At 39.0% G+C, this 57,671-nt stretch carries 52 protein-coding genes (1 of these 52 running past the window's edge); 27 read left to right on the top strand and 25 right to left on the bottom strand.

Annotated elements, in window-relative coordinates; genetic code table 11:
• From adeJ to sdsA, 5 genes are all read right to left on the bottom strand, one after another.
• Window positions 1-3,136: the 5' portion of a multidrug efflux RND transporter permease subunit AdeJ gene (gene adeJ, locus ACT4_RS16430; RefSeq protein WP_004877001.1), read on the bottom strand. The gene continues 38 nt to the left of window position 1, outside the view; 3,136 of the gene's 3,174 nt are visible here — the first part of the coding sequence; it begins with the start codon at window positions 3,134-3,136; the stop codon falls past the left edge of the window.
• Between the two features lie 12 nt (window positions 3,137-3,148).
• Window positions 3,149-4,408, bottom strand: a complete 1,260-nt coding sequence (locus ACT4_RS16425; RefSeq protein ID WP_004877000.1) for an efflux RND transporter periplasmic adaptor subunit — start codon at window positions 4,406-4,408, stop codon at window positions 3,149-3,151.
• Entirely contained in the window at window positions 4,395-5,045 is a 651-nt protein-coding gene (locus tag ACT4_RS16420) for a phosphatase PAP2 family protein (protein ID WP_004876998.1), read from the bottom strand. Before ACT4_RS16420 ends, ACT4_RS16425 begins: the two co-directional genes overlap by 14 nt.
• Window positions 5,046-5,198: 153 nt before the next feature.
• Window positions 5,199-7,253 carry a site-specific recombinase gene (locus ACT4_RS16415; protein WP_007484187.1) on the bottom strand — a complete coding sequence of 685 codons (2,055 nt, stop codon included), beginning with the start codon at window positions 7,251-7,253 and terminating at the stop codon, window positions 5,199-5,201.
• 16 nt (window positions 7,254-7,269) lie between these two features.
• Window positions 7,270-8,247, bottom strand: a complete 978-nt coding sequence (sdsA, locus tag ACT4_RS16410; RefSeq protein WP_007484186.1) for an All-trans-nonaprenyl-diphosphate synthase — start codon at window positions 8,245-8,247, stop codon at window positions 7,270-7,272.
• A 448-nt stretch (window positions 8,248-8,695) separates the two neighbouring features.
• Here sdsA and rplU point away from each other — a divergent pair, with 448 nt between their 5' ends.
• Together rplU and rpmA are read left to right on the top strand one after the other, a co-directional pair.
• Window positions 8,696-9,007, top strand: coding sequence for a 50S ribosomal protein L21 (rplU, locus tag ACT4_RS16405; protein WP_004652230.1), 312 nt, complete (start codon window positions 8,696-8,698; stop codon window positions 9,005-9,007).
• Window positions 9,008-9,025: 18 nt separating this feature from the next.
• Window positions 9,026-9,280 carry a 50S ribosomal protein L27 gene (gene rpmA, locus ACT4_RS16400; protein WP_004640422.1) on the top strand — a complete coding sequence of 85 codons (255 nt, stop codon included), beginning with the start codon at window positions 9,026-9,028 and terminating at the stop codon, window positions 9,278-9,280.
• A 68-nt stretch (window positions 9,281-9,348) separates the two neighbouring features.
• Here rpmA and ACT4_RS16395 read toward each other — a convergent pair whose 3' ends face one another.
• The gene (locus ACT4_RS16395; RefSeq protein ID WP_007484177.1) at window positions 9,349-10,218 is read right to left on the bottom strand and encodes a pirin family protein; all 870 of its coding nucleotides are present in this window, start codon (window positions 10,216-10,218) and stop codon (window positions 9,349-9,351) included.
• 301 nt (window positions 10,219-10,519) lie between these two features.
• Here ACT4_RS16395 and lolA point away from each other — a divergent pair, with 301 nt between their 5' ends.
• From lolA to ACT4_RS16370, 5 genes are all read left to right on the top strand, one after another.
• Entirely contained in the window at window positions 10,520-11,215 is a 696-nt protein-coding gene (gene lolA / locus ACT4_RS16390) for an outer membrane lipoprotein chaperone LolA (RefSeq protein WP_004876988.1), read from the top strand.
• Window positions 11,216-11,341: 126 nt separating this feature from the next.
• A complete protein-coding gene (locus ACT4_RS16385; RefSeq protein ID WP_007484176.1) occupies window positions 11,342-12,091 on the top strand; it encodes an RsiV family protein in 750 nt (249 codons plus the stop codon).
• A gap of 117 nt (window positions 12,092-12,208) precedes the next feature.
• Window positions 12,209-13,480, top strand: coding sequence for a serine--tRNA ligase (serS, locus tag ACT4_RS16380; RefSeq protein ID WP_007484175.1), 1,272 nt, complete (start codon window positions 12,209-12,211; stop codon window positions 13,478-13,480).
• A 67-nt stretch (window positions 13,481-13,547) separates the two neighbouring features.
• Window positions 13,548-14,921 (top strand): siroheme synthase CysG, encoded by a 1,374-nt coding sequence (gene cysG, locus ACT4_RS16375; protein WP_007484174.1) that lies wholly within the window; start codon window positions 13,548-13,550, stop codon window positions 14,919-14,921.
• A gap of 66 nt (window positions 14,922-14,987) precedes the next feature.
• The gene (locus ACT4_RS16370) at window positions 14,988-15,458 is read left to right on the top strand and encodes a tRNA (cytidine(34)-2'-O)-methyltransferase (RefSeq protein WP_007484172.1); all 471 of its coding nucleotides are present in this window, start codon (window positions 14,988-14,990) and stop codon (window positions 15,456-15,458) included.
• Window positions 15,459-15,469: 11 nt separating this feature from the next.
• On the opposite strand, the gene ACT4_RS16365 is transcribed toward ACT4_RS16370, so the two are convergent.
• Together ACT4_RS16365 and ACT4_RS16360 are read right to left on the bottom strand one after the other, a co-directional pair.
• Complete coding sequence (locus ACT4_RS16365; protein ID WP_007484170.1) at window positions 15,470-15,850, bottom strand: VOC family protein; 381 nt, start codon at window positions 15,848-15,850, stop codon at window positions 15,470-15,472.
• Window positions 15,851-15,861: 11 nt separating this feature from the next.
• Entirely contained in the window at window positions 15,862-16,245 is a 384-nt protein-coding gene (locus ACT4_RS16360) for a helix-turn-helix domain-containing protein (RefSeq protein WP_007484169.1), read from the bottom strand.
• A 117-nt stretch (window positions 16,246-16,362) separates the two neighbouring features.
• Here ACT4_RS16360 and ACT4_RS16355 point away from each other — a divergent pair, with 117 nt between their 5' ends.
• The gene (locus tag ACT4_RS16355; RefSeq protein WP_004876975.1) at window positions 16,363-16,917 is read left to right on the top strand and encodes a flavodoxin family protein; all 555 of its coding nucleotides are present in this window, start codon (window positions 16,363-16,365) and stop codon (window positions 16,915-16,917) included.
• A gap of 50 nt (window positions 16,918-16,967) precedes the next feature.
• Here ACT4_RS16355 and ACT4_RS16350 read toward each other — a convergent pair whose 3' ends face one another.
• The 7 genes from ACT4_RS16350 to rpoD form a co-directional block, all read right to left on the bottom strand.
• Window positions 16,968-18,380, bottom strand: coding sequence for an APC family permease (locus ACT4_RS16350; RefSeq protein WP_004876974.1), 1,413 nt, complete (start codon window positions 18,378-18,380; stop codon window positions 16,968-16,970).
• 240 nt (window positions 18,381-18,620) lie between these two features.
• Window positions 18,621-19,805, bottom strand: a complete 1,185-nt coding sequence (locus tag ACT4_RS16345; protein ID WP_004876973.1) for an iron-containing alcohol dehydrogenase — start codon at window positions 19,803-19,805, stop codon at window positions 18,621-18,623.
• Window position 19,806: 1 nt separating this feature from the next.
• On the bottom strand, window positions 19,807-20,340 hold the full coding sequence (locus ACT4_RS16340) for a hypothetical protein (protein WP_004876971.1): 534 nt from the start codon (window positions 20,338-20,340) through the stop codon (window positions 19,807-19,809).
• Window positions 20,341-20,421: 81 nt separating this feature from the next.
• Window positions 20,422-21,078, bottom strand: a complete 657-nt coding sequence (gene lipB, locus ACT4_RS16335; RefSeq protein WP_007484164.1) for a lipoyl(octanoyl) transferase LipB — start codon at window positions 21,076-21,078, stop codon at window positions 20,422-20,424.
• Window positions 21,065-21,811: a hypothetical protein gene (locus tag ACT4_RS16330; protein WP_034605457.1), complete on the bottom strand. Its 747-nt coding sequence runs from the start codon at window positions 21,809-21,811 to the stop codon at window positions 21,065-21,067. The genes lipB and ACT4_RS16330 overlap by 14 nt, the downstream gene beginning before the upstream one ends.
• A 146-nt stretch (window positions 21,812-21,957) precedes the next feature.
• A complete protein-coding gene (locus ACT4_RS16325; protein ID WP_004652212.1) occupies window positions 21,958-22,245 on the bottom strand; it encodes a YbeD family protein in 288 nt (95 codons plus the stop codon).
• Between the two features lie 138 nt (window positions 22,246-22,383).
• A complete protein-coding gene (rpoD, locus tag ACT4_RS16320; RefSeq protein WP_004876965.1) occupies window positions 22,384-24,270 on the bottom strand; it encodes an RNA polymerase sigma factor RpoD in 1,887 nt (628 codons plus the stop codon).
• Between the two features lie 352 nt (window positions 24,271-24,622).
• On the opposite strand from rpoD, the gene ACT4_RS16315 reads away from it, so the two are divergent.
• Both ACT4_RS16315 and ACT4_RS16310 read left to right on the top strand, forming a co-directional pair.
• On the top strand, window positions 24,623-24,829 hold the full coding sequence (locus tag ACT4_RS16315) for a PA3496 family putative envelope integrity protein (protein ID WP_004876963.1): 207 nt from the start codon (window positions 24,623-24,625) through the stop codon (window positions 24,827-24,829).
• Between the two features lie 72 nt (window positions 24,830-24,901).
• On the top strand, window positions 24,902-25,426 hold the full coding sequence (locus tag ACT4_RS16310) for a YecA family protein (protein WP_007484160.1): 525 nt from the start codon (window positions 24,902-24,904) through the stop codon (window positions 25,424-25,426).
• A gap of 139 nt (window positions 25,427-25,565) precedes the next feature.
• Here the strand turns inward: ACT4_RS16310 and ACT4_RS16305 are convergent, their stop codons facing one another.
• Entirely contained in the window at window positions 25,566-26,171 is a 606-nt protein-coding gene (locus tag ACT4_RS16305; protein WP_004876959.1) for a LysE family translocator, read from the bottom strand.
• A 101-nt stretch (window positions 26,172-26,272) separates the two neighbouring features.
• On the opposite strand from ACT4_RS16305, the gene ACT4_RS16300 reads away from it, so the two are divergent.
• Window positions 26,273-27,154, top strand: coding sequence for a LysR family transcriptional regulator (locus ACT4_RS16300; RefSeq protein ID WP_007484157.1), 882 nt, complete (start codon window positions 26,273-26,275; stop codon window positions 27,152-27,154).
• A gap of 5 nt (window positions 27,155-27,159) precedes the next feature.
• On the opposite strand, the gene tmpT is transcribed toward ACT4_RS16300, so the two are convergent.
• Together tmpT and ACT4_RS16290 are read right to left on the bottom strand one after the other, a co-directional pair.
• Entirely contained in the window at window positions 27,160-27,792 is a 633-nt protein-coding gene (gene tmpT / locus ACT4_RS16295) for a thiopurine S-methyltransferase (protein WP_004876957.1), read from the bottom strand.
• 55 nt (window positions 27,793-27,847) lie between these two features.
• Window positions 27,848-28,468 (bottom strand): DedA family protein, encoded by a 621-nt coding sequence (locus ACT4_RS16290; RefSeq protein ID WP_007484155.1) that lies wholly within the window; start codon window positions 28,466-28,468, stop codon window positions 27,848-27,850.
• Between the two features lie 239 nt (window positions 28,469-28,707).
• Here ACT4_RS16290 and ACT4_RS17415 point away from each other — a divergent pair, with 239 nt between their 5' ends.
• A complete protein-coding gene (locus ACT4_RS17415) occupies window positions 28,708-29,859 on the top strand; it encodes a hypothetical protein (protein WP_007484154.1) in 1,152 nt (383 codons plus the stop codon).
• Between the two features lie 98 nt (window positions 29,860-29,957).
• On the opposite strand, the gene ACT4_RS16280 is transcribed toward ACT4_RS17415, so the two are convergent.
• Window positions 29,958-30,890, bottom strand: coding sequence for a rhodanese-related sulfurtransferase (locus ACT4_RS16280; protein ID WP_007484151.1), 933 nt, complete (start codon window positions 30,888-30,890; stop codon window positions 29,958-29,960).
• Window positions 30,891-31,000: 110 nt separating this feature from the next.
• Here ACT4_RS16280 and ACT4_RS16275 point away from each other — a divergent pair, with 110 nt between their 5' ends.
• The gene (locus ACT4_RS16275; RefSeq protein WP_007484148.1) at window positions 31,001-31,492 is read left to right on the top strand and encodes a DUF1289 domain-containing protein; all 492 of its coding nucleotides are present in this window, start codon (window positions 31,001-31,003) and stop codon (window positions 31,490-31,492) included.
• Here the strand turns inward: ACT4_RS16275 and ACT4_RS16270 are convergent.
• Window positions 31,489-32,145: a DUF2306 domain-containing protein gene (locus tag ACT4_RS16270; RefSeq protein WP_034605454.1), complete on the bottom strand. Its 657-nt coding sequence runs from the start codon at window positions 32,143-32,145 to the stop codon at window positions 31,489-31,491. The two genes, ACT4_RS16275 and ACT4_RS16270, sit on opposite strands and share 4 nt — an antisense overlap.
• A gap of 69 nt (window positions 32,146-32,214) precedes the next feature.
• On the opposite strand from ACT4_RS16270, the gene ACT4_RS16265 reads away from it, so the two are divergent.
• Window positions 32,215-32,880 (top strand): YARHG domain-containing protein, encoded by a 666-nt coding sequence (locus ACT4_RS16265; RefSeq protein ID WP_007484145.1) that lies wholly within the window; start codon window positions 32,215-32,217, stop codon window positions 32,878-32,880.
• A 72-nt stretch (window positions 32,881-32,952) separates the two neighbouring features.
• Here the strand turns inward: ACT4_RS16265 and gltA are convergent, their stop codons facing one another.
• A complete protein-coding gene (gene gltA / locus ACT4_RS16260) occupies window positions 32,953-34,227 on the bottom strand; it encodes a citrate synthase (protein ID WP_004876951.1) in 1,275 nt (424 codons plus the stop codon).
• A gap of 902 nt (window positions 34,228-35,129) precedes the next feature.
• Here gltA and sdhC point away from each other — a divergent pair.
• The 9 genes from sdhC (at window position 35,130) to sucD (ending at window position 46,957) form a co-directional block, all read left to right on the top strand.
• Window positions 35,130-35,531 (top strand): succinate dehydrogenase, cytochrome b556 subunit, encoded by a 402-nt coding sequence (gene sdhC, locus ACT4_RS16255; RefSeq protein ID WP_023014208.1) that lies wholly within the window; start codon window positions 35,130-35,132, stop codon window positions 35,529-35,531.
• Window positions 35,531-35,896 carry a succinate dehydrogenase, hydrophobic membrane anchor protein gene (gene sdhD, locus ACT4_RS16250; RefSeq protein WP_004876948.1) on the top strand — a complete coding sequence of 122 codons (366 nt, stop codon included), beginning with the start codon at window positions 35,531-35,533 and terminating at the stop codon, window positions 35,894-35,896. Before sdhC ends, sdhD begins: the two co-directional genes overlap by 1 nt.
• A gap of 12 nt (window positions 35,897-35,908) precedes the next feature.
• Complete coding sequence (gene sdhA / locus ACT4_RS16245) at window positions 35,909-37,804, top strand: succinate dehydrogenase flavoprotein subunit (RefSeq protein WP_004876946.1); 1,896 nt, start codon at window positions 35,909-35,911, stop codon at window positions 37,802-37,804.
• A gap of 14 nt (window positions 37,805-37,818) precedes the next feature.
• The gene (locus ACT4_RS16240; RefSeq protein WP_004664446.1) at window positions 37,819-38,529 is read left to right on the top strand and encodes a succinate dehydrogenase iron-sulfur subunit; all 711 of its coding nucleotides are present in this window, start codon (window positions 37,819-37,821) and stop codon (window positions 38,527-38,529) included.
• Window positions 38,530-39,225: 696 nt separating this feature from the next.
• Window positions 39,226-42,066: a 2-oxoglutarate dehydrogenase E1 component gene (locus tag ACT4_RS16235; RefSeq protein ID WP_007484136.1), complete on the top strand. Its 2,841-nt coding sequence runs from the start codon at window positions 39,226-39,228 to the stop codon at window positions 42,064-42,066.
• Window positions 42,066-43,256, top strand: a complete 1,191-nt coding sequence (gene odhB / locus ACT4_RS16230; protein ID WP_007484134.1) for a 2-oxoglutarate dehydrogenase complex dihydrolipoyllysine-residue succinyltransferase — start codon at window positions 42,066-42,068, stop codon at window positions 43,254-43,256. Before ACT4_RS16235 ends, odhB begins: the two co-directional genes overlap by 1 nt.
• Window positions 43,257-43,316: 60 nt before the next feature.
• Entirely contained in the window at window positions 43,317-44,750 is a 1,434-nt protein-coding gene (lpdA, locus tag ACT4_RS16225) for a dihydrolipoyl dehydrogenase (protein WP_004652192.1), read from the top strand.
• 137 nt (window positions 44,751-44,887) lie between these two features.
• A complete protein-coding gene (gene sucC / locus ACT4_RS16220; RefSeq protein ID WP_004640348.1) occupies window positions 44,888-46,054 on the top strand; it encodes an ADP-forming succinate--CoA ligase subunit beta in 1,167 nt (388 codons plus the stop codon).
• Between the two features lie 12 nt (window positions 46,055-46,066).
• Window positions 46,067-46,957: a succinate--CoA ligase subunit alpha gene (gene sucD, locus ACT4_RS16215; RefSeq protein WP_003655479.1), complete on the top strand. Its 891-nt coding sequence runs from the start codon at window positions 46,067-46,069 to the stop codon at window positions 46,955-46,957.
• Window positions 46,958-47,021: 64 nt separating this feature from the next.
• On the opposite strand, the gene ACT4_RS16210 is transcribed toward sucD, so the two are convergent.
• From ACT4_RS16210 to trpS, 4 genes are all read right to left on the bottom strand, one after another.
• On the bottom strand, window positions 47,022-47,954 hold the full coding sequence (locus tag ACT4_RS16210) for a hypothetical protein (RefSeq protein WP_007484120.1): 933 nt from the start codon (window positions 47,952-47,954) through the stop codon (window positions 47,022-47,024).
• 67 nt (window positions 47,955-48,021) lie between these two features.
• On the bottom strand, window positions 48,022-49,731 hold the full coding sequence (locus ACT4_RS16205) for a flotillin family protein (protein ID WP_007484118.1): 1,710 nt from the start codon (window positions 49,729-49,731) through the stop codon (window positions 48,022-48,024).
• Window positions 49,732-49,760: 29 nt separating this feature from the next.
• Window positions 49,761-50,405 (bottom strand): YqiJ family protein, encoded by a 645-nt coding sequence (locus ACT4_RS16200; RefSeq protein WP_034605449.1) that lies wholly within the window; start codon window positions 50,403-50,405, stop codon window positions 49,761-49,763.
• 403 nt (window positions 50,406-50,808) lie between these two features.
• Complete coding sequence (gene trpS, locus ACT4_RS16195; protein ID WP_004876928.1) at window positions 50,809-51,822, bottom strand: tryptophan--tRNA ligase; 1,014 nt, start codon at window positions 51,820-51,822, stop codon at window positions 50,809-50,811.
• A gap of 164 nt (window positions 51,823-51,986) precedes the next feature.
• On the opposite strand from trpS, the gene ACT4_RS16190 reads away from it, so the two are divergent.
• From ACT4_RS16190 to ACT4_RS16175, 4 genes are all read left to right on the top strand, one after another.
• On the top strand, window positions 51,987-52,910 hold the full coding sequence (locus tag ACT4_RS16190; protein WP_007484114.1) for a DUF808 domain-containing protein: 924 nt from the start codon (window positions 51,987-51,989) through the stop codon (window positions 52,908-52,910).
• Window positions 52,911-52,945: 35 nt separating this feature from the next.
• A complete protein-coding gene (locus ACT4_RS16185) occupies window positions 52,946-53,839 on the top strand; it encodes a neutral zinc metallopeptidase (protein ID WP_007484112.1) in 894 nt (297 codons plus the stop codon).
• 279 nt (window positions 53,840-54,118) lie between these two features.
• The gene (locus ACT4_RS16180; protein ID WP_004876920.1) at window positions 54,119-55,618 is read left to right on the top strand and encodes a sodium:proton antiporter; all 1,500 of its coding nucleotides are present in this window, start codon (window positions 54,119-54,121) and stop codon (window positions 55,616-55,618) included.
• Window positions 55,619-56,412: 794 nt separating this feature from the next.
• A partial coding sequence (locus tag ACT4_RS16175) for a BapA prefix-like domain-containing protein (protein WP_007484110.1) occupies window positions 56,413-57,671 on the top strand: 1,259 nt, incomplete at its 3' end.

The following is a 57,671-nucleotide window of genomic DNA, read 5'->3' as shown; positions in this document are numbered from 1 at the left end:
TAAAGATACTACGAATCCACACGAAGAACACAGGGATGAAGAAGATACCTAAAAGTGTTGAAGAAATTACACCACCAAGTACACCATAACCAACTGAGTGTTGGCTACCAGCACCAGCACCGCTTGCAAGAGCTAATGGTAATACACCGAAACCAAATGCAAGTGTTGTCATGATAATTGGACGTAAACGCATTTTTGCAGCATGTAACGTTGCTTCAAACAGGTCTTCACCTTTTTCTTGCAACTCTTTTGCAAATTCTACGATCAAAATCGCATTTTTCGCAGACAAACCAATTACCGCAACAATCGCGACTTGGAAGTAGATGTTAAAGGATAAGTTTGGATCGCCTTTAATCACCATGCCTAACCATGTCAAAGTAAATGCACCGATGATACCCAATGGAACAACAAGCAATACTGATACAGGGATAGACCAGCTTTCATATAACGCAGAAAGACATAGGAATACAATCAATAATGAAAGAATCAATAAAGGAACTGTCTGGTTACCAGAATCACGTTCTTCTAAAGATAAACCTGTCCATTCGTAGTCAAAACCTTGTAAGCCCATTGACGGTAACTTGCCAATAATTTCTTCCATCGCAAGCATTGCATCACCCGAACTGACGCCCGGAGCTGGAGTACCTTGGATGTTAACAGATGATACACCGTTATAACGCTCTAAACGAGGTGAACCATAAGTCCATTCACCTTTTGCAAAGGCAGAGAATGGAACCATTTCACCTTTGTTATTACGCACATACCACTTGTTCAAGTCTTCAGGCATCATGCGAGTATCCGCTTCACCTTGGACATAAACTTTCTTCACACGACCACGATCAACGAAGTCATTGATGTATGAACCACCCCAAGCCATGCTCATCGTACTGTTAATATCAGCGATACTGATACCCATAGCACCTGCTTGCGCTTGATCAATCGTAATTTGATACTGAGGCGTATCTTCCTGACCGTTAGGACGAACACCAGCAAGACGTTTGTCTTGAGCTGCCATACCTAAGATCGCATTACGTGCAGCAACAAGTTTATCGTGACCTTGGCCACTGACATCTTTCAACTGAATATCGAAACCAGACGAAACACCGAGTTCAGGCATAGCAGGTAACTGCAACGGCATGATGTACGATGCATCCTTCACGATCATATTCAACGCCATACCACGTTGAATGATGGCACCAATTTGTGATTCAGGCGTGGTACGCTCGCCCCAGTCTTTCAATTTAATGAAGGCTAGACCCGCATTTTGACCGACCCCAGTGAATGAGAAACCAGATACCGTAAAGATAGAATCTACGTTATCTTTTTCTTTATTCATGAAGTAATCAGTCATTGTCGTGATCACTTTATCTGTACGTTCAAGGCTGGCACTTGGCGGTAATTGTACCAGTGTCATGACTACGCCTTGGTCTTCCTCTGGTAAGAATGAAGACGGCAGCATTTTGTACAGACCGACTAACGCAGCAATCACAGCAATATAAATAACCCCAGAGAAAAGCTTATGGTGTGTCATACGATTGACACCACCTTGGTATTTCACAGAAAGTTTATCAAAGCTGCGGTTAAACCAACGGAAGAAACGTGCAAAGATATTGTTGCTTTCTTGCTTGTTTGGATCGTGTTGTTTTAACAATGTAGCGCATAGGGCAGGGGTAAAGGTTAATGCAACGATCAAAGAAAGAATCATCGCTGTAACCAAAGTGATCGAGAACTGACGGTAAATTACCCCAGTTGTTCCACTGAAGAACGCCATTGGTACGAATACAGCGGTTAATACGCTGGTAATACCAACCAAGGCACCCGAGATCTGGCTCATTGATTTTTCAGTTGCAGGTACAGGTTCAAGATGTTCTTCTTGCATAACCCGTTCTACGTTCTCTACGACAACAATTGCATCATCGACGAGGAGACCGATTGCTAATACCATCGCAAACATGGTTAATGTGTTGATCGAGAAGCCGAACATGTTAATAACGGCAAATGTACCTAACACTACTACTGGAACGGCAAGTGTAGGAATAATCGTCGCACGCCAGTTCTGTAAGAACAGGAACATGACGATAAATACTAAAACAACTGCTTCAATTAAGGTATGTACAACACTTTCAATCGATAAACGAATAAACGGTGTTGTGTCATACGCAAGTTTGTCTTTTAAGCCACTTGGATAGTTATGGCGTAATTCTGATAAACGCTTTTCTACAGCTGCAGCTGTATCCAATGCATTGGCACCAGTTGCAAGTTTAATTGCTACACCACCAGCAGGACTACCATTGAATTTAGAATCGAACTGATAGTTATCAGAACCTAACTCAACACGAGCAACATCACCCAAAAGAACCTGCGCACCAGTCGAAGTATTCTTGAGGAAGATTTTTCTAAACTGTTCAGGTGTTTGCAGCATACTTTGTGCATTTACAGTTGCGTTCAGTACTTGTCCTTTAGTTGAAGGCGCACCGCCTAACTGACCTACAGCAACTTGAGAGTTCTGCGCGCGAATTGCAGCTGCAACATCACTTGGAGTGAGGTTGAAACTTGTTAATTTCGCTGGATCTAGCCAAATACGCATCGCATAAGAGCCACCAAAGACTTGGATCTCACCAACACCCGCAACACGACTGAGTGGCTCAGAAATATTTGAGTTCACATAGTCTTTAATATCTGATGCTGATAAGCTTCCATCTGGTGAGTAAAAGGCAACAACCTGCATAAAGCTTGCACCAGATTTAGTTACTCGGACGCCTTGGCGTTGTACGTCTTCGGGTAAAAGTGCTGTCGCAGATTGTAATTTATTTTGAACCTGAACCTGTGCGATATCTGGATCGATACCTTGTTCGAAGTTCAAGTTAATCGATGCTTGACCATTACCCGCACTGTTAGAAGAAATGTAACGTAAACCATCTAAACCATTCATTTGTTGTTCGATGATTTGAGTTACTGTGTTTTCAACAGTTTTAGCAGATGCCCCAGGATAAGTTGCAGAAATGGTTACCGTGGGGGGAGCAATCGTCGGATATTGAGCAACTGGCATTTTTGTTAGCGTGAGAATCCCCGCCAGCATAATCACCAGTGCAATCACCCATGCAAAAATTGGGCGATGAATAAAAAATTGAGCCATGCAATCTACCCCTTAAGCTTGTGCAGTTGCTTTTTGTTCAGCTTTTGGTGCGTCGGCCTGTTTTTTCTGTTCGGCTGCTTGTGGTGCAGCACCTTGAGCTTGAGGCGCATTTGCTTGTGGTTGGTAAGGCTTAGTTGAAACCTCTTGACCTTCTTTCACCTTAGCAACACCATCTACGACGACTTTATCGCCAGCTTTTAGACCTTCAGTCACGATCCAATCTTGACCTTTAACACCAACAGTTGTAATTGGACGAGTCTCAATAACCCCTTTAGCATTTACAACCATTGCAATCGCTTGACCTGTAGGCAAACGAGTAACCGCTGCTTGAGGAACCAAATAAGCATTTGGCAAAATTCCCTGAGAAATTTTGGCAGTTGCATACATACCTGGTAATAGCAAATGGTTCGGGTTTGAGAATACGGCACGTAATGTCACTGTTCCAGTGTCGGGATTTACACTTGCGCCAGAGAATGCTAACTGACCTTCAATCGGATAGTCAGAACCATCTTCAAGTGTGATTTTTACGCGTGTATTACCACTGCTATCCAAGCTACCTTTGCTCATTTGCTGACGAAGGCGTAGTAACTCAGCGCTTGATTGGTTGATATCAACATAGATTGGATCAAGTTGTTGAATCGTCACCAATGGATCAGCCTGATTCGCTGTCACTAACGCACCAGAGGTTACGGAAGAACGGCTAGATTGGCCTGAAATCGGTGCACGTACAGTAGAGTAACCCAAATTAATTTCAGCATTTTTAAGTGCTGCTTGAGCCGCTGCAACATCTGCTTCCGCTAATTTCACTTGAGCATTAATGTCATCATATTCTTGTTTAGAAACAGCATTTGTTCCAACAAGTTGACTATAACGACCTTCTTTTACACGTAAAGCATTTAAGTTTGCTTGTTGGCGTAACAGAGCCGCTCGAGCATTATCAGCCGTTGCACGATTGGTATTTGCGTCGATTTGATAAAGCGCTTGACCTGCTTGAACGTAACTACCCTCAGCAAATAAACGTTTTAAAATCACACCACCAGTCTGTGGACGAACTTCAGAGATTTGATATGCAGCCGTTCGTCCTGAAAGTTCTACACTTTGTTCTACGCTTTGTGGTTGAGCAACAATGACACCAACTTCTGGAGGCGGCATTTTTTGAGCAGCAGCTGCTTGCTGTGCATCTTTAGGATCTTTGCTACAACCAACAAGCGCGATGCTTGTTGCTAATGCGCAAGCAGTGAGGGCAGGTGCCCAAAGCTTAGCCGACATCATTATTCCACCTCAATTTAGATTTTTTATCTAAAAACAAATTGTTGCTGAAATTGCTTTGATACAGCCAAAACCAAAGCAACGAAGTCCAAATTAACCCAATTCCCCAACCTGCAAGTACATCGGTTGGATAGTGAACCCCTGCATAAACTCTAGATAACCCCATGAAAATAAACCATAAAGTAGATACTAAAATGACGCTTTTGCGGTACTTATGCTCTCTAAATAGCAACATAGATAAACTCGCAAGGGTTGCAGCATATAGGCTATGGGCACTTGGGAAGGATGCTCCATAACTTTGAACCAAATGATAAAATTCCAAAGGTCTTGGCCGATCAATGCCCCATTTCAGAAGCCAACCAATCACAATACTTCCACTTACACTCAAAGCAAGAAAAGTCACTTTTTTATAATCTTTAATCCGAATGTGGTAGACACAAAAAAATACAGTTAAAAATAGTAAAAAAGGCATTCCGCCTAGTCTAGAAAGCAGAACTGCTACATTGTTAAGCGCAAATGAGCGATGTTCAAATAAAGTTTGAACACTCAATAGATCAAAAGCTGATGCGTTGGAATAAAGCAGTCCAAACACACCGAATCCTAAAAAAATGCAACCAATACAAAGTAGTAGGTGCGGCATGCGAACCTCATTTTTTTGCTTAACCATTGTTCAGGGTTGTATAGTGTTTGAAAGTGTACTTGCGAGTACACTTTTGGTCAAGTCTTGAAATTTTATGATAATTTCATTTTCAGATTTTTTTAAGGTTCAGTAAAAAAACATAACAAAATTTGATTAGTGTCTCACTTTCTGTTCCGCTGAATTTTCATCATCAACTTCAATTGGTTGTTTCGGTGGCCAGAAAAAATCACTTGGTCGAGTCAAGAAGTGTGTAAGTACTAATTTCGCTAATGGTTTCCATTGCGCAAAACGAACACGACGTGCGCGTAGAGCAACAATAATCGTAAGTGTAAAACTGACAAACAAGTTAGTTAAGCCAATCAACATAACGCCTAAAAATGACACAAGGATTAAACCAATATCTGGCGAGCCACTAATCGTCATTAGACCTTGGATAAAGTTTGCTGAAGCAAAGGCGATATGACGGATATCTAAAGGCAAGCCTAAAATAAAGCCAATGGTGCCAATACTGCCGAGCATGATGCCGAATAGAAAGTTACCAGCAAGCGCACCTAAGTTCGTTTCAATATAGTTTGCAAACTTGTCTAGGCGTTGTTCTCCCATCCACCGTTTTAAGCGACGATGTTGTTTTAAACGAGGGCCAACTTTGCGATATACGGCGAGGTTATCAAAATAACCTGCGATTAAACCCGATAAGAATAAACACACCCCAGCGATAGCGGCGTGAGGTACAGCCAAAGAGGTGAATGGATTTAATGAATGTAGGGTTTTCGCTGCTTTAGTGGTGGAGAGCAGTGGTTCGTGTAAATTGTATTGCCACAGGAATGTGATCAGCGCCGCCACAGGGATTGCAATCGAAATATTGCCTAAAATCGCTACGAACTGGGTACGAATAATATTAATAATCAGTGCCGCAAGTTCTGCGATTTGGGCATTTTTACTGCCTTTCTGCTGTTGTACCGTAGCAGCAAGAGCGGCTGCGGTCATCGCAGGTTGTTTAGTCGCAACAGTAAAATGAAGTACATGGATCAGCATGAAGCCTAAGCCATAGTTCATACTATATAAGAAAGCTTGCATAAAAGGCGCAAGCACAAAACGTGCGGTTAGGATTTTCAGCGTTGCCATCAGCGCAATAATCGCACCAGCTCCAGCGGCAGCTTTGTACATTCCCCAGAAACCAGATTTGTCCGTACTTACATAGTGTTCACCAGTTTTACTTGCATTTTCAGTTACCTGTAAAGCAATCAGTTCACTGGTTGAGCTTAATAAGTATCGAACACTTTTTTCATCATAATGTGCTTGTGTTAAGTCGGTAATCAACTCGCCAAGAGAGGTATAACGAACCTCATTTTTACTGGCTAGCAAGCTAATTAATAACTCAATGCGATCTAGTGCTTGTTCAAGCAAAGATAGCAAATACGTTAAACTGATACTGACACCGATACGTTTAGTCGCACGACGTATTTTCAGTACTACATCACGGCATTGATCAAGCATAACAAAAGCTTGAGATGCATCAGGTGGCGGGAGTACGACGACAGCATCCTGATCATCAATGATTTTTTTATACTTTTCTATAAATTCAACAATTTCTCGATTTTGAACCAAGAACGGGGATTCATATTCAATAATGTCTGGTTGCGCATTAATAAATTCAGGATATAAACCAATACCGCTAATACGATAGGATAGAACAGTAATCGCTTTGATCAGTTCATTCTTTGAGATTTGCTTTTCTTTGGTGTTGCTTTGGCTTTCACTAATTAAGCTAAATAAACTGATCCAATCCTGTTTCTCAATCAAGATCAGCCAATCACTATCAGTTTCCTGATGAAAAACTTTCCCAACCAATGTTTTGAGTTGCTGACCATCTTCAACTAATGGAAGGAAGTGCGCACCCAAACGCTGGCTTAACTGATTCCAAAAACCATCTAAAGATAAAATACCGCTGTCAGCATATAAACTAATTTGCTTATATTGACTGATCAACTTGAGTAAAAAGTTTTGCAGCAAAATTGCAGATGTTGGTGTGAGTAACAATGTTTTAATCAATGAATGAATACGTTGTTTAACTTCTTCTGCATCATTGGGATTTTTTGGTCGTAAACGATTGACCAATTCAATCATTAGGTTTTCATCAAGAACAGCTTGAGGTTGGTCAAGCTGTTCCTGCATTTTTAAAAAGAGATCAGTTAAATTAAAATGCATAGGCACTCATAAAAAATTATTGTAAACGGTGTAAGGCCATTAAGGTCAGATTGATGAGTGCTTGGCGATATTCATTATCTGGTAAAGCTTTTAAAGCTTCTAAAGCGGCATCCGTTTCTTGCTGGGCACGTTTTTGACAATAATCCAAAGCGCCCGAGTTATGCACAATTTCAATGACTTTATCTAAATGCTCGATTCCGCCTGTTGCGATACTGCGACGAATAATTGCATGATCATCGCCAGTTGAATGAGCTAATGCTGAAATTAACGGTAAAGTCGGTTTTCCTTCCATTAAATCATCACCGATATTTTTACCTAATGTTTCTGCATCAGAAGTATAGTCTAAAATGTCATCAATGATTTGAAAGGCATTACCAAAGTGACCAGCAAAACGGCGCAATGGTTCACGATATTCTTCTGTACCTGCCAAAATTGCTGCGCCTTCTGTCGCAAGTTCAAAAAGACGTGAAGTTTTCCCGTGAATAATTCTTAAATACGTTTCTTCGGTTGTTTCGGGTTGATGTTGAGATTGCAACTGTAACACTTCACCTTCTGCAATTTCACAAGTGCCTGTTGAGAAATCTTTTAATAAGGTAATGTTGTTTAAGTCGACCAATAAATCAAAAGAGCGCGCAATCAGGAAATCTCCGACTAAAACCGCTGTCTGATTATTCCACGTGGCATTGGCAGTAGGACGGCCACGACGGAGGTTAGATTCGTCCACGACATCATCATGTACCAAGGTTGCAGTATGCAGCATTTCAATAATTGCAGCCAAATGTTGCGCGTGCTGCATATTCTCTAAACCACAAGCTCGTGCTGCAAGTAAGCACATAATTGGGCGCATCCGTTTGCCGCCAGCTTCAACAACATGTTTGCTGACAGACATCACTAAACCGACTTTAGAGCTAATCCCTTCATTGATGAGGTAATCCATCGCAGCAAAATCTGTCGCAACAGGGGAGAGAATGTCTTGCTTAAAATCGATAACCATATGAAGGAAAACCTCGTACAGGTGAGTAATGGCGCTAAGTGTATCAATTAATCTTTTGCTAAACAGTTATACAGGCTGTGTAATCCGTCATTTAAAACATGATGATGAGTTTTTTGGTGTTAATTTAGGCAGAAAAATGGTTTTCGCACATAACCTCAATACTCTACTTTTGACTTAGTTCAAACACAGTTTGTTCTTGTCGCAATTTGTTTTTAAAAATGTATTGTAAATCACGGAAAGAATCAATCAAAACAACGTATCTGCAATCTAATTGATTTTATTAAAAAATCTAAACAATATTCAGATATGTGAGCATTTGTGCAAAATGACTTGTTGTTTGATCAAATTTCACTTAAAATTTGTCCCCTTGTATAACCCCAGTGGCGTTCGTCTTAAGATCGATATGTCCCTTTATCGGCACGACGACACGGGCAAGTTGGAGTACATTATGTACGCAGTAATCCAAAGCGGTGGTAAACAGCACCGTGTTGTTGAGGGTGAAACCCTTAAAGTAGAATTATTGAAAGCTGAAACTGGAGCGACTATTACGTTTGATGACGTATTAATGGTTGTTAACGGTGACAACATTCAAATCGGTGCTCCAGTTGTAGCTGGCGCAAAAGTAACTGCAGAAGTAGTTGGCCATGGTCGTCACGACAAAATCCGCATCATCAAAATGCGTCGTCGTAAACACTACCGTAAGCAACAAGGTCACCGTCAATGGTTTACCGAGTTGAAAATTACTGGTATCGCAGGCTAACACGAGGAGTAAATAGACATGGCAACTAAAAAAGCCGGTGGATCGACTAAGAACGGTCGTGATTCGAATCCTAAGATGTTAGGTGTTAAAGTTTACGGTGGTCAAACTGTAACTGCTGGTAACATCATCGTTCGTCAACGTGGTACAGAATTCCACGCTGGTGCAAATGTTGGTATGGGTCGTGACCATACTTTATTTGCTACTGCTGACGGCGTAGTAAAATTTGAAGTGAAAGGTCAATTTGGCCGTCGCTATGTAACTGTTGAAGCTTAAGTTTTAATAGTTCAAGAAAACCCGCTTTTAGCGGGTTTTTTTATATCTAAAATTTTGAGCCATTTACTTTAGTTAGAAGTTTTCCCTAAAGTACCATTTTTTAAGTCTTCATAGGCCTGTAGAATTTCTTCATAGCTATTCATTACGAAAAAGCCGTGCCCATTGATTGGTTCTTGTAATGGTGGTGCGGATAAAAATAATAAATCACAATGTTCTAAGGCCTTGATGGCAACATCGTTATCGAAGCTCGACATGACTGCCAAAGCTTGTTCTTCTAAAATTTCTTCATCTTTTGCGAATTGGAGCTTGCCTTTACGCAAATAAATAAGGGTGGTGTCTCCATGTGATGCTGGCAAGGTGAGGTGTTGGTCTTTATTGAGATGAACATCTAAGACATTCATCGGACTGAATGTTTTTGCAATTCCGAATGTATTCTGAAATTGTCCTGCCACGATACGAACATAACCTGCATCTTGATCCAGTTGTACTTTAGGGATGGTATCGTTTAACAAGCTTTGATAGCGGGGTGGCGACATTTTATCTTTCGCGGGTAAATTAACCCATAATTGCACCATTTCAAAGTATCCACCTTGCTCACGGAATGCAGGACTAAAATGCTCTATATGCTGAATGCCAGAAGCTGCTGTCATCCATTGAACATCACCTTGAGCGATGATGCCGCCTTGGCCTGTTGAGTCTTGATGTTCTAGTTCGCCAGCAAAAACAAAAGTCACCGTTTCAAAACCACGATGTGGATGCTCATTGACGCCTTTTTTAGTGCTTTTCGGTGCTAAGCGTCCAGGCCCTAGATGATCTAATAATAAAAAGGGTGAAGTTGTATTGCCTAATTCATGATACGAAAACACCGAGAGTGCAGGGTAAAAATCCCCAATTGCAAAATACGTGTCATTCCGTTGAATAAAGGCAAGACTTTTCATAATTTATGGCTGTTGTTGTATTTGATGGTATTTAGACTAACAAAATGTAGTGTTTCGTCTAGTTGATTATTTAGACATTATTTTATGTGAAGGCTTTATATGACCTATTTAGAGTAGTCTAATTCAGGTTTTGATCGTAATTTTTATCATTACAATTCCTACATAAAGGCTGCAACTTCATACATAATGCAGGACTTTGCGACATGAAATAAACAAAACCTGTGCTTTTCTTCATTTTTTTAGTGATCAAAAACAGTAAGATGTCGTCATAACAGTAGAAATCTGATAGAAGGTTCATTTTATGAATTTCGTAAAAAAAATGGCTTACGCGGCAACTTTAAGTGCAATGACCTTAGCTCCAGTGATGAGCACACAAGTGTTTGCAGCTCCTGTCGCAGCTTCGACCCAGCAAGCAACAACAAGTTTGGTTCAACAGTTGTCTGGTTTGCAGCGTCTAACAGCAGATTTTGAGCAAACAACGAAAGTAACCAATAACAAAAATGTGCAGAAAAAAGGCTTAACTGCACAGCATATGAATCAAACTTTCAAAGGTGTAATGAAAGTTGAACGTCCTGGGAAATTCTACTGGGAAACAACGAGCCCTGCGAAACAAACGATTGTGACAACAGGTAAGGTCGTGTGGATTTATGATCCTGATTTACAACAAGCAGTCCGTCAAAGCCTAGATGATCAAATTGCTAATACGCCTGCATTATTATTGTCGGGTAATACTAATCAAATTATGCAGTCATATCGTGTAACGCAGCCTGACCGTACGAAATTGTATTACACTTTATATCCAAAGCAAGAAGACAGTGCTTTCCAAAGTATGACGATTAGTTTTGGCGCAAATAAAGCACCTAACTTAATGGTATTACAAGATTCATTAGGACAAACCACCTATGTTCGCTTTAGTAATATTAAAGTGAATCCAACGATTCCAGCATCAGTCTTTAATTTTGAGCCACCAAAAGGCACAGATATTATTGATCAGTAATTTTTAATTTTTGAAAAAAGCCGCAGTTGATGCGGTTTTTTTCTAGCCTGAACAGATACATTTCGTAATTTCTTCTGACAACAAGGCTTTGTATAGTGATGAAAAACATCAGAGACTTGTATAACGATGAAGACGGTAAAATTACTCCCATTGATTTCAATCATGACAGTTGTTGCACTGGTCGGCTGTCAACCGAAACAAGATCAAACAACAAAAGTTGAAAAAACAGATATTCCACTTATTCAGGCAAAAGTTGTTACTGTCAAAATTCCAAAGCAGAAAGTATGTTTGGAAGATGGTTGTACCAATTATGATTTACAAACTGTGCAAACCAATCAAAAATGGATTGACGATTATTTTGTAAACCGCATGAAAAAAGCAGAACCAAATGCGTTTGCTGATTTACCTGATCAACAAGTTAAAGAGCCAGCCAATCAAGCTTTGCAAAGTGAAAGTAGTACCTATGTTCGCTTCGTTGGACAAAACTATAATTTAGCGACTTTTGCAATTCAAACTTATTCTTATTCAGCGGGTGCGGCGCATGGTATGTCACATCAAGAGTTTGTGAATTTTGATTTGGCCAATAAAAAACATATTACGGTCAGTGAACTCCTTAAACCTGATATGAATCAGAAACTTCGTGATGAATTATATGCAGCCAATCAAAACTGGTTAGAAGAGCATAATGTTAAGAAAGATCAGTTAGAGGTCAGCGATAATTATTATTATGGCGTGAATGGTATTGTCTTTGTATATCCACTTTATGAATTAGCATCTTATGCTGAAGGGATGAGTGAGCTAACCCTACCATATTATGCTGCGAAGCAATTTATCAAAGCTGAATATTTACCAAGTTTACCTAAAGAACCAAATTAATCAGTTTTTCAGCACCTACAATCCGTTGTAGATGCTGAGTCTTTGTTTTCTATCGCTGTATTTTTTTAGGTTAAAGCCTTACACTATAGCCAGTTTTTTCTCTATTCATGATTGATTATGATCGACCCAAAATTACTCAGAAATAATATTGAAGCAGTGAATACTGCTTTAGCAAAACGTGGAATTCAGCTGAATGTACAAGAGTGGGCTGATTTAGAAGCTCGCCGTAAAGATTTACAGTCGAAAGCTGAAAATTTACAAGCTGAACGTAACGCTGGTGCAAAACAAGTTGGTCAAATCAAAAAGTCGGGTGGAGATGCATCTGAAATCATGGCACGTATGGCTGCGATTGGTGATGAAATCAAAGCGGCAGAAGTTGCCTTGGCTGAGTTGCAAACAGAACTAGAGCAAAAGTCGCTTGCGATCCCCAACTTACCAGATGAGTCTGTTCCAGAAGGTAAAGATGAAAGCGATAATTTAGAAATTTTAAAATGGGGTACGCCGCGCCAGTTTGATTTTGACATCAAAGATCATACTGATCTTGGTGAGTGGATGGGTGGGCTTGAATTTGAAACTGCGACGAAGCTAACGGGTTCTCGTTTCAGTGTGTTGAAAGGACCATTAGCGCGTTTACAACGTGCTTTAACGCAATTCATGCTAGACACACATACACTTAAGAATGGCTACACAGAAGCTTATGTACCATATTTGGTCAATGCCGATACTTTACGTGGTACAGGTCAATTGCCTAAATTTGAAGAAGATTTATTCAAGCTGCAAGGTGAAAAAGAATATTATTTGATTCCGACAGCTGAAGTGCCAATCACGAACTTTGTGCGCGATGAAATCATTGATGCTGACCGTCTACCGCTTAAATACTCAGCACATACGCCATGTTTCCGCAGTGAAGCAGGTTCTTATGGACGTGATACACGTGGTTTGATCCGTCAGCATCAGTTCGATAAAGTTGAAATGGTGCAAATTGTTAAGCCTGAGCACTCTATGGAAGCACTTGAAGAGCTAACTGCACACGCAGAGGGCATTTTACAAGCGCTTGGCTTACCTTACCGTAAGATTTTGCTCTGTGGTGGTGATATGGGCTTTGGTGCAGTTAAAACCTATGATTTAGAAGTATGGGTACCAAGCCAAGATACGTATCGTGAAATTTCTAGCTGCTCAAATATGGGTGATTTCCAAGCACGTCGTATGAAAGCACGCTACCGCGTAGATCAGAAGAAGATCGAATTGGTGCATACGTTGAATGGTTCAGGTTTGGCTGTAGGTCGTACTTTGCTTGCAGTGATGGAAAACTATCAACGTGCAGATGGTTCTATTGAGATTCCTGAAGTGCTACGTCCATATTTGGGCGGTACAACGTATATTGACTAAACTGTGCATCTAATTTGTGCACAGTTTTTGCTTTATCTCAGTCAGATTGAAAATATAGAGGCGTGATGTGGAAATTTTCCCAATCTCTTTAAAGTTGCAACAGCAACGTTGTCTGATTGTTGGAGGTGGGCATATTGCCTACCGTAAAGCAAATTTGTTGGTCAAAGCAGGTGCAATTGTCGATGTGATTGCACCTGAGATTGAACCTGAGCTACTTCATCTTGTAGCGAAGTCAGCAGGACAATATATTCAAGCTGCTTTTTCTGAAAGTATTCTCGCAACGCCTTATCGTTTAGTAATTGCTGCAACTGATCAAGCTGAAGCCAATAAAGCCGTTTTTGAACAATGTGAACAGCGTAATCTACTGGTGAATAGTGTGGATGATATTCCGCATTGTCGCTTTATGGTGCCAGCAATTATCGATCGTTCACCTTTAGTGATTTCAGTTGCATCGAATGGTGCATCGCCTGTTTTATCTCGACAGTTACGTACTCAGATCGAAACGGTTGTGCCACATGGCATGGGCAAACTTGCCGAGTTTTCTGGACAGTGGCGCAAGCAAGTTAAAGCAAAAATTTCTAATCCAGATGAACGTCGTATCTTTTGGGAAAATTTGTATGCAAGTCCGCTGAAAGAGCAAGTGTTCAATGATAATTTAGATGTCGCCAATGATCTAATTGAGCAGGCTTTAACTGAATGGAGCGCACCGAAAGGTGAGGTGTATCTAGTCGGTGCGGGGCCGGGTGATCCTGAGCTTTTGACGCTAAAAGCCTTGCGATTGATGCAACAAGCTGATGTGGTGATTTATGATCGCTTAGTGTCTGCACCTATCTTAGATTTATGTCGTCGCGATGCTGAAAAAATCTATGTGGGTAAAGCACGTTCTAATCATTCCGTTCCGCAAGATGGTATTAATGCTTTATTGGTTGATTACGCACAGCAAGGTAAACGTGTTTGCCGGTTAAAGGGCGGTGATCCATTTATCTTTGGACGTGGTGGTGAGGAAATTCAAGAGTTGGTAGAAGCCAATGTGACTTTCCAAGTCGTTCCGGGTATTACAGCTGCTTCGGGTTGTTCAGCCTATGCTGGTATTCCATTGACGCATCGTGATTATGCACAAAGTGTTCGTTTTCTTACAGGGCATTTAAAAGAGGGTTCGCCAGAACTTCCTTGGAATGAATTGGTTTATGAAAATCAAACCCTTGTGTTGTATATGGGCTTGGTTGGTTTAGAGCGGATTTGTGAGCAATTGATTGCACATGGTCAGCGACCGAATATGCCTGTTGCTCTCATTTCTAAAGGGACAACACCTGAACAAAAAGTGGTGGTTGGAACTTTGGCTGATATTGCAACTAAAGTGTCAGAGCATCATATTGTAGCGCCGACTTTAACTATTATTGGTGAAGTCGTGAGCTTACGTGAACAGTTAAAATGGCAATAAATCTCCCTCCTAGCCTCCCTTCGAAAAAGGGAGGCTAGGAGGGATTATGAAAAGTAGAGAAAATTTGTGATTCATGTTGTTCTATTCGAGCCTGAAATTCCAGCGAATACAGGTAATATCATCCGTTTATGTGCCAATACTGGCGCACAGCTTCATCTGGTTAAGCCCTTAGGTTTTGAACTCGATGATAAAAAGCTTAAACGTGCGGGATTGGATTATCACGAATGGGCAAGAATGCAAATTTGGGACAATATCGAGCTTTGCCTTGCTGATTTAAAAGCAAAAGGTGTTGAGCATGTTTTCCCGTTAACAACTAAAGGAACGGCAACACCGCATACGGTTGATCTAAATCGCCCTGTGGCTTTATTGATGGGGCCAGAAACACGCGGTCTGCCAGAGCAAGTACGTTTAATGTTTCCACAAGAACAGTGGATTCGTTTGCCAATGGTGGAAAACTCAAGAAGTTTAAATCTGTCTAATGCAACAGCGGTGATTGTTTACGAAGCATGGCGTCAACAAGGCTTCAAACAACTCTAATTTATGCATGGCTATACATCGCCATACGGACTCGCAACAACGAGAGTATAGCCATTTGGGTCTTTAAACCAAACTTCTCGATGATGTGCATTCGCGTTATATTTAGGTCCTTCTAAAATTTCGACTTGATGATTTTGTAGCTTTTGTACAATCTCATCAAATTGAGAACTCTCAAACCACAATAATACGCCATTACCAATTGTAGTATTTGGACTACCAATATGGGAGTGTTCATGTGCTTGCCATTGATGCAGTTGCAGAACCATGTGCTGGTTAAATATTAACTGTTCATATTCTTTGCCACCATGTCCACTGCTTAGTCCCAACATGGTTTGATACCATAAACTGGTTTTCTCGACATCTTCTACCGCAATTAAAGGTTGTGGGTGCATATATTCACCATTTATTTGGATTCTTCTGGTTGTGTTGCATCAAAGCGTTGTTGTGCAGTGATCACTTGTTCAATATTGGTTTCAGCCCAATCTTTCAATTGATAAGCCATTTTAGCTACCTCTAACCCTAGTGACGTTAAAGAATAATCGACACGTATAGGTGAGGTGTTTTGCACTTGGCGTTCAATGAATCCATCTCGCTCCAGCATTTTTAACTTTTGCGATAAGACTTTGGGTGAAATCCCTTGAATACTTTTCTTGAGCAAATTGAAGTGCTGAGTTTCACTTGCTAGCACATTGATAATCAATAATACCCATTTATCTGCAATTTTTTCAAAAAATAACCGAGCAGGGCAATGTTGTTGATAAATATTATATTTTAATGTCTGATTCATTAAAAACATCCTTAAAACTTCAGTTAAATTGCGCTAGTTACCAATTGGTAACTAATTGACACCTAGTTTCTAAAATATATCATTAAATCGAACTTTTTAAAAATTTGGATAAAACTCATGTCAAACATCGCAGTTGTTTATTATTCTGGTTATGGTCATACAAAAGTAGTTGCTGAAACTTTTGCGCAAACAATCCAAGCTTCGCTGATTGAAATTGATCAAAACGGAGAAATTTCTGAGCAAGCTTGGCAAGCACTTAGCGAAGCACAAGGTATTGTATTTGGAGCACCAACTTATATGGGTTCTGCGCCGTGGCAATTCAAAAAATTTGCTGATGCTACTTCTAAAGTTTGGTTTACACGGGGTTGGCAAGATAAAGTGTTTGCAGGCTTTACCAATAGTGCAAGTCTGAACGGTGATAAGCAAGTGACATTAATTCAGTTACAAACACTGGCGTCACAGCATGGCGGAATTTGGGTAAGTTTGGGGCTGTTACCAGCAAATACTAAAGAAGCAAAACGTGAAGATGTGAATAATTTGGGTGGTTCAGTAGGTTTATTAGTGCAAACACCATCTGATGCAAGCGTGGACGAAATCCCGACAGGCGATTTAGAAACAGCAAAACTTTATGCGCAACGTGTCCAAACGATTGTTGAAAAGTTACATGGCTAATTGAACATAAATAAAAAGGCGCATCAAGCGCCTTTTTATTTGTCGACAGTTTATAGTCTGTCATCAAATTCATTGTGTTGAGGAGCAGAGTATTTAAAACCTTTAGTTTTATAACCAAGATATAAAATACCAAACATTGCCCACCACAAGCCGTATTTGAGTGCTGTCTCTTCAATTTCTAACCACATTGCAAAGACACTGAGGAAGCCGAGTAGTGGAATAATCACAAAGCTCAGAATATCTTTAAAGTTCTTCGTGCGACCATCTCGTAATGCATAACGAGAAATTACTGATAAGTTTACAAAGGTAAACGCAGTTAAAGCACCGAAACTGATCATTGAAATGACAATATCAAGATTCATGAAACCAGCAGTTAACGCAACGGCACCCACAATCAAAATATTATATGAAGGGGTGAAGTTTTTTGGGCTGATATGACCAAAGATTTTCTTATTAATTACACCATCACGACCCATCACGTACATCAAACGAGATACACCCGCATGTGCTGAAATACCTGATGCCATTACAGTGACGATTGCAAATGCTAGAACATATGACTGGAATAATGAACCACCGACTAATAGTAAAATATCAGGCTGTGTGGCAGCAACATCTTTAAAGTATGTTGTAGGATCATTCGGGAAATAGATCTGCATAAAGTAAGTACTGATAATGAAAATCACACCCGCGAATAATGCCGTTAAGAAAATTGCTTTAGGGAGTGTTTTCTCAGTATCTTTGGTTTCTTCAGCAAGTGAACTTAGTGAGTCAAAGCCAGTGAATGAGAAGCAAAGTAACGTTGCACCAGTGATGAGTGCACCGACTGAAGTTAGTTCATTCCAGAAAGGCTCTAAGCTCCAAAGCTGATAACGTGTTTCAGCCGTGATAGGACCGTCGGCATTCACACCCATTTGAAGTTTTTGATAAACTAAATAAGTGAATGTGCCAATTACGATGAGCTGTACTAAAACGATCCAACTGTTAAAGTTCGCCACAAATCGTGCACCACGTAGGTTGACACCTGTCATAAATGCTGTGAGAACAATTACCCATATCCAGTGGTTCACTGATGGAAAAAGTGCTTCTAAATAAATAACAGCAAGAATGATATTGACCATTGGTGAGAGTAAGTAGTCTAACCATGAAGACCAACCCACCATGAAACCAACATTCGGGTGAATGGATTTTTGGGCATAGGTATATGCCGACCCAGAGGAAGGGTAGCGACGAATCATATGACCATAGCTAATCGAGGTAAACAAAATTGCAATCAATGCAACAATGTAAGAGGTTGGCACATGGTAATGACTTTCTTCAGATACTAGACCGAAAGTATCGAACAAAGTCATTGGTTGGATATAAGCCAAACCAATGATGATAATGTGCCAGAGTCCTAGCGTTTTTTGCAGTTTAGCTGCCGATTGAGTCCCAGAAGTATTTGTCAACGGCGTTGTCCTCATAATCGTTGATCAAGGATCAGCTTTAGTGTCAAGGATCGTTTGAGACGAACGATCCCCCCGATAAAAATCTAAAGTGCGCAAATCTATCCTAATTTAAGGCAGTTTGTCAGTAGCTTTGGGGATTTTTTAGCAATTTTTTAGCCAATTTGCCAAGAAAAAAGATGAATGAAAATTCACGAAACCAATAAAAAAGGTTCGATTTAAGAAAAAATCGAACCTTTTGGTGTTTTAAGTATTGATTTACCAAGCTTTTTTAAGAATAGCTTTCAGGTCATCTATATTTGCTTCTTTTGGATTATAAATGATAGATCCATCATTTAATGCCTTCTCAGCAACTTCATCTAACTGAGCTTCAGTGACCTTTCCTGTCTCTCTTAAGGTGCGAGGAAGCTTAGTTAAGCTAAATAATCGATCACGCATGGTCAAAATTGTGGCAATTGCTTTTTCTGCACGGAGATTGGCAGGAGTCTGTGCATAAATGTCTGCGCCTGCAAGCGGTAATAATAATTCACCGATCTTGTCGCCATTGATCTCTTTGTTGTATTCCAGCACATATGGCAAGAATAAGTTCATGCATAAACCGTGGGGTAGATGTGCAACTGCACCTAAAGCATGACCTAAAGAATGTACTAAGCCAACCATTGAGTTTGAGAATGCGATACCAGCCATCGTTGACGCTTGAGCAAGTTCTAAACGACCTTGAGCATCACTTGGATTGTCCAATACTTTGAATAGATTTTCACTGATTTTTTTGATCCCAGCACTTGCATAAGCATCGCTTAATGGATTTGCCGCTAAGCATGTATAAGCTTCAACACAGTGAGTCAATGCGTCCATACCTGTCATGGCTGTAAGGTGTGGTGGCAAAGTTTGCGTCATACGTGGATCAAGGATCGCAGCATGTGGCATCAAGTAATAAGAAGCGAAAGCTAGTTTTACATTTTTCTGTGTGTCAGAAACAACAGCAACCATAGTTGCTTCAGAACCAGTACCAGATGTCGTCGGAATAACGAAAAATGGTTTTAATGGTTTTGGTAGATTGTGCGCACCAGAATACTGTAGTAAATCGTCACCACCTTCAGAAACTAGAATATTAGTCGCTTTAGAGGTATCAATTACTGAACCACCACCAATCGCAATGATCGCATCACATTTTTGTTTACGATAAAGTTCAGCGGCTTGACGAACGACTTCTAAACTTGAATCTGGTGGAACATCATCAAAGATTGCACCAATCACTGCATCAGTTGTACTGAAAGCAGCTTCAATTGGATTCAGCAAACCATTTGCACGTACGCCTTTATCCGTAATGATCATCGGACGTTTTGCACCTAAAGTGGCAAGTTCAAAAGGGATATGCTCTAACGCAGCGTTACCAGCAATTACTTTTACAGGACAAAAAAACTCGTAATAAGGCTTAGCCATGTTATGCGCTCCGTTTGAGATATGATTTCGCGACTTTAAGATAAATATTTTTTGCACCCGTGAATTTTTCTTTTAATGTCAATTCGGCTGGGTAGCGTTTTACGGCAAGTGAAGCGATCAATTTAGGTAAGATCAGGGCTTCCATTTTATTCAAGCAACGTACAAGACGAATTGCGCTTGAAACATCACCATCAGCGATCATGCGATCATTGGCAAATGCCTGTGCCGTACTTTCTTGGAAAGAAAATACAAGAAATGCATGCGTTAGATGCTTGAAGGTAATGGTTAAATCAGGCTTTCCTTTGAAATTCGGTAAAAGCTCTAATTGTTTTTCTTCTGTTACACGAGCAATAAATGCAGGTCCATTTGGAAATACATTCATTGAAAGTATGAAGCCAATAGGAAATTTTGAAACTTCCTGTTGTACTTCACTGTCCACTTGGCTTGCCATTACTAAACCACGACCAACAACATCCATCATGAGTTTTACGTAGGCAAATTGCAAAGTGGGCTTCACTGCTTTGGTCGAAATCACTTGCGTATCCCTTGTTAAAATTATGCAAAAGCAAATTTAGAGTAATTACTCTAATTTATTTCTTTAGAATTGAAAAGTAATTTATTCAGATTTGACTTCAAGGTCATGAAAGAAATTTGTATTTTTTAAATAATCAACAAAATCATGACAAAGTTGCTCAAAGCTTGGGTAATCTTTAAGCAAGTCTTGTAAGCGTACCATTTCTAAACCAGCGTATCCACATGGATTAATGGTTTGGAAGCCGCTTAAATCGCAGTTGATATTTAAAGCTAAGCCATGATAACTACGACCACGACGAATTTTAAAACCTAAAGAACCAATTTTACGTCCATCCACATAGACGCCAGGTGCATCTGGTTTCGCATACGCCTGAATATCATATTGCTGTAGTAGGTCGATCATTGCTTTCTCTGCAAAGCTAACCAGTGTGCGTACATGCCATTTCAGACGATTCAAATCAAACATGAAATAGGCAACCAGTTGACCTTTACCATGCCATGTCACTTGTCCACCACGGTCAGTATGAACAACAGGAAGGTTACTTTGCATGAGGATATGTTCTGCTTTGCCTGCCTGACCTTGCGTCAAAACATCTTGATGCTGTAATAACCAGACTTCATCTGGTGTATTTTCATCACGATTGGCAGTAAAGGCTTTCATTTCTTCAAAACGTGCTGTGTAATCTTGAAGATCATTGAAGCAGCGAATGATTAAGGATGGTTTATCAAGGTTCGTCACAATAAACTTCCTTCGTCTGAATAAATACAATGTTGCGGAAAATCTGTTCCAATTGCTCATCTTGAGCTTGATGTGGGTTGGCGCAATTTGACCAGTCACGAATTAATTGAATTTGTGCATATTGCACGGCATTTTTGCTTTGTAATTTCGCATCAAAATCTTGTGCACGTTTTGCTAGGAAATCTTGATTATTTCCAAGCTTTAACTGATGTTTATTTTCTTTTTCCAAAGATTTTTTTGCATTCTGGAGTAGGGTGTTGCTATTTCGTGTATTCAGCGATTTGGCAATAGCAAAACATTGTTGACCATAGTCGCTGATCAATAATTTTTCAGGCTGTGAAAATGCAGCAGCAGTTAAGTAATTATGTCGATATTCTTGATCAAGAGCAGTGAGTAAATTTTGTTTAAGTGTTTGAAATGCCTTGAGCGGTATCGGATGAAGATTGTTTAATTGGGTTCGAGTGTTTTTATATTCTTGATCAATTTCTTTTAGTTTGATTTTCGCAATATCTTCAGGTTTGAATGCATAAGATCTGCTATTTAATAGGCTTGTATGACTTAATTGTATCATTTGCACGGTATCTTGTAATTGCTTTTCTGAATATTGCTGAGAATTATATTGTCCTTCAAACTCACACAGATCATTTTGCCATGTAAAAGTCTTAGTTTTTGCATAGCATAAATTGGCGAATGAAACTGTAATTGCTGCGATTAGAAGCACATGCTTTTTCATCTGTAGATTCGCAACCATACATTAAAGAATTGTAGAACGATATTTTAAGATATTAACTGATTTTTATCAGTAATTCAGTTGATTAGATATTATGTTGAAATCGGTATAAAAAAATCCAAAACACTTTCGTATTTTGGATTTCTCTATTAAAGCGCTGTCTTAATTAAAGGACAGGCTGCAAGATCAGCATACAGTGCATGAACTTGTTCTAATTCTTCAAAACGCAGCTGCGCAGTTAAAGAATGATATTTACCTGTACGTGACGGCTGAACTTTTACTGTGTCGCCATCAAATTCAGGAAAGTGCTTCTGTAGAATATCAACAACAGCTACTCGAAGTTCATCCCCAGCATTACCAATCAGTTTGATTGGATAGTCCATTGGGAAAACCCAAAGATGTTCTTGTAATTCACGAGAAGGAGTGCGGTCTAACATGAGCAACCTCTTAACTTGAAACGCCTGCATCAGTGCAGGCGCTTATGATCTATAACATAGATGGGGATGAAGTGTTGAACTTCAAGTCTTATACGGATTCAAAACAGGGTCTTGATTCCGTATAAGGTGGCCCAAATATTAGTCATTTTCTAAGAATGAACGTAAGTGTTCTGAACGAGAAGGATGGCGAAGCTTACGCAATGCTTTTGCTTCAATCTGACGAATACGTTCACGTGTTACATCAAACTGCTTACCTACTTCTTCTAAAGTATGATCCGTTGGCATATCAATACCAAAACGCATCTTCAATACTTTAGCTTCACGTTCAGTTAAGTTTTCAAGTACTTCACGGGTTGCTTCTTTTAAGCCTTCAGAGGTCGCAGCATCAACTGGAGAGGTGATGTTTGAGTCCTCAATGAAGTCACCAAGATGCGAATCTTCATCATCACCGATTGGTGTTTCCATCGAAATCGGTTCTTTTGCGATTTTAAGTACTTTACGAACTTTAACCTCGTCCATTTCTAGACGTTCACCTAACTCTTCTGGCGTTGGTTCACGGCCCATTTCTTGAAGAAGTTGGCGAGACACACGGTTGATTTTGTTAATTGTCTCGATCATATGCACAGGGATACGAATGGTACGCGCCTGATCCGCGATCGAACGTGTAATCGCCTGACGAATCCACCATGTTGCATAAGTCGAGAATTTATAACCACGACGGTATTCAAACTTATCTACGGCTTTCATCAGACCAATGTTACCTTCCTGAATCAAATCAAGGAACTGTAAGCCACGGTTAGTGTATTTCTTCGCGATCGAAATTACCAAACGTAAGTTTGCCTCAACCATTTCTTTCTTCGCGCGGCGAGCTTTTGCTTCACCAACAGCCATACGTTTAGAGATATCTTTAATATCTTTAACGTTGAGACCAAGGTCTTTTTCGATATCAGCAATCTTTTGTTGGAACGCTAATACGTCAGGACGTACTTTCTCTAAATGTGCTTTAGTTTCAGCAGGTGCTTTCGCAATCTGCTCATCTAACCAAGCTAGGTTTGATTCTTGTTCAGGGAATGTTGTACGGAACTGAGTACGATCCATACGACCACGACGAACTGCATAACGCATGATTTCACGTTCATTTGAACGGATTTGATCATGTGTACCACGAATCATTTCAGAGATGATTTCAAATAAACGAGGAGTGAATTTGAACATCATGAATACAGCAGCTAAAGCTTCAAGAGCAGCTTTTGCTTCATCACTGTTACGACCATGTTTTGCAATAACTGTTTTAGTTTCATTCCAAGCAGCTTCTAACTCAGAGAAACGAACTTTCGCAACTTCAGGGTCTGGGCCTGAGTCGCCTTCAGAATCATCATCACTTTCTGACTCTTCTTCTTCGTCATCATCATCGAGCTTAACGTCTTTGGTTTTAGATGAAGCTTTTTCATCTTCCTCTATTTCTTCAGATTCCTCTTCTAAAACTTCAGGAATCTCTTCGTCAGTTTCCGGGTCTAAATAACCAGATAGAATATCGGCAAGACGACGCTCACCAGTCAAAAAGTCATTATATTCTTGTAAAACTACTTCAACAGCGTTTGGCCAGTAAGCGATTGAATGTAAAACGTCACGAATACCTTCTTCGATACGTTTTGCAATGCTGATCTCACCTTCACGTGTAAGGAGTTCAACTGTCCCCATTTCACGCATATACATACGCACAGGGTCAGTGGTACGACCAGGCTCACTTTCAACCGATGCTAAAACAGCAGCAGCTTCTTCCTCTGCAACCTCATCCGCAGCTTCAGTAGATTCGCCAAACATTGCATCGTCAGTTTCAGGTGCACGCTCATGCACAGGAATACCGACGTCTTGAAGCATCTGAATGATGTCTTCAATCTGTTCGCTTTCTGTAATCGAGTCTGGGAGATGATCGTTAACCTCAGCGTAAGTTAAGTAACCTTGTTCTTTGCCTCGGCTAATCAGAGCCGCTACTTGCGAAGTAGGGGAATTCATATCGCTCATCTTTGCTTACTCTTTGTTGAATCTGTGGCGGTGAAAAACCGTGCATGATAGCACAATTCACTGGGAATGTTTTGGATTTGATCCGTTTGCTTTAAATAAAAAAATACGTTTGATTTCACGGTAGTTTTTTGAATATGGGGTTAACTATTATTTTTTCAAGCATCAAGTCCTTTCGAAATGAAGGAAATTTTCATTCTTGTTGCCCTTAATCTATAAATACACAAAAAAACCGCCGAAAAAAAGTACAAATTCGCGATTTATAGCAAAAAAATAAAATAAAACTTGACAAGAATTTTGAAGAAAGATAAATAGCGGCTAGACCCATTTAAATTTTTCATATTAGAGGTACTTAGTGTCTTCTACAGATTTTGAATTAGATGATGATAACTATGGCGATGATGATGTAAGTTTTGATGAGTCATCAGGAAAACTTACTGCCAAAGAATCATTAGAAAAGCGCCGTTTGATCGATGACCTATTAGCTCAACGTCGTCTCGAGCGAGAGTTAAAAGATTTTGATTATGATTTCGACGACGATGACCTCGATGATGAAGACTAAGCAAAATTGCTAAGACTTTATGATCGAAAATGTTATGCTGTTGCTGATGTATTTTTAAAGTTGGATTAAAGAATGAGCACGTTAGATTTAGACTTATTGAGTAATTATCTCGACGGTGATCAAAACGAATACGGTCTAGATTTCGCAGCGACTCATGGCTTTTTGTGTGCTATTGCCGTTGGTCCAAAATTTGATCGTTGGTTAGATGAGCTTTTCGAGAGCAACCAAAAGAAAGTTCCAAGTGAAATTATAGAGCAAATCAAAGCTTGGTTAGAATCGATTCGCCAAGATTTAGCGAATGAAAATGGAATCGAGTTTCCATTTGAAATCGAAGAAGCTGATGTAGATTCTAGCTTAGGTGATTGGAGCGTTGGTTTCGTCGATGCAATGTTCTTAAACGAAGAGGCATGGTTTGCCCCAGAATTTGAAGAGCAATTGGTTGATTTAACTCTACCAATCATGGTGTTTAGCGGAATTGATGAAGAAGATCCGCAAATGGAATCATTCCGCCGCAATGGTCAGTTGATGGATGAGCTGGCAGAAGAAATTCCAGAAAACTTGAATGAAATTTATTTGATGTACCATACGCCTGCGTAATGATACATTTTGCAGTGATGTCATCTCAGTGCAATTATAAAACTAAGTGAATTAAAAACGTCCCCTAGAGGACGTTTTTTTATATTGAGTATTTTGATTTACAGAGGTCGTATATATTCTTGAGGGTATTGTGATTAAATTACAAACTAGAAAATAATAAACTTAGACCTAAGCCACTTAGCACAGAGCCAATAATTCGATTAATAACAACTTGTTTTGCTAAAATTTTATTTCGAATAGTTGGTGTGGAGCAAAAATATGCAATCAATAAAAACCAGACTAAGTGACTGAAAGAGATAAACGCACCGTAACTCAAAAGATGAACAAAGTTATTTTCTGAACTCATAATTTGTGAAAATAAACTGATCACGAATAATGTCGTTTTGGGATTTAAACTATTGGTTAATATGCCTTGTTTAAATGCTTGAAAAGCACTAATGGAAATATTTTCAGCATTGAAAGAAACTTTTTCCTGAGTAAATGTTTTATAACCGAGAAAAATTAAATAAGCAGCGCCAATGTATTGAATAATTTGTAGAAGACTCGGAATATTGTTTTGTAAAAAACTTAGTGCAATTAAGCTATAGCTGATGTGAACCCAAACTCCACTGGCAATACCACATGCGGTTAAGATACCGAGCTTACGACCAAATAAATAACTATTTCTGGTGACTAGTGCAAAGTCAGCACCAGGACTAATCACAGCCAATACGGTAACCAATACGATAGTAATTATTTCATTCACTCAATTGACCTTGTAAAAATATACTAATGATTTATATATTTTTCATATATTTGCTATATTTAAAATCGAAGTTAATTTTGATTGATATATGAGATTTTGGAATGATTGAAAGGTTGTCTTTGAATTCTCTTAAGTTTTTCTATTATGTGGGACGCTATGAAAGCGTTACCGTTGCTGCGGAAAAGCTATTTCTCACCCAAGGTGCGGTAAGTAAACAATTAAAAAACCTAGATGATACGTTGGGTTATGCTTTGTTTGATCGAGAGGGTAGACATCTGATTTTAACTGATCGAGGACGGATCTTGTTTGAATGTTGCCAGCAGGTTTTCCAACAAATTGACCAGTGCCTAATACAGTTACAAGGTGAGATAAAATCGCAAAATACCTTGATCGTTTCATGTGAACCAACTATTGCCATGAAATGGCTTATTCCTCGTCTAGGCAAGTTTAAGCAGCTTTATCCAAATATCGAAGTAGGTTTATTGACCAGTGGTGGAGCAGTTGATTTTGATATTCAGAATATTGATTTAGCCTTGAGACGCAATGATTTTGATTGGGGTAAAGCTATTTATAGCGAAAAAATTGCAGATGAATACATGCTGTGTGTTGGAAAAAAAAATACTCATTCGGTTGATCAGATATTCATTTCATCTTCAAGACCGAAACTTTGGCAGAAATTTTTAGAAATTCAAAATGGTCGATTTAATGAGCTAAATAAGTCTGTGTTGGAGCATTTTTATTTATGTATTGAAGCTTCAATCGCTGGGCTAGGTGCTTCTGTGGTTTCAGCCTATATGGTTGAAAGGGAGATCAAGTATCAGATGTTAGAAAAGTTGAGTCCTGTATATAAAGATGACTCAGCTTATTTTTTACTGTCAGCTTCACCATTTGAAGATGATGTACGCAAAGTGATTTTTAAAACTTGGTTGATCGAGGAAATGCAAGCGAGCCAAGCTGAATTTTCTGCACTCAATATTCAATGATTTGTCTAAATTTTCTCTAATAACCAAACATTTTCTTTTGCATCCACTTTTCCTTTGAGCTTTTCATACTCTGAGGCTAATTGCTTGATTTGATAATGGCTTGCGTAATATTTTCTGAGTTCTTGTTCTGGAACTGAGAAAGGAGGGCCTGCTAAAAGGTCTTGATCATATTCAAAGCTAATTAAGAGTTGAGGGGCGTTCTGAGTCAGTTGTACTAGATGTTGGGTATATGTCTCACGCATATGTTCAGGTAATGCAACCAACGCAGCTCGGTCATAAGTTGCATCAATTTTTGAGATATGATCAATATTCAGTTCAAAAAAGTCACCAACATATAGATCAATACTTTGATGAAGGTAATGGGTTAAATCTCCAACTTGAGACACTGTGAACTCAAGCTTGAGTTCAGATATAAGTTCTTCAATTGCAATTGGGCTAAGATCAATCCCTGTGATATGAAATCCTTGCTGAAGTAACCAGTGGATATCTAGGCTTTTTCCGCATAATGGAATGAATATACGCGCTTGAGGTTGTAAATTTAATGATTGAATGTGCTTGATTAATAGAGGATTGGGGCTAGATAAATGAAATCCAATATTATTGCTTTGCCATTTGTCATGCCAAAATTCGTGTTTCATTATCTATCCTTAATTTTTTACTGAATGACTTGAAATATACGTTGTTGCTTCATTTTTAGCTATTTTTAGACTTATTAAGATAAAATCTTTTGAAGCACCACCAAGCGATATAGATAGTGACAATCGTTAAAATGAAATAGCTCATACGTTGCATAATAGCAGTCATGAGTGCTTGATTTTCACTAAAGTGATAACCGAGATAAGCGAGAAAGCTAGTCCAAATAATAGTTCCCGCACTACTATAAATCATGAATTTTGCAAAAGGCATTCTGCTCATACCAGCGGGTATACTAATTAATGAGCGAACAGCAGGGATCATACGTCCAAAGAAAACAATACGATGACCATGTTTATTAAACCAATTCAGTGCTTTCTCTAGATCCGTCACTTGAATGCGTAAATATTTCCCATAGCGCTCGATGAATTTAAATAATTGAGGTTGAGGAACTTTCCTCCCTACCCAATACAACAACATGGCCGCTGCGATTGAGCCGATGCTGCCAGCAATGATTACACCAATCAGGGTAAGCTCGCCTTTTGAGGCTGTGTAGCCTGCGGAAGGCATAATGATTTCAGATGGAATTGGTGGAAAAATGTTATCCAGAAACATTAAAAATGCGATACCTAGATACCCAAGCTTTTCCATGATGGATAAGACCCACTCTTCAAGACCCATAGTGCCTATTTATGTTACTTATGAATTAAGACAGGATAATTCGTGCTTGTTTTACTAGCAATAAAAGATTCGTTAAGCAAGTTGCATGTAATAGGAAGAGAATAACTGAATATATTTTACTTAGTATTAAACCCTACGTTCTAAAAGTATTTGATTGGTATAAACAGAAAGGTATGTATAATACTGGCGATTTTGCGCAATGGTGAAATCACATAAAAACCAAATATTAGGGTAAGCCAATGAAATTAAATACTAAAAAAAAATGTATGCTCAATTTGTTTTTAATATCAATTTTGATAACTGGATGCGGAGGAGATAATAGCAATGATTCAAGTGTTGTAATTGAGCCAACGGATCAATTTGAGATTGAATACAGTACAATTACAGGTACAGCATTTGCCGAATCAACTTTAAATGGAAAGACTGTAACAGCGAGTTGTAAAGATTCTGTAGGTTTTAAAGAAGAGGTGGTAGTTGATGAACACGGTGTATGGCTGGGACAAGTAGATAGTAGTAAATTTCCATGTCGTTTAGAAGTTAAAGCCAATGAACATAGCTATCACAGTTATATTAGCCAAGCAGGAAGAGTTAATATTAATCCGTTTACAGATTTGGCTATCGCTTATGCAAGTACGCAATTACCCGCTACATGGTATCAATCAGGTAGCATAACAGTTGATCAGTTGAAATCAGCGAATACTGCTTTGGTGAATGAGTTAATTAAAAAAGACTATTCACTTGATAGTAAAACGGATCTCTTTACTACAGAAATAAAAACAGTAAATCCTCTCCATTTAGCTATTCAAGCCTTGTTAGATGCAATTCAAGGCAGCAATAGTATTCAGGACTACAATGCCTTATTAACTTTGATTAAGGATGGTAATTTAAGTCAACTACCTGAAAAACTTAAAAACCAAAATACTGAAACAAATTTAGATGATCTCCCAAATGTGACAGATTTTTCATTGAACAAATTCAATAATAAGGCATGTACTTGGGTGGAAAATACAACTGAACTATATATTAACTGTAATAAGGATGTAATGAGTGATTTCAAAAATTTATCGCTAGTTTCCATCATTGGAATATCTGAGTCAGGCATTATGACAAAACCTTGTGAAATTTATAAATATGGGGAAAATCTAACTCTACAGACAGGGGGTAAATCAATTACTGCACAGTTTACAAGTCAAGGTTTCGATCAAATATATTATCAAAATGATGAAAATCAGATAGTTGTTTCTGCTTCTCCAAGTAAAAATCGTTTTAATACGGCTACATTAGTATTTCGTGATAATAAACTTTTTACTGCTACTTTTGAGGGTTACTTAAATAATGAATCTAGTCTTGGAAATCAAGAATTGACATGTATTATGAATCCAAATTCATGATGGGAAATGAATTGTCTTATTCAGATCTGAATAAGCGTTAAATTTTTTACTTATAAAAAAGCCATAGTAAAAACTATGGCTTAACTATGCTTTAGTGCTTATAGGCGTTTACGTTTTGCGGCAGCAATTTGCGATTGGCGCATACGGAAACCTTCTTTTTGTTTCTCTGTGGTTTTGTCGATACAGAAAACACAAGACACACCATGTTCATAACTTGGAAGAGCCGCTTCTTCTTGCGTTAAAGGCCAGCCACATGCGTGACATTTGATATTTTCGCCTTCTTCAACGCCATGTGTGACTGCAGTACGACCATCAAATACGAAGCATTCTCCTTCCCACATGCTTTCTTCAGCTGGTGTTTCTTCAAGATATTTTAAAATACCACCCTTCAGGTGATACACCTCATTAAAACCTTCTTGGAGGAGGAGAGAGGTTGATTTTTCACAACGGATACCACCTGTACAGAACATCGCAATTTTCTTATCTTTATGCTGTTCAAGGTTTTGTTTTACATATTCTGGGAATTCGCGGAAAGTTTCAGTTTTAGGATCAATTGCACCCTTGAACGTACCTGCTTTGTATTCGTAATCATTACGCGTGTCGATTAAAATGACGTCATCACGGCTGATTAGCTCATTCCATTCTTTAGGATCTAGATAGTGACCAACTAAATCACGAGGTTTAACTTCTACGCCTAAAGTTACGATTTCTTTTTTAAGTTTGATTTTCATTTTACGGAATGGTTTTTCAGAGCTTTCTGACTCTTTATATTCCATTGCGTTAAAACCTTCGTTTAAAAGAAATTGATGAATGCGATCAATTGCTGCACGATCACCTGCAACAGTACCGTTAATTCCTTCTGAAGCAACAATTAGAGTTCCACATAAATTGATGTTATTCACTAAGTCCAAAAGACGTTGTTGCAGATCCGCTGCATCTGAAACTTCTTTAAATTGATATAGTGCCGCAACAACCCAATTATTGGTCGCTTGCTGTTCTACAGGTGCAAGCTGTTCTACAGTAGCGTTCATGGATAACTCCAAATGTATTAAGATAGGAAAAATAAGGCGCGTATTTTAGCGTGAAATTTATAAATAAGCGAGAAAACCATAAAATGAATATGGTTTTAAAGGAGTTGGTTTTGAGTAATGATCGTCGAATTCCATCATTAACCCCATGTGCAGGGCGTTGTTCAACGGTATTTGGTGATCTAGTTTGTCGAGGGTGTCGTCGTTTTAATCACGAAGTGATTCAATGGAATACTTACACACCTGACCAACGCTTAATGGTTTGGAAGCGTTTAGATGCGCAGTTGGATCAGATCTTAGTCCCGTTATTACCAAATGCAAATCTTCAACATGTCGAAGGTTTTATTCATGGTAAGCATATCCGTATTTTGGAAAATGCGAGTAAAGGTCGTAAGTTGTATCATGCTCTAAAAATTTGTGAAAAGAATAAACATTTAGCGCATGAAAGCGGTTTAGGTATTCACGATAAGCAAGTTAAACTGATTTGGGATGAGTTTGAACGCCGTGTCCTAGCGCTTGCGAAAGCGAGTTATGAGTTGGCTTGGTTGCGGGCCGATGGAATTAGTTCCAATTTATTGCGTGCTTTAGAGGAAGATGAAATTTAATTTGATTTTGTCTTTTTTGCTAATCGATAGATGATGAGTTCAGCAATAAGTAAATTAATTGTCCATCCAAGCCAAGCTTCAAGTTGGTAAATATGCAGTGGAGTGAGCCAGTCAAAATACGGTTGTAACTCATACAAAGCGAGTTTCCATGTCCTTAAGCTTAATGCTGAAAGGGCAAGCGCAAAGCTTCGAATCATCCAGTTACGATGTTTTAGCCATTGTTTATGCATAGCGAAATATAGCGCTAAGGCGGTACTGCACCCCCAAAGTAATCCCAAAACAACAAAGCAGATTTGAGTGCTAAGACCACCATTGGCTGAAAATGCAAGAATAAATCCACTCGGTAGGGCAAATCCAAGTGTGGCGATGATATAGAGCCAGCCTGCATAACGATGTAAACGGGGTAGATTTTGACGAATGCTTCGAGAAAACTGTGTAAAACCTGCTAATAAAACAAAGCTACTTGTGATGACATGCATCTGAAAGCCAATTCGCCAAGGTTGGGTGTTGACAACATCTTGTTTTAATACCAAAAAATTGGTGTGATCAGACCAAGGATAATAATTCAGGCAAATTTCAATCATGAGCCAGCATAGATAACTGAACATGAGAAGGCTCAAAATTTGTAAAAATTGATTTAGGCTTTTCCACATAAAAAGTGATCACTATTATGGTATGGTATTCAAAAAACGAAATAATTTTAGTTGAACGAGAATATATACATGCAAAATTTTAAACAATTATTGATCTTAACTGTTGGTTTGGCAACGAGTACTTTTTCTATAGCACAAACGATGCAAATTGCACCTTCATGGACGGGTTTGTATAACGATGAACAGAAAATTTCATTATTCTTTCAACAAAAGGGCACAGATGTGTCTGGCTATAGTTTGTTAAACGGAAAGCAAACAAACTTTAAAGGCAAAATTCAGCAAACTGACTTGAACTATACCTTAACTTTGAATGAGGTTGGGCAAGGTGCAGACATCGGAAAGTTTATTTTAGAGTTCAAGAACAATGCTACACCCATAGAGGCGCAATGGTTGCCTACAAGTAAATCTGTAAAGCCGAAATTTTTTAACTTGGACGCTCAACAATGTAAGTTTGCTAAAGGGCAGGGAGATTTTCCTGAAACATCCACTCGACTATTAAAAGATGGTGATTTACAGGTTGCGCAAGGTGAGCTGGAATATATGCGTAATGAGATTTATGCACGTCATGGTTATGCATTTAAAACGAAGGAATGGGCAAATACATTCGCGATGTATGACTGGTATATGCCGTGTTATACCAATGTAGAAGGAAGACTATCTAAAATCGAAAGAGAGAATGTAAAACGTATTAAGATGGTCGAACCCTATGCACAAAAGATGGATTGGGGACGTTAAAATTTCCGTACATGGTTGAAATAAAAAAGCTGCCAAATGGCAGCTTTTTTAACATTAACTTTACTTAGAAAATTAACGTTTGATATCGCGTTGTGTTTCACCAGTATAAAGTTGGCGTGGACGACCAATCTTGTATGGTGACGCGTGCATTTCTAACCAGTGGCTGATCCAACCAACAGTACGTGCAAGCGCGAAGATAACAGTGAACATTTCAACTGGGATACCAATCGCTTTTAAGATGATACCTGAGTAGAAGTCAACGTTTGGATAGAGTTTACGTTCTACGAAATACGGGTCGTTCAATGCAATTTTCTCAAGTTCCATCGCAAGAGCAAGCTGTGGATCATTGATACCTAATGCTTCAAGAACTTCGTCACAAGTTTGCTTCATTACTTTAGCGCGTGGATCGAAGTTTTTGTAAACACGGTGACCGAAGCCCATGAGTTTAACTTCTTTACGCTTCACTTTTTCCATGAATTCAGCAACGTTTTCAACGCTACCAATTTCATCAAGCATTTTAAGAACGGCTTCGTTCGCACCACCATGCGCAGGTCCCCAAAGTGCTGAAATACCTGAAGAGATACAAGCGTAAGGGTTCGCGCCAGTTGAACCTGCAAGACGAACTGTAGAAGTCGATGCATTTTGTTCATGGTCAGCATGAAGTGTGAAGATACGATCCATTGCTTTAGCAAGGATAGGATTTACTTTGTAATCACGGTCAGCAGGTGTAGCAAACATCATGTGTAAGAAGTTTTCTGCGTAACCTAAGTCATTACGTGGGTAAATGAACGGTTGACCTACTGTATATTTGTAGCTCCACGCTGCAAGCGTAGGAATTTTAGCAATTAGGCGAATTGCAGTAATTTCACGATGGTTGATATCTTCGATATCTAAACCGTTGTGATAGAACGCAGATAAAGCACCAACAACACCAACCATTATTGCCATTGGGTGTGCATCACGACGGAAACCATTAAAGAAACGGCTTACTTGATCGTGAACCATTGTATGGTTACGTACTTTAGCGTCAAATTCTGCTTTTTGTTCAGCATTTGGAAGCTCGCCATTTAATAATAAGTAGCAAGTTTCTAAATAGTCTGCTTGAGTCGCTAATTGATCAATTGGATAGCCACGGTGCAATAACACACCTTTGTCACCATCAATGAATGTGATCTTAGATTCGCAAGCAGCTGTCGCCATAAAACCAGGATCGAAAGTAAAGTGACCAGATGCCAATACATCTTTAACGTCAATTACATCTGGGCCCAATGTGCCGCTGTAAATTGGTAATTCAATTTCTTTGCCATCAAGCTGTAATACGGCTTTTTTGCCAGTTGCTGCAGACATTCAATAGATCTCCTGTCCTGGTGAATGATTATCTGACTCGAAATCCTAATCTTGTCATGTGCGAATCAGACGGTGTCAAAATTTGCTATAAGATTAGTGGCTACTAGAATTTTGTCAATTATACTTAGGGATAAAAAATGACGTTCTTAAAGTCAATGAGTCATTCAGTATCAACGAAAAAATTGAGTAAAATCACAGCACCGGTCGAGTATAATATGTCAAATCAGGTTTTAGGTGCATAAAAAAAGTGAAGCGCCAGTACAATTGTAAGTAAATTTTTTATCTCGGCATCTTTTGCCAATGACTGATTAATTTATATAAAAAGCCTGAAACCCTATATATCTCACGGCTTAGATTTAATTAAATATTAAAATTTAATCAAGAGTAGAGAAGTCTTGGTTGTTATTTGACTCATTGTGGTGCGATCAACTGGTTAAAAAATAACAGGTGGTTTTTTGGAAGTTTAACTTTTTTAAATAATTTATCAGGTATTTATATTTAATATATAAATGTGGGGTATTCTTTTTAGCTATGTCATTAAACATTCAAATTTAACCTTTATATGGTTATGTCAGTCGACTTTTTTAGGTTTTTTATAAAGATTTTTTTTGCTACTTAATTGCTTATCGAGGAAATAGATAAATAATTTTTACTATAAAAAACAGTGGTATATTTTTTTGGGTGGGTTGAATTCATAATGTTGATTTTGAAAGTTTTTGTGAATGATTCTTATTTATTGATTTTTTAGACTAAAGCGAAAGCTGATTGTTTGTATTTTGATATTTCACGTTTTATAATTCGGTGTCGTTATATAGGTTAGGCATGTGCTGTGCTTGCCTAACAATGCCAGCTTTCCTTTGAATTAATTCAAACAAACTCCAGTTGGAGTTTCTACCTACAGGATGCCCGCTGTGAAAAGCAACAGACCTGTCAATTTGTCCATGGGTCAGGTGTTAGCGGTAAATTTACGCTCACCCGTGGCTATTGCATCAATTCTACACCGTCTATCAGGTGTAATCGTTTTCTTATTAGTCGCAGTTCTTTTATGGATTTTGGATAAATCTTTATCTTCACCAGAAGGATTTGACTACGTTAAAAATGTCGTTTTCGGAAATATCCTTGTACGTTTCATCGTATGGGTATTTGTAGCAGGTTTAATTTTCCACTTTATCGCAGGGATCAAGCACTTGCTTGCTGACATCGGTTTTGCTGAAGAATTACAAAGCGGTCGTATCGCAGCTACAATTTCATTGATCTTGTCTGCGGTTGGTATTGTCGCAGCATTCGTATGGATTATGTTCTGATGAAAAGTGCTACAGGTTTAACAGGTTCAGGTTCTCGCGATTGGTATATCCAGCGTGTCAGTGCTGTAGTGTTAGCTGCATACACTGTTGTTATGTTCGGTTGGATCCTTTGTAACAGTGGATTTGGTTACGAACAATGGGCAGGCTTTATGCTGACATTGCCAATGAAGATCTTTTCTTTATTAGCAGTATTATCGCTCGTTGCACATGCTTGGATTGGTATGTGGCAAGTCTTTACTGATTATGTAACGACTCGTCAAATGGGTCCTTCAGCTTCAGGTTTACGCCTTGTACTTACTTCTGCTGTCATTATTTCAGTGATCGTGTACGCAATCTGGGGTATCCAGATTTTCTGGGCAAATTGATAGGAAGAGATCATGGGCGCAATTAACCCTAAAGAAGATTATTCAAATATTCAAAACCTCACTTTCGACGCTGTTATTGTTGGTGGTGGTGGTTCTGGTATGCGCGCTGCTTACCAACTTGCTCAAGCTGGTTTAAAAGTTGCGGTATTGACCAAAGTTTTCCCAACACGTTCGCATACAGTTGCTGCTCAAGGTGGTATTGGTGCATCGTTAGGAAACATGCAAGAAGATAACTGGCACTATCACTTCTATGACACCGTTAAAGGTTCTGACTGGTTAGGCGATCAGGATGCAATCGAGTTCATGACTCGTGAAGCGCCAAAAGTTGTTTACGAGCTTGAACACTTAGGTATGCCTTTTGACCGTAACGAAGATGGTACGATCTATCAGCGTCCGTTCGGTGGTCACTCTGCAAACTACGGTGAAAAAGCTGTTCCACGTGCTTGTGCTGCTGCTGACCGTACTGGTCATGCATTGCTCCATACGTTGTATCAAAGCAACGTAAAAATGGGTACTCAGTTCTACGTTGAATGGATTGCACTAGACTTGATCCGTAACGAAGCGGGTGATGTTCTTGGTGTGACTGCAATTGACCAAGAGACTGGTAACATTGCCGTATTCCAAGCGAAAGCGACATTGTTTGCTACTGGTGGTGCTGGTCGTGTTTATCGTGCATCAACCAACGCTTATATCAACACTGGTGACGGTCTTGGTATGGCTGCTCGTGCTGGTATTCCATTACAAGATATGGAGTTCTGGCAGTTCCACCCAACGGGTGTTGCGGGCGCAGGTGTATTGTTGACTGAAGGTTGTCGTGGTGAAGGTGGTATCCTTCGTAACAAAGACGGCGAACCATTCATGGAACGTTATGCTCCAACTTTAAAAGACTTGGCACCACGTGACTTCGTATCACGTTCAATGGACCAAGAGATTAAAGAAGGTCGTGGCTGTGGTCCTAAAGCGGATTATATCTTGCTTGATATGACTCACTTAGGTGCTGAGACGATTATGAAACGTCTTCCATCTGTATTTGAGATTGGTAAGAAGTTCGCAAACGTTGACTGTACTAAAGAACCAATTCCAGTAGTACCAACAATCCATTATCAAATGGGTGGTATTCCGACGAATATTCATGGTCAAGTTGTTGTACCACATGGTGTTGAAGAGGGTGAATTCTCTGCTCACTATGATAAAGATACTAAAGAGTATTCTTATAAAGGTACGCGTGATTATGTGAAACCTGTAAAAGGTTTCTACGCGATTGGTGAGTGTTCTTGCGTATCTGTACATGGTGCAAACCGTTTAGGTACTAACTCATTACTTGACCTTGTTGTATTTGGTAAAGCAGCTGGTGAGCACATTATCGACTATGTAACTAAGCATCATGGCGATGATTATGCACCGCTTCCAACTGATGTCTTGGTTAATACTTTAGCGCGTATCCGTAAGCTTGATGATTCAACGACGGGTGAAAACGCACAAGAAGTTGCTGATGCAATCCGTGATATCGTTCAGGATCACGCTGGTGTATTCCGTACTCAAGCATTGCTTGACAAAGGCGTGAAAGAAATCCTTGCGATTGAATCGCGTGTTCGTAACATTCATTTGAAAGACAAATCTAAAGTATTTAATACAGCGCGTGTTGAAGCATTAGAAGTTGAAAACTTATATGAAGTTGCGAAGGCGACTCTGATTTCGGCTGCTGCTCGTAAAGAATGTCGTGGTGCGCATACAGTTGTTGACTATGAGTTAGCACCTGATCACCCAACTTATTCTTACGGTCGCCGTGATGATGAGTGGATGAAACATACATTATGGTATTCATCAGACAACCGTCTTGAATATAAGCCGGTACGTTTCAGTCCATTAACGGTTGAAGCAATTGAACCTAAACCACGTACATTCTAATCGGGAGAACAAAGATGAGTAGAGGCACTCGTACATTCGAAATCTACCGCTACGATCCTGATAAGGATAAAGCGCCGTATATGCAAACTTTCAAACTTGAGTTAACAGATAAGCATCGTATGTTGCTTGACGCGTTACTTGCGTTGAAAGTGCAAGATGAATCATTAACATTCCGTCGCTCTTGCCGTGAAGGTATTTGTGGTTCGGATGGTGTGAACATCAATGGTAAAAATGGTTTAGCGTGCTTGTGGAACTTGAACGATTTACCAGAGAAGATTGTGATCCGTCCTTTACCTGGTTTACCAGTCGTTAAGGATTTGGTTGTAGACATGAACCAGTTCTACGATCAATATGACAAGATTCAGCCGTTCTTGATTAACAATCAACCAGCACCAGCGAAAGAGCGTTTACAGTCTCAAGCAGAACGTGAACACTTAGATGGTTTGTATGAATGTATTCTTTGTGCATGTTGTTCAACTTCATGCCCATCATTTTGGTGGAACCCTGATAAATTCTTAGGTCCATCTGCATTGTTGAATGCATATCGTTTCATCATCGATTCTCGTGATACAGCGACTCAAGAGCGTTTGGCTCGTTTAGATGATCCATTCTCTCTATTCCGTTGTAAAGGCATCATGAACTGTGTATCAGTATGTCCAAAAGGGTTGAACCCAACGAAGGCAATTGGTCACATTCGTAACATGTTGTTGGATCAAGCTGGTTAATTCAGCTTGTTTCTGGAAACGGGAGTTTCGTAAGAAACTCCCGTTTTTTATTTGGGAATTTGGAAATGTTTGGCTGTGATTTATTATGGGTTTAATCATTGCTGTTGATTGTTAAAACTGATTAAAAAATTTATGGAGTTTGTTTTTTGATCGGTGTGCTTAGCATTTGTGCGAGATTTGTAGAGAATCTTTAACTTTGGTCGATAAGAGTGCAACTTTTATAAAAAGGGCGTTATATTAGAATATAATTTGATGTGTGTATTTCGCTGATTTATGGATGGTATGTGTCAAAAAAATCAATCCAAGCTTGATTACATGTTAGCATTTGTGCCAGTAACTGAAAGCAAAAAATCAGTATATTCTTGCGTTTAGATTGGGAATATCTGTGACTGATTTATGCAGATTATTCAGTAAAAGTCAATTTAGAAAAGTTAAAAATTTATTTAATTTTTCTAAAATGATTTGCAAAAAATTGCTCGATGTCGTCGAGTATAAAAGATGAGTTATGTGCCTTAAATTGCTGGGTGTATAGCTCATTTGTTACATCAAAGGGAATACTCCTGATGTGTAGTGATAATGTCCTAGGGTTGGATAACCTTGGGTAGTAGTGTCTTGTTACCAATTTGGCACTATGAATCATGGGTCTGCTTAAAAGGCAACCTGTATTATTTTTTGCAATAGGAAATGGGTCCAAAAATGCAAGAAGTTGCTGACGCATTGCGTCTTGACACTGAACTTTCCGCTGATAGTGCAGCGTATATTGAAGAGCTTTACGAACAGTACCTAGCATCACCAACCTTAGTGTCAGAGGATTGGCGAGAATATTTCGATAAATACCCTAAGGGTGACCAACCACACGGTAGTGTGCGTGAGCAATTCCTCTTATTGGGTCGTAATGCAAACAGAGTTCAACCTGTTGTACAAAGCACTGTTAGTACAGAACATGAGCGTCGCCAAATTGGTGTATTACAATTAATCGCCGCTTATCGTAATCGTGGTCATCAAAAAGCTAAATTAGATCCATTAGGTCTCGCTAAACGTGAAGATGTTCCTGATTTAGATTTGTCTGCTCATAACTTGACTAAATCTGATTTGGATACCGTATTCAATACAGGTAACCTTGCAATTGGTAAAGCAGAAGCAACATTGTCTGAAATGGTTGAGGCAATGGAGGCAACTTACTGCGGTTCTATCGGTGCAGAATATATGCACATCGTTGACACTAAAGAAAAGCGTTGGATTCAACAACGTTTAGAAGGTGTTCGCGGTAAATTTGGCTATACCAATGATCAGAAAAAAGGTTTCTTAGAGCGTTTAACAGCTGCGGAAGGCCTAGAAAAATATCTTGGTAACAAATTCGTTGGTGCGAAACGTTTTGGTGTGGAAGGTGGAGAATCTTTCATTCCAATGATGAATGAAATCATTCAACGTGCTGGTGCTGTTGGTTGTAAAGAAGTTGTGATTGGTATGCCACACCGTGGTCGTCTCAACCTTCTTGTGAATATCATGGGTAAAAACCCAGCTGACCTTTTCGGTGAGTTCGAAGGGAAGAGCCTACATAAGAAAGGTTCTGGTGACGTTAAGTACCACCAAGGTTTCTCTTCAAACGTAATGACTCCAGGTGGCGAAGTTCACTTAGCATTGGCGTTTAACCCATCTCATTTAGAAATTGTTGGTCCAGTTGTAGAAGGTTCTGTTCGTGCACGTCAAGTTCGTCGTAAAGACATTGGTGGTGACGACGTTCTTCCTGTAATTGTTCATGGTGATGCTGCTTTTGCTGGTCAAGGCGTAAACCAAGAAACGTTCCAAATGTCGCAAACACGTGGTTATACGGTGGGCGGTACGGTTCATATTGTGATTAACAACCAAGTTGGTTTCACAACGTCTGATCCACGCGATACACGTTCTACAGAGTATTGTACTGATGTAGCGAAAATGATTCAGGCTCCGATCTTCCATGTGAATGGTGATGATCCTGAAGCTGTAATTTTTGCGACTCAAATTGCACATGACTTCCGTCATGAGTTCCGTAAAGATGTCATCTTAGACTTGTTCTGTTATCGTCGTCGTGGCCACAACGAAGCTGATGAACCATCTGCGACTCAACCATTGATGTATCAAGTCATCAACAAGAAAGCGACTACACGTACTTTATATGCTGATCAATTGGTACAAGAAAAAGTACTTGATCGTGCAAGTGCTGATGCAATGATTGAAGGTTATCGCTCTGACTTAGAAGCGGGTAATCATGTTGCAAATGCATTAGTTCGCGAACCAAACAAGAAAATGTTTGTTGATTGGTCTCCGTACTTAGGTCATGAGTATACTGACGTTTGGGATACAACATTCAAGCTTGATCGCTTAAAAGAACTTGGTAATACGATGAATACATTACCAGAAGGTTTTGTATTACAACGTCAAGTACAAAAAGTGATTGATGATCGTATCAAAATGCAAACTGGTGAAATGCCATTGAACTGGGGTGCAGCTGAAACTTTAGCGTATGCAACTTTGTTAGATGATGGTTTCCTTGTTCGTATTACAGGTGAAGACGTTGGTCGTGGTACATTCTCTCATCGCCATGCGAAATTACACAACCAAGTCGATGGTTCTGTTTATATTCCGCTTTGCCATATTAAAGAAAACCAACCACGTATTGCTGTTTATGACTCTTTGTTGTCTGAAGAAGCTGTTCTTGCATTTGAATATGGCTACTCAACAACATTGCCGAAGAGTTTGATTGTTTGGGAAGCTCAATTTGGTGACTTCGCGAACTGTGCGCAAGTTGTAATTGACCAGTTTATCGCTTCGGGTGAAACCAAGTGGGAGCGTGTTTGTGGTTTAACAATGTTGTTACCACATGGTTATGAAGGTCAAGGTCCAGAGCATTCATCTGCACGTTTAGAACGTTTCTTACAGCTATGTGCTGAAGACAATATGCAGGTGATGACTCCAACGACTCCAGCGCAAATCTTCCACGCGTTACGTCGTCAAGCAGTTCGTCCAATTCGTAAGCCAATGATCGTAATGTCACCAAAATCATTGTTACGTCATAAACTTGCGACTTCTACTCTGGATGAGTTAGCAAACGGTACATTCCAAACTGTGATCGATGAAATTGATCCAATCAACAAAGCTGACGTAACTCGCTTAGTGCTTTGTGGTGGTAAGGTTTATTACGATTTACTCGAAAAACGTCGTGAGCTTGGTTTAAGCAATACTGCGATCGTTCGTGTAGAGCAATTATATCCGTACCCACAACAACGCTTAGCTGAAGTTATGGCTGAGTATCCGAACATTAAAGAACTTGTTTGGGCACAAGAAGAGCCGAAGAACCAAGGCGCTTGGTTATTCATCGTTCCTCGCTTGTACGAAGATGTTCTTAAATCTGGTAAACAAATTAGTATTAGCTATGCTGGTCGTGAAGCATCTGCCGCACCTGCTTGTGGCTCACCGTACTTGCATGCAAAACAACAAGCTCAGCTTATCAATGACGCACTCGCGATTGAAGTTGAACAATCAGGAGATTCTAAATAATGGCAACCGAAATTAAAGCACCGGTATTTCCAGAGTCAGTTGCTGACGGCACGATCGCTACTTGGCACAAGAAAGTAGGTGAACCTGTATCACGTGATGAAGTGATCTGTGACATTGAAACCGATAAAGTTGTTTTAGAAGTGGTTGCTCCAGCTGATGGTAGCTTAGTAGCAATCATCAAAGATGAAGGCGATACCGTTCTTTCTGACGAAGTAATTGCACAATTCGAAGCTGGTGCTGTTTCTGCGGCTGCTCCTGAAGCTGCTGCACCAGCGGAAGCTGCTCCTGCTGCATCTGCACCGGCGGCTGCTGCATCAACTCAACCTGTTGATCAAAACCAAGCGCCTGCAGTTCGTAAAGCATTATCTGAAACTGGTATCAATGCTGCTGATGTACAGGGTACAGGTCGCGGTGGTCGCATCACTAAAGAAGATGTTGCAAACCATAAACCAGCTACTTCAGTTCAACCATTAAGCGTTGCTGTTGGTGAGCGTATTGAGAAACGTGTTCCAATGACACGTTTGCGTAAGCGTGTTGCTGAGCGTTTATTGGCGGCTACACAACAAACTGCAATGTTAACAACGTTCAACGAAGTTAACATGAAGCCAATCATGGAAATGCGTAAGCAATATAAAGATGCTTTCGAAAAACGTCATGGTGCTCGTTTAGGCTTTATGTCTTTCTTTGTTAAAGCTGCAACTGAAGCGTTAAAACGCTATCCAGCTGTAAATGCATCTATCGATGGTGACGATATTGTTTACCACGGTTTCTATGACATCGGTGTAGCAGTTTCATCTGACCGTGGTCTAGTTGTTCCTGTACTTCGTGATACTGACCGTATGAACTATGCAGAAGTTGAAAACGGTATCCGTGACTATGCTTTCAAAGCACGTGACGGTAAATTGGGTATCGAAGATATGACTGGCGGCACGTTCACAATCACGAACGGTGGTACTTTTGGTTCATTGCTTTCTACGCCTATTTTGAACCAACCACAAACAGCAATCTTGGGTATGCATAAAATCCAAGAGCGCCCTATGGCAGTAAATGGTCAAGTTGAAATCTTGCCAATGATGTACTTAGCGCTTTCTTATGACCACCGTTTAATTGATGGTAAAGAAGCTGTAGGTTTCTTAGTAACAATTAAAGAATTGTTAGAAGAACCAGCTAAACTCATTCTTGATCTTTAATACTACAAATATTAGCTCCCGTATAAAGTAGTTCCTTTATATGGGAGTTTGGAGATAAAAATGTCTCAACAATTTGATCTTGTTGTTATTGGCGGCGGACCTGGTGGTTATGAAGCAGCAATCCGTGCTGCACAACTTGGTTTCAAAGTTGCTTGTATCGAAAAACGTATTCACAACGGTAAACCATCTCTAGGTGGTACGTGTTTAAACGTTGGTTGTATCCCTTCTAAAGCATTGCTTGACTCTTCTCACCGTTATGAAGCTACTGTTCATGAACTTGCTGAACACGGTATTACGACTGGTGAAGTTAAATTTGATTTAGACACTTTGTTGGCACGTAAAGACAAAGTTGTAGATCAGTTGACTGGTGGCGTTGCTCAATTACTGAAAGGTAATGGTATCGAGTGGTTACAAGGTACTGGTAAATTACTTGCAGGTAAAAAAGTAGAATTCACACCGTTTGAAGGTGATGTACAGGTTTTAGAACCGAAGTACGTAATCCTTGCAACGGGTTCTGTGCCTGTAAACATTCCAGTAGCACCTGTTGATGAAGACTTAATCGTTGACTCTACTGGCGCATTAAAATTCCCAGAAGTTCCTAAGCGTCTTGGTGTGATTGGTGCGGGAGTTATCGGTCTAGAGCTTGGTTCAGTATGGCGTCGTCTTGGTTCAGAAGTTGTTGTGTTTGAAGCATTAGATGCATTCTTACCAATGGCAGACAAAGCATTGGCAAAGGAATATCAAAAAATCTTGAAAAAACAAGGTTTAGATATTCGTATCGGTGCAAAAGTTTCTGGTGCTGAAACCAATGGTCGCGAAGTAACAGTTAAATATAACCAAGCTGGCGAAGACAAAGAACAAGTTTTTGACAAGCTAATCGTTTGTGTAGGCCGTAAAGCGTATGCAGAAGGTTTATTGGCAGAAGACTCTGGCATTAAATTAACTGAACGTGGTTTGGTTGATGTAAATGATCAGTGCCAAACATCTGTAGAAGGTGTTTATGCGATTGGTGACTTGGTACGCGGTCCAATGCTTGCACACAAAGCAATGGAAGAGGGCGTAATGGCAGTTGAACGTATTCACGGTCATGCTGCTCAAGTAAACTACGACACAATCATCAGCGTTATCTATACACATCCAGAGGCAGCTTGGGTTGGTTTAACTGAAGAACAAGCAGCTGAAAAAGGTCACGAAGTTAAAGCTGGTCAATTCCCATTTGCGGTGAATGGTCGTGCATTAGCTGCGGGTGATACTGCTGGTTTTGTTAAATTCGTTGCTGATGCGAAAACAGATCGTCTTTTAGGTATGCACGTTGTGGGTCCTAATGCATCTGATATCGTACACCAAGGTATGATCGCGCTTGAGTTTGTTTCTTCTGTTGAAGACTTACAGTTGATGACTTTTGGTCATCCAACATTCTCAGAAGTTGTACATGAAGCAGCGCTTTCTGTAGATGGTCGTGCAATCCACGCGATTCAACGTAAGCGTAAATAAAACATAAAGTGTGGTTCGCCACACTTTTTTGAATGAAGATGATTGTCTTATTTAGGCAATCATTTATTCAATATGTAGCAGTCTGGTTTTAAGAAAATCTAGGCTGTATCACTACAAACAACATAGTAGGTAACTAAATGAACTTACATGAGTATCAAGCTAAAGCATTATTGAAAGAATATGGCATGCCAGTACAAGAAGGTATCTTGGCAACAAATGCAGACGAAGCCGTTGCTGCATTTGAACAGCTTGGTGGTAAATTCGCAGTAATGAAAGCGCAAGTTCATGCTGGTGGTCGTGGTAAGGCTGGCGGTGTTAAAGTTGCAAAATCAAAAGAAGATGTAATCGAATTCGCTAACAACATCATTGGTACTCGTTTAGTAACGTATCAAACAGATGCAAATGGTCAACCAGTTAACAGCATCATCGTGGCTGAAGACGTTTATCCGGTTGAGCGTGAGCTTTACTTAGGCGCGGTTGTAGACCGTTCTAGCCGTCGTATTACTTTCATGGCTTCTACCGAAGGTGGTGTAGAAATCGAGAAAGTTGCGGAAGAAACTCCAGAAAAAATTATCAAAGTTGAAGTTGATCCTTTAGTTGGCTTACAACCATTCCAAGCACGTGAAGTTGCGTTTGCTTTAGGTTTGAAAGACAAGCAAGTGAGCCAATTTGTAAAAATTATGGGCGCTGCTTACCAAGCATTTGTAGAAAATGACTTTGCATTATTTGAAATTAACCCACTTTCAGTTCGTGAAAATGGTGATATTTTATGTGTAGATGCGAAAGTAGGTATCGACTCTAACGCGCTTTACCGTTTACCTAAAGTTGCTGCTTTACGTGACAAATCTCAAGAGAATGAGCGTGAATTGAAAGCATCTGAATTTGATCTTAACTATGTTGCTTTAGAAGGTAACATCGGTTGTATGGTTAACGGTGCTGGTCTTGCAATGGCAACTATGGACATCATCAAACTTTATGGTGGCCAGCCTGCAAACTTCCTTGACGTTGGTGGCGGTGCAACGAAAGAGCGCGTAATCGAAGCGTTCAAAATCATCCTTGCTGATACGTCTGTACAAGGTGTTTTAATCAACATCTTCGGTGGTATCGTACGTTGTGACATGATTGCTGAAGCAATTATTGCAGCGGTTCAAGAAGTAAACGTAACTGTTCCAGTTGTTGTTCGTTTAGAAGGTAACAACGCTGAGTTAGGTGCTAAATTACTTGATGAATCTGGTTTGAAATTAATTTCTGCGAACGGTTTATCTGATGCCGCAGAAAAAGTTGTAGCTGCAGTTAAAGCGTAAGGAGTATCAATTATGAGCGTATTAATTAATAAAGACACTAAAGTATTGGTACAAGGTTTTACTGGTAAAAACGGTACTTTCCACTCTGCACAAGCTTTAGACTACGGTACAAAAGTTGTTGGTGGTGTTACTCCAGGTAAAGGTGGTACAACTCACCTTGACCTACCAGTATTCAACACAATGAAAGAAGCGGTACGTGAAACAAATGCTGATGCATCTGTAATCTATGTACCAGCTCCATTCGTTTTAGACTCAATTGTTGAAGCGGTTGATTCAGGTGTTGGTCTAATCGTTGTGATCACTGAAGGTGTTCCAACGATCGACATGCTTAAAGCAAAACGCTACTTAGAAACGAACGGTAACGGTACTCGTTTAGTTGGTCCTAACTGCCCAGGCGTGATCACTCCAGGTGAATGTAAGATCGGTATTATGCCTGGTCACATCCACCAACCAGGTCGTATTGGTATCATCTCACGTTCAGGTACATTGACTTATGAAGCTGTTGCTCAAACAACTAAGCTTGGTTTAGGTCAGTCTACTTGTATCGGTATTGGTGGTGACCCAATCCCAGGTATGAACCAGATCGAAGCGCTTCAATTGTTCCAAGACGATCCAGATACTGATGCAATCATCATGATCGGTGAGATCGGTGGTACAGCGGAAGAAGAAGCTGCTGAATTCATCAAATCTAACGTGACTAAACCTGTAGTAGGTTACATTGCTGGTGTAACTGCACCTAAAGGTAAGCGTATGGGTCACGCTGGTGCGATCATTTCTGGTGGTCAAGGTACTGCTGAAGAAAAATTCGCTGCATTTGAACGTGCAGGAATGGCTTACACGCGTAGCCCAGCTGAGCTTGGTTCTACTATGTTGCAAGTTTTAAAAGAAAAAGGTTTAGCGTAATACGTTAGATTTTAATCTTTAAAAAAACCCCAATGGAGACATTGGGGTTTTTTTATTGGGAATACTATTGGTGTACCCACAGGCCTTGTTCACCAATAAAGTAGGTAGAATATTCTTCTACCTCAAAATTATAAACAATTGTCATATAATAAGAGTTTTCACTATATTTACGATCATCATCTTCTTTTTCATCAATTGTCCAGTTAGCATCATAATTAGGGTCTACATACTCACCATATTCATTTTCTTTAAAGCGTCCCTGTTCATAGTCATATGCATCGCCATTGATATAAAAATGTTGTTCAGCGCTAAATTGTTTAACCATTGGATCGTTCGCATTATCAGGTAAATGGATATGATCTTGAGACCAATCAGTGTGTTGGTCTTCAACTAAATGTGCTGGAAGTTTAGGGATATTGGTGAGAAGAACCGGCTTACCCGAACTAAAATCGATGATGTTATGAATAATGTTTGGTGATGGGATCTGACTTTGCCAATCAACTCTCACTGCAAGTTCTGGAATAGTTGTTCTTAGTAATGGCGTTGAAAATGTATGAGCTAAATCAGTAGAAATTAAATCCCTCTTATAATTAATCAATGTGTTTCCATTAAAACTCCCTTGTTTATATACAGCTAATTCAATTGCAGATATCCATCCTTTTTCTTGTGTCCAAAATGGATGATTCGCTGTACAGTAAATATATTTTTCTGCATAACGTGGAAGATCTTTTATTTGCTGTGATTGCACCCAATGACCATCTAGATAATCTTTATCTAAAGTATACTCGCTGATTAATGAGGGAATAGCTACAGCGATAATCCTTTGCTTTTCTGGTGATTTAAATGTTTTAGTTACTCGCTTGTATTCTGTAGGAACATCTTTGTGACTATCTTTAGGACTCGATAACACCATATCCCCAACTTTAATCTCTTGAATTGGAACTAAGCCTTGCTCTGTATGAACAAGTGTCCCTGCACAAAAAACATGTGTACCCATTTTTATTCCTTATTTTTATATAAAAAAGAGCCTCATAATGAAGGCTCTTTTTATTAGATCAAAATGCTTACTCAGTCTTTGGTTTTAACCCTTGCGTCAAACCATTGATGTCTCCACCTTGTAGACCTAATTCATTCATCAAGCTATCAATAAGTGGAGCTTGCGAGCGGTAGCGTAGGGCACTATTCACGACTTGGTCAGATAAAGATGCTTGACCATTTTCTGTAACTTCTCCAGATGCACTGCTTCCACCTGCAAAACCATTTAAACCATTTACTTGGAGAATTTTAATATCGTCGATATTTTCCATTGGTTTAACGCTTTCACGAATGATTTCAGGCAAGTGTTTCAGCATTGCTAAACGAACTTGCATTTCAACCTGTTCAGCAGAAAGTGTATTCGCTGCTTCATTGACTGCACGCGCACCTTCAGCATCTACTTGGTATTGTTTTTCTAAAGCTTGTGCAAGCAATACTTTCGCATCTGCTTCACCTTTTGCTTTTAAGCGAACTTTCTCTGCTTCAGCTTCAGCAGCAATACGGATTGCTTCAGCCTCATCGGCAGCCGCTTTCTTACCAGCATCAGCTGCAACGGTAATCGCAATCGCATCTTTTTCCGCTGTTTGTTTGGCAGCAACCAACTCAACTGCTTTTTGACGTTCTGCACGTTGAGTTTCACGTACAGTCACAACTTCTTCTTCAGCTTTTACTGCTTCTGCACGAGCTCTGTCAGCTTGTGCTTTGGCTTCTGATTCAGCACGAGATTTTTCTGCAATTGCAATCGCACGATCTTGTTCAGCAAGTTCAATTGTTTTCTTCTGTTCAACTTGTGCTTTTTCAATGAGCTGCGATTTTTGAATATTTTCATTCTCGACATCACGTGCAGCAGCAATTCTTTTCAAATCGACTTCACGTTCTGCGGCAATACGTGCTTCTTCTGCTTCACGTTTTTTTCCAGCCTCTTGAGATGCGATCTCAGCAAGTTGCTCGGCTCTACGAATCGAAATTTCACGTTCTTGTTGCAATTTTGCGTATTCTTCTTCACGAGAAATTTCTAATCTTCTACGTTCTGCTTCTAAATCTTTCGCACGAATCGCAAGATCAGTATCTTGTTCGATGTCATTACGCTTCTTACGACGGTCTTCGATAGTTTCTGTGAGTTTAGTCAAACCTTCAGCATCAAAAGCGTTTTGTGGATTGAAGAATTTAAAGCTTGTTTGGTCTAGACCTGTAAGAGAAACTGTTTCTAGTTCTAAACCATTCTTTGATAAATCTTCAGAGACAACTTGTTGAACTTTTTGTACGAAGTCAACGCGCTTCTCATGTAACTCTTCCATTGCCATCTCAGCCGCTACAGCACGAAGTGAGTCGACAAATTTACCTTCAACTAAGTCTTTTAGTTCTTGAGGAGACATCGTTTTTCTGCCCAATGTTTGAGCAGCAGTCGCAATAGATTCACCTGTAGGCTTAACACGGACATAGAACTCAGCCATCACATCGACACGCATACGGTCACGGGTAATAAGTGCTTGATCTGCTGCACGTTTAACTTCTAAGCGTAAGGTATTCATATTTACAGGAATAATTTCATGTAAAACTGGCAGTACAATTGCACCACCATTCAGAATCACTTTTTCACCGCCAAAGCCAGTACGAACAAAAGAAACTTCTTTACTAGAACGTGTATATAAGCGGGCAACAATGACCCCAATAAAAATTAATGCAGCAAAAATAACACCTGTGATTATTAAAATCTCAGTGAGCGCTGAGTTAAACATTTAAAGACCCTCGTGTAATAAATATAAAATTAACTAGCAATAGCTTGAAAACCAATTTTGGTTCTTTGTGTCAAAATAACATCTTGTCCTTGTTGGAAAACAATATCCTGCTCTGGTTCAACTAACACATAGTGTATTTGACCAAATTGATCTTTCACTTTGGCTTGAGCAGGGGAGTTTGGTCGAGCTTCACCTAAAACGATGTGAGCAGTTCGACCAATCAGATCATCAGTATGTATGGCTGTCGTTTCATCTTTAGGAATAATTTTAGAAATAAGCGCTGCACTGAAACGTACAATAGGCATTGATAGAAATAAGCATGCAGGCGCAATAATCCATGCAGACAGATAGTGTTCAGTAACATTAAAGAAAATATCTTGAATAATTAAGCCTGTTAGCGCATAGACAGTGAGAAAAATGATTAACCAAATGAGAAGAGGGACTTTTCCTAGATATAACCACTCTAATAGTTGAGTGAATAAGTTCTCAGGTTGATCAATCGAAACATCTGCATGATCAACATCAGTTAGACTATCAGGTAAAAATTGATCTATAAAACTGCTACTTCCACCAAATAACAATAAGATCACTTCAAGCATGCCAATAAACAAGCACAGCAATAACGCAATGCTGAAAACTATGTTTGACGGGTGTATTAATAAATCCCAAATCATGAGTCGTTCTCTTATATTTTTCTAAAAATATTTATAAAAATAAATTGCTTATAAGAGTAATTGTATCAAGTGTAAAATTCAACCTATTACAGACATATTCTTTAGGCGAAAAAAAACGCAATGATTGGGGTTGTCATTGCGTTGAACAACGAATCTGTTTAAAACAGTTTCGGTTGAAAGGAGAAATGTCATGAGATTAGTGTTACCTAACCTACATCGCTATATTATAAAAAAACCTGACTAAGTTCATAGGTATTCATGTTAACTACTGTTAATAGATGTTAATAAGTGACAAAAATTGTTAGTTGTAAGGTTTTTTATTAAGTTCTAAAATTAAACTTAAATCAATGGTTTAAATAAAAAGCCCAATAAATGGGCTTTATTATGGTAAAAGTAACGTAAATTAGAATTTAAATAAGCCTAATCCATCTTTTACTTCATCTAAAGTTTGCTGCGTGATATTACGACATTTTTCTGTACCTTGTTTAAGTACATCCATAATGTAATCAGGATCTTTTTCTAATTCAGCACGACGTTCGCGAATAGGTGTAATTAATTCTTTTAACACACCTTCAAGACGCTTTTTCACTGTGCCATCACCTAAACCACCGCGGCGATAATGTGCTTTTAATTCTTCAACTTCTTCTTTATTTGGATCAAAGGCATCAAGGTAAGTAAATACGATATTGCCTTCAACTTGACCTGGATCTTCAATACGTAAATGGTTTGGATCGGTGTACATAGCATTGACTGCTTTCTTGATATCTTTATCAGAAGCATTTAACACAATTGTATTGCCTAAAGATTTAGACATTTTTGCTTTACCATCGAAACCAGGTAAACGCCCCATATTTGAGAGTAAAGCCTTACATTCAGGTAAAAGATCATGCCCAATTTGGCGGTTTACGCGACGGACTACTTCATTGGTTTGTTCAATCATTGGAATTTGATCTTCACCAACAGGCACAACAGTTGCTTTAAATGCAGTAATGTCAGCAGCTTGAGCGACTGGATAGCATAAGAAACCTGCTGGAATATCGCGCTCAAATCCACGCATTTGAATTTCAGATTTAATGGTTGGATTACGTTCTAAACGTGCAACAGTCACAAAGTTAAGATAAAGCATTGTGAGCTCATTCAGTGCAGGCAAGCATGACTGAACGCAAATTGTTGTTTTAGTTGGATCAATACCAACCGCTAAATAATCTAAAGCAACTTGAAGAATGTTATTACGAACTTTATCTGGATTGTCAGCATTATCAGTCAGTGCTTGGGCATCTGCTAATAAAAGATGTTGATGATGACTGTCTTGTAAACCTACACGAGAACGTAATGAACCAACAAAGTGGCCAAGGTGAAGTTGTCCAGTAGGGCGGTCGCCTGTCAAAATGATTGGACGTTGATCAGCATTACTCATGATATGTTCCAAGATTCAGTTATTTCATAAATATATAGATTGGCATTATTGTACGGGAAATAAATTTTTTTCGTCAGCGATTGCTTCAACTTTTATTAAAATAATGTTGTGAAATTATTGAGTAATTCTACAATAGCCTGATAAATATAAACTAGGAAATAAAAATGGCGAGTGGTTTATTACTGTTACTAGATGATATTGCAACAGTTTTAGATGATGTTGCAGTCATGAGTAAAATGGCAGCAAAGAAAACGGCTGGTGTATTAGGTGATGATTTAGCTCTCAACGCCCAACAAGTCAGTGGTGTTCGTGCTGATCGCGAACTTCCTGTGGTGTGGAGTGTCGCAAAAGGCTCATTTGTTAATAAGCTTATTCTTGTCCCATTAGCACTTTTAATTAGTGTTGTCGCATCTTGGTTGATTAATCCATTATTAATGCTTGGTGGTCTGTTTCTATGTTATGAGGGCGTAGAAAAGGTTATACATTCTCTCTACCATAAAAAAGCCAAAACACCAGAAGAAGCGAGTGAAGAGCTACAGGAAGTCGAAGTTGACCTAGCAAAATTTGAAAAAGAAAAAGTAAAAGGTGCGATTCGTACAGACTTTATTTTATCTGCTGAAATTGTGGTGATTTCGTTAGGTACAGTTGCATCAGCAGCGTTTATGACTAAAGTGACAGTATTGAGTATTATTGCAATCGTCATGACCATTGGTGTTTATGGCTTTGTTGCAATGATCGTTAAGATTGATGATTTAGGTTTATATTTAACACAACAAGCATCTGAATTTAAAAATAAAATTGGGCGTGGTTTACTGGCTTTTGCACCAGTTTTAATGAAAACATTATCTATTGTTGGTACGGTTGCGATGTTTTTAGTGGGGGGAGGTATTATTAGTCATACCATTCCACTGTTACATCATTTCACTGAAGAAACTGTCGATCATTTAGAACTGATACCAAGTTTTGGTTCGATTATTGGCGCATTAACCCCGACATTAATCAACTTAGGTGTTGGTTTTGCGGCAGGTATCATTGTGCTGCTTATTGTTAGTTTAATAAAAAAAGCATGGCCAAAAGCTAAAGCATAAAATAAACCGTCATCATCATAAATTGGAGAATAGATATGCGTTGGAAAGGTCGTAGAGTGAGCACCAATGTCGAAGATCGTCGTGGTGGTGGCGGAGCAAAAGCGGGTGGTATTAGTATTATTGGTTTAGTTGTGGCATTTGTTGCATGGAAATTCTTCGGAGTTGATCCTCAACAGGCTTATCAAGCCACACAAGCAGTTACAAATGCACAATCAGCTCAACAGGGAAGTGAGCCGCAAAATATGACTGACGATCAGAGAGAAGCACGAGACTTTGTCGGTACTGTGCTTGCGGATACAGAGGATACTTGGACGCCTGTATTTCAACAGCTTGGTATGACTTATAAACCACCAAAACTGGTTTTATTTAGTGGCGTTGTTCGTTCAGGTTGCGGTACTGCTCAAGCAGCAATGGGGCCATTTTATTGTCCAGCAGATCAAAAAGTTTATATCGATACTTCATTTTTTAAAGATATGCGTCAGCAGATGGGAATTTCTGGAGAGCAGAATCAAACTGAACTTTCCAGACAAGATCAGGCTGGGGATTTTGCCCAAGCTTATGTGATTGCACATGAAGTAGGTCATCATATTCAAAATTTGTTGGGTATTTCAGGGCAAGTACAACAAGCTCGTTCTCAAGCAAGTCAATCCGAGGGCAATCAACTCTCAGTTCGCTTAGAGTTGCAAGCTGATTGTTTTGCTGGAATTTGGGCACATCAAAATCAGCAACGGACTCAATTCTTGGAGCAAGGTGATATTGAGGAAGCCATGGATGCAGCTGAAAAAATTGGTGATGATTATTTACAGCGTCGCGCTACTGGGCAAGTCGTACCAGATAGTTTTACTCATGGTACAAGTGAACAACGTATGCATTGGTTTGAGCTAGGACTTAAATCGGGTGATATTAATCAGTGTAATACATTCAAATAAGCAGAGCCAAAGGTGTTCTGCTTTTGATTTCCATACCGAAGTTATACGAATAAAAAATAAAAGTTCAGTAAAATAATTGTCATAAATACTGAACTTAGATGATGTGTCTATCTATAGACTCATATTTGTTATTTCAATAAGAACTAAGATGTCTTAGATAAAAATTCTATTTCAGTAATTGACGGTAAATAAATTGATGAGTTACGAATTCCACCGCGAAATCCAAACAGTTTGATTTGGAAAAATTGTTGTGCGTGATAAGTAATAACAAGGGGTAGTATGGGTAATTTTTTTCTTTTACAAGCTTTGACTGCTGTTTTTACGCTTTCAATTGCCACTACCATCTTCAATAAGCGCGTACTTGGATTTCCTCAAGCAATTGGTGTACCCATTGTCTCAGCAATTTTTGTCTTCATTTTACAATGGGGTGCAAGTCTACTAAATGGTAATCAATTTATTACGATTAATATTCACAATATTGAATCGGCTGTACGTGAAATTGATTTCTATGACTTCCTCATCAATGGCGTTATCTGTTTCATTCTTACTTCTTCTGCATTGAAGTTTAAAATTTCTGATCTTAAAAACTATTGGAAACCAATCAGCATCTTGGCGACTATTGCACTAGTTTTGTGTGCAGTTATTTATGCTGGTCTACTTTATTTGTTCCAATGGGCAGTAGGTTATTCAGTGCCAATGTCAGTGCTTTTATTACTCGGAGCTGCTTTAGGTGCAACTGATCCGATTGGAATCAAAGGAGTTTTGAGTTCTATTCGAGCGCCACATCATCTAATTGTTAAGCTTGAAGGTGAATCATTATTTAATGATGCAATGTGTATTGCTTTATTCATGACTTTACTGAAAGTTTTACAAGGTGAGCATTTCTCTCTATTGGCAACGATTGAAACTTTGCTATACGAGATTTTTGTCGCTGTCATAATTGGCTTTGCGTTTGGTTTCGGTATTTTGCGTCTCTTACGCGGAAAGCACGAAATGGAGTCTTTGATTCTAACGACTGCATTACTAGCGAGTGGATCTTACTTGGTCGCATTATTTGCACATGCATCTGCACCAATTGCTTGTGTGATTGGCGGATTGATTGTTGGAAATAAATGGCAAGAGTTTAGAGAACAACGCGAGATTAGAGAGGTCAATCATTTTTGGCATGCTGTAGAAGGGATCATAAATTCTTTTTTATTCACCTTAATAGGTTTAGAGCTCTTTATCCTTGATCTAAGTGCCAATTTAATTATTGGTGGAATTATTGCCTTTCTTATTTTGCACTTGTCACGCTTTGCTGCAAATTTTGCAGCATTTGCACTGTTTCCGTCATTCAGAAATAAAAGCTATAACGGCAGTTTAACGATTCTTTCATGGGGTGGTGTGCGTGGAGGAATTTCGCTTGCTTTGATTCTCGCTGTTGCGAATGTACCTGCACTCAGTCCATATAGCAGTATTTTAATTGGATATACATTTATCAGCGTATTACTGTCTGGTGTGGTCTGTGGGCTTGGCTTACCTGCAGTAATGAATGCATTTTATTTTAATCCCAACGAAGAAACAGAAGGGGTAAAAGGCTTCTATCAGCGCTTGTGTAATAAAATGAACAGACGTGGCTTTAAATATATTGTTAGTGAAGATGAAAGTGGAAAAGAGTCTATTAAAATCTATAATCCAGAACGAATAACAACGATTAAGTCTGATGATGAATTGACAGAAATTTACCATCCGGAAAAAGTTAAAGAGGTTGAGCGACTTCAGAATCCACAAAACTTTTAATTAAATTTTACGAGTTCTTAATTGGAATTTTTAATAAATTTATTTCTGTTTTAAAACTTACTAAACAGTAAAATAGTTATTTTGGTTCCTTAATTGAACTTGTTTATTTCTAGTATAATTAATTATTGGTTTTACTTAATCTAAATTAATTAAAAATAAGTATAACTGATGGTTTTAATAGTCTTCAAGATAAAACTTTAGTCTATTCTGTTATGTGTATTTCTGATATTTTAATCTTTATGGATAAGTAAAATTGATATTTTGGAATGTTTATACTTTAATGAAATTACAAAATTATAAGTAGTAAGTTAAGCCAAATTTAATTGGATATATGAGATTTTGGTTAGATTTTACAGAAATTAGAGATGAGGTTTTTATGGTAAAAAACGATTGTTTTTGATAAAAACATAACAAATACAATTAATTGAATAGTTTAAAAAGACAGTAATTTAATTGAGTTATTTATTAATCGGTAAATTATTTTTGATATATTTATTTATAATATATTGTTTTTTAATATATAAGTTGAATGTGAATTATTTTTTAAGATATTTTAATATTTAGATTGTTTAAAAAAAATAAAATATTTAGATAGTTTTATTTACCAATTGGTCAGCTATAAAGGTTTATTGACTATTTTTCTATGATGATGTTGTCATTTTTGTAAATTTTTTTTGTGATATGTTTAACAAAAATTGATTTTAATTTAGATTCTAAGAGGTATAGGAAATGATTACTAAACTAACCGAATATACATACACAAGAATTAATAAATAATCAGAGGAATAGCGACCATGTCTGAAATTCAAATTATTTCTAAGGAAAGCCATAAAACACTTTCTAATACAATGGAAAATACTACGACGCTACCTTCAGAGCCTGCGGTAGTATTAATTAAGGTTCCTTTAAAGGACATTGTTGTAATTAAAAAAGACGGTTTGAATGCTGTTGTTTTCTTAAAAAACGGAGAAACGATTGTTGTTCAAAATTTCTTTAGTGAAAATAGTAATATTGATAATAGTCTTGTTATCCAAGATGAAAACGGTCAGTTAGTTTGGGCTAAATTCAAAGAGGGTGAAAGTGATGCTGATGCAGACGCAGATGCAGATGCAGATGCGGATTCCGACAATGAAGGTGCTGTTTACTTAGAAGAAACCCCAGCAGCTCTTCCTGAAGTTGTTGAAGCACCAGTATCAGATGTAATTTTTCAACCTATTCAATCCATAGAACCACTTTTATACAATGATGCATCAATGAGCCCATGGTTGTGGGCTATTCCTTTGGTTGCTGGCGGTATTATTGCTGCTGCTAGTGGTGGCGGAAGTGATAATAACAATAATAATAACGGTGATACGACACCACCAAATACAGACAATGTTGGTTTTACAGTTGATTCTGTTACTGATGATAATACTTTGAATGCTGCTGAATCAGCAGGTGATGTAACCATTACTGGTACTTTAACGAACATTCCTTCAGATGCTGCTACTACTGTTGTCACTGTAATTGTGAATGGTGTGAGTTATTTAGCAACTGTTAATGCTGCCAATGGCACATGGAGCGTTGTGGTTCCAGGTAGTGGATTATTAGCTGATAGCGATAAAATAATTGAAGCGAATGTTAAGTTTACTGACGCTGCTGGCAATAGCAGTACAGTTACTGACACGCAAAGCTACTCTGTTGATGTCGATGCTCCGAATGCTCCAGTAATTAACCCGATTAATGAAAATGATCCAATTACAGGTACAGCAGAACCTGGTTCAACGGTGACTGTGACCTTCCCTGATGGGAGTACAGTGCAAGTTGTTGCTGGACCAGATGGTAGCTGGACAGTAGATAATCCTGGGTTAAATGATGGCGATACCGTTACAGCAACAGCGACGGACCCAGCAGGGAATACTTCAGGCCCTGCAACAGTAACAGTAGATGGATTAGCCCCAGCTATTACCATTGATGACGTACTGACCAATGACAGCACCCCAGCATTAACGGGGACAGTGAACGATTCAACGGCAACGGTGACCGTGAATGTAAATGGTGTGGACTACCCAGC

The organism is Acinetobacter sp. NBRC 100985 (assembly GCF_000241225.1).
Classification (GTDB): domain Bacteria; phylum Pseudomonadota; class Gammaproteobacteria; order Pseudomonadales; family Moraxellaceae; genus Acinetobacter; species Acinetobacter venetianus.
Note: the sequence above shows the minus strand (reverse complement) of the source record. Positions and strands in the feature narration are given on the sequence as shown.

What these genes read in the sequence shown, in the direction of transcription:
- ACT4_RS16425 (WP_004877000.1), bottom strand. Translation starts at nt 4,408, where the DNA reads ATGATGTCGGCTAAGCTTTGGGCACCTGCCCTCACTGCTTGCGCATTA.
- ACT4_RS16420 (WP_004876998.1), bottom strand. Translation starts at nt 5,045, where the DNA reads ATGCCGCACCTACTACTTTGTATTGGTTGCATTTTTTTAGGATTCGGT.
- ACT4_RS16415 (WP_007484187.1), bottom strand. Translation starts at nt 7,253, where the DNA reads ATGCATTTTAATTTAACTGATCTCTTTTTAAAAATGCAGGAACAGCTT.
- sdsA (WP_007484186.1), bottom strand. Translation starts at nt 8,247, where the DNA reads ATGGTTATCGATTTTAAGCAAGACATTCTCTCCCCTGTTGCGACAGAT.
- rplU (WP_004652230.1), top strand. Translation starts at nt 8,696, where the DNA reads ATGTACGCAGTAATCCAAAGCGGTGGTAAACAGCACCGTGTTGTTGAG.
- rpmA (WP_004640422.1), top strand. Translation starts at nt 9,026, where the DNA reads ATGGCAACTAAAAAAGCCGGTGGATCGACTAAGAACGGTCGTGATTCG.
- ACT4_RS16395 (WP_007484177.1), bottom strand. Translation starts at nt 10,218, where the DNA reads ATGAAAAGTCTTGCCTTTATTCAACGGAATGACACGTATTTTGCAATT.
- lolA (WP_004876988.1), top strand. Translation starts at nt 10,520, where the DNA reads ATGAATTTCGTAAAAAAAATGGCTTACGCGGCAACTTTAAGTGCAATG.
- ACT4_RS16385 (WP_007484176.1), top strand. Translation starts at nt 11,342, where the DNA reads ATGAAGACGGTAAAATTACTCCCATTGATTTCAATCATGACAGTTGTT.
- serS (WP_007484175.1), top strand. Translation starts at nt 12,209, where the DNA reads ATGATCGACCCAAAATTACTCAGAAATAATATTGAAGCAGTGAATACT.
- ACT4_RS16365 (WP_007484170.1), bottom strand. Translation starts at nt 15,850, where the DNA reads ATGCACCCACAACCTTTAATTGCGGTAGAAGATGTCGAGAAAACCAGT.
- ACT4_RS16360 (WP_007484169.1), bottom strand. Translation starts at nt 16,245, where the DNA reads ATGAATCAGACATTAAAATATAATATTTATCAACAACATTGCCCTGCT.
- ACT4_RS16355 (WP_004876975.1), top strand. Translation starts at nt 16,363, where the DNA reads ATGTCAAACATCGCAGTTGTTTATTATTCTGGTTATGGTCATACAAAA.
- ACT4_RS16350 (WP_004876974.1), bottom strand. Translation starts at nt 18,380, where the DNA reads ATGAGGACAACGCCGTTGACAAATACTTCTGGGACTCAATCGGCAGCT.
- ACT4_RS16345 (WP_004876973.1), bottom strand. Translation starts at nt 19,805, where the DNA reads ATGGCTAAGCCTTATTACGAGTTTTTTTGTCCTGTAAAAGTAATTGCT.
- ACT4_RS16330 (WP_034605457.1), bottom strand. Translation starts at nt 21,811, where the DNA reads ATGAAAAAGCATGTGCTTCTAATCGCAGCAATTACAGTTTCATTCGCC.
- ACT4_RS16325 (WP_004652212.1), bottom strand. Translation starts at nt 22,245, where the DNA reads ATGTTAGACCGCACTCCTTCTCGTGAATTACAAGAACATCTTTGGGTT.
- rpoD (WP_004876965.1), bottom strand. Translation starts at nt 24,270, where the DNA reads ATGAGCGATATGAATTCCCCTACTTCGCAAGTAGCGGCTCTGATTAGC.
- ACT4_RS16310 (WP_007484160.1), top strand. Translation starts at nt 24,902, where the DNA reads ATGAGCACGTTAGATTTAGACTTATTGAGTAATTATCTCGACGGTGAT.
- ACT4_RS16300 (WP_007484157.1), top strand. Translation starts at nt 26,273, where the DNA reads ATGATTGAAAGGTTGTCTTTGAATTCTCTTAAGTTTTTCTATTATGTG.
- tmpT (WP_004876957.1), bottom strand. Translation starts at nt 27,792, where the DNA reads ATGAAACACGAATTTTGGCATGACAAATGGCAAAGCAATAATATTGGA.
- ACT4_RS16290 (WP_007484155.1), bottom strand. Translation starts at nt 28,468, where the DNA reads ATGGGTCTTGAAGAGTGGGTCTTATCCATCATGGAAAAGCTTGGGTAT.
- ACT4_RS17415 (WP_007484154.1), top strand. Translation starts at nt 28,708, where the DNA reads ATGAAATTAAATACTAAAAAAAAATGTATGCTCAATTTGTTTTTAATA.
- ACT4_RS16280 (WP_007484151.1), bottom strand. Translation starts at nt 30,890, where the DNA reads ATGAACGCTACTGTAGAACAGCTTGCACCTGTAGAACAGCAAGCGACC.
- ACT4_RS16270 (WP_034605454.1), bottom strand. Translation starts at nt 32,145, where the DNA reads ATGTGGAAAAGCCTAAATCAATTTTTACAAATTTTGAGCCTTCTCATG.
- ACT4_RS16265 (WP_007484145.1), top strand. Translation starts at nt 32,215, where the DNA reads ATGCAAAATTTTAAACAATTATTGATCTTAACTGTTGGTTTGGCAACG.
- gltA (WP_004876951.1), bottom strand. Translation starts at nt 34,227, where the DNA reads ATGTCTGCAGCAACTGGCAAAAAAGCCGTATTACAGCTTGATGGCAAA.
- sdhC (WP_023014208.1), top strand. Translation starts at nt 35,130, where the DNA reads ATGCCCGCTGTGAAAAGCAACAGACCTGTCAATTTGTCCATGGGTCAG.
- sdhD (WP_004876948.1), top strand. Translation starts at nt 35,531, where the DNA reads ATGAAAAGTGCTACAGGTTTAACAGGTTCAGGTTCTCGCGATTGGTAT.
- sdhA (WP_004876946.1), top strand. Translation starts at nt 35,909, where the DNA reads ATGGGCGCAATTAACCCTAAAGAAGATTATTCAAATATTCAAAACCTC.
- ACT4_RS16240 (WP_004664446.1), top strand. Translation starts at nt 37,819, where the DNA reads ATGAGTAGAGGCACTCGTACATTCGAAATCTACCGCTACGATCCTGAT.
- ACT4_RS16235 (WP_007484136.1), top strand. Translation starts at nt 39,226, where the DNA reads ATGCAAGAAGTTGCTGACGCATTGCGTCTTGACACTGAACTTTCCGCT.
- odhB (WP_007484134.1), top strand. Translation starts at nt 42,066, where the DNA reads ATGGCAACCGAAATTAAAGCACCGGTATTTCCAGAGTCAGTTGCTGAC.
- lpdA (WP_004652192.1), top strand. Translation starts at nt 43,317, where the DNA reads ATGTCTCAACAATTTGATCTTGTTGTTATTGGCGGCGGACCTGGTGGT.
- sucC (WP_004640348.1), top strand. Translation starts at nt 44,888, where the DNA reads ATGAACTTACATGAGTATCAAGCTAAAGCATTATTGAAAGAATATGGC.
- sucD (WP_003655479.1), top strand. Translation starts at nt 46,067, where the DNA reads ATGAGCGTATTAATTAATAAAGACACTAAAGTATTGGTACAAGGTTTT.
- ACT4_RS16210 (WP_007484120.1), bottom strand. Translation starts at nt 47,954, where the DNA reads ATGGGTACACATGTTTTTTGTGCAGGGACACTTGTTCATACAGAGCAA.
- ACT4_RS16205 (WP_007484118.1), bottom strand. Translation starts at nt 49,731, where the DNA reads ATGTTTAACTCAGCGCTCACTGAGATTTTAATAATCACAGGTGTTATT.
- ACT4_RS16200 (WP_034605449.1), bottom strand. Translation starts at nt 50,405, where the DNA reads ATGATTTGGGATTTATTAATACACCCGTCAAACATAGTTTTCAGCATT.
- trpS (WP_004876928.1), bottom strand. Translation starts at nt 51,822, where the DNA reads ATGAGTAATGCTGATCAACGTCCAATCATTTTGACAGGCGACCGCCCT.
- ACT4_RS16190 (WP_007484114.1), top strand. Translation starts at nt 51,987, where the DNA reads ATGGCGAGTGGTTTATTACTGTTACTAGATGATATTGCAACAGTTTTA.
- ACT4_RS16185 (WP_007484112.1), top strand. Translation starts at nt 52,946, where the DNA reads ATGCGTTGGAAAGGTCGTAGAGTGAGCACCAATGTCGAAGATCGTCGT.
- ACT4_RS16180 (WP_004876920.1), top strand. Translation starts at nt 54,119, where the DNA reads ATGGGTAATTTTTTTCTTTTACAAGCTTTGACTGCTGTTTTTACGCTT.